Source organism: Corynebacterium efficiens YS-314, from assembly GCF_000011305.1.
GTDB classification, from domain to species: domain Bacteria; phylum Actinomycetota; class Actinomycetes; order Mycobacteriales; family Mycobacteriaceae; genus Corynebacterium; species Corynebacterium efficiens.
This window is the reverse complement of sequence record NC_004369.1, coordinates 1-57,671: the sequence shown is the minus strand read 5'-3', so window position 1 is coordinate 57,671 and position 57,671 is coordinate 1. Positions and strand designations below refer to the sequence as shown.

Genomic DNA, 57,671 nt, shown 5'->3' with positions numbered 1-57,671 from the left:
CCCCTGGCGGCAGGCCATTGAACACAATGGTGCCGTTGGTGCGCGCCATACCGAGAGCCTGGCCGAACGCCTTCTCATGGACCGCGGTGACAAGCACACCGTGTGCGCCACCATTTGTGAACTCCCGGACCGCCTCGGCCGGGTCAACATCCCTCGCGTTGACGGTGAACTCCGCACCGAGTGACTTTGCCAGTTCCAGCTTGGAGTCGGCGATATCCACCGCGATGGGGCGCATGCCCATCGCCTTGGCGTACTGGACGGCGATGTGGCCCAGGCCGCCGATACCGGAGATGACCATGAACTGGCCCGGCCGGATATTCGATACCTTCAACGCCTTATACACCGTCACACCAGCACAGAGAATCGGGGCGGCCTCGAGATAGTCCACACCATCCGGGATGCGGGGCGCAAAGCGCGTATCCACGAGCATGTACTCACCGAAGGAGCCGTTCTGGGTGTAACCGCCGTACTGCGCGTTCGGGCAGAAAGTCTCGCGACCAGTGCGGCAGAACTCGCAGTTAGCGCAGGCGGACCAGAGCCACGCATTACCGACGATGTCCCCCACCGCAACGTCATGCTCGCCGGGCCCGAGTTCGACGATCTCTCCGATGCCCTCATGGCCCGGGATGAACGGTGGCTCAGGCAGCACGGGCCAGTCACCCTTGGCGGCATGAAGGTCCGTGTGGCAAATGCCGGAGGCGATGAGCTTGACCAGGGCCTGGTTCGGCCCCGGGGTGGGGCGTTCAACGTCCTTGACGGCAATGTCGGCGTCGAAGGACTCGACGAGGGCAGCTCGGAAAGTGGTCATGGTGGATCAGTCCTTATCTATAGGTGGGTTAGGAGGGCTTTTTTGGTTGACCGCCTGGATAACCAGCAGGTTCCTGCCCTACTGGCGATGCGACGGCTTCATAAGATGGCTTCCTGACGGATGCCGGAATCCGTGAAACCGCCGATGGAATTCTTGTAGTTCATTACTGCTCCTTCAGCCCCCAGAGTTACACAAGCACTAAGATCTTGTTTTCTGTGTCACATTTAGGCGGCTGGAGTGATACAAACCATAGCCTGAATGCAAACCGGGCCACAAGGGTGCACCGGAAATTCCCCCCATCCCCTATGGCCGGATTGGTATTGAGGGGTTAAATTGACCCCTCTTTCTTCCGGTGCAGAACGTCGCCCAGCTGGCATCGCACTTAATTCCTGGGGGCGAGGTCCGTGGGAACACCTATTAGTGATCGGACCCGACAACTAGCTACTTCACCACTAGACCTACAGGGTGCTGTTGCAACTTGGGGCGGGAGCCAAGAAGGCTCCGTTTTTATTGTGTGATCAACGCTATGTGCCTGTGTTGTCAGGCCGTCTCGAATACCCGGCTAACAATCACTGCATCCGGATTCGGGTGACCGTAGGCAAACATCGTGCCCTGCCCCTTCCGCAATGAGTGTATCGCTTCCATCCCTTTCAACGTCCGGTAGGCAGACGTTCGGTTTTTGAATGCTCCTTTCGGCCCCAGGATCCGCTTTAACCGGCCATGATCGCCTTCAATGACGTTGTTGAGGTATTTCACCCGACGATGCTCGACCGTCGATGGACAGACGCCTTCCGCCTTCAGCTCAGAGATTGCCCTGGCGAGTGAGGGGGCCTTGTCGGTGCTGATCACCCGCGGATAGCCTGCCGATTTATTCAACCGCAGCGTCTTCGCCAGGAAACGCTTCGCCGCCGCGACGTTTCTCTTCGGGGAGAGGTAGAAGTCCAGGGTCTGGCCACCGGCGGTGATTGCCCGATAGAGGTAGCACCACTTTCCCCCGACCCGGATATAGGTCTCATCCACCCGCCAGGACCTGGCCTGCCAGTCAGGAACTTGCCGATACCACCGGGTCTTCTTATCCAGCTTGAGGTGCATATTTCTGGACCCAGCGGTAGATCGTGGTGTGATCGACCGGCACTCCCCGCTCGGTCATCATCTCTTCGAGGTCGCGATAGCTCACGCCGTAGCGGCAGTACCACCGCACCGCCCACAGGATGATTTCACGAGGGAACTGCCGACCGGAGAAGATGCCCATGGACCTGATTATTCCACGCCGGTCTTCCTACTGCCCCAACTTTGCAACAGCACCAGACCACCCCCAAAACCGCGACTTGACACCTCAATCTCATGCCGACTCCTCCTGAACAGGGCTAAGATTCATTAGTATTTCACGAGAAAAAATCGGACCAGGCTAAGAGAGCTAAACCTAGCGAGAGGTTTTCCGGGAATTTACCCAGAAGACCGTTGCTAAAAAGCGCTATTCACCCACCTAAAACTCTAACCAACGTTCTTCTCGCCTCGAAGTAGTTCGAAGAGTCCGAACTCCATCACCATCTCCACCAGTGTCCTAGCCGACATTTCTCGGGCGGACTTGAGGACCTCGTTGGAAGATTCCTCGTGCTGCCACAGGGCGTCTTCCAGGATGACCTGCAGCTGCGGAGAACTCGCGAAATCGATCTTAGAGTTGTTCCTGGCCTGCACCTCCAACTCAGGGTGATCGGCAGCCTCGGCCAGCAGGTTCTCAATGAAGCTGACCTTGTACTCGTCCTTGGCCGCCAGGTCACCGAAGTACTTGTTAATCTTCTCGATCAACTCTGTTTTCAGCGCATGCTCGGACTCCCGGGCCTTCGCCAACCCAGCCTCGGTCATACCTGTCAGACCGGGGGCCTCACCATCAGTGTTCCCGAGCCCGAGGTCGTCCTCACGGATCTTCTCCAACCGGTAATGGGTGAGTACCACATCCGAGACATCCACCGCCTCCGGCTTCTCGGCCTCGGCGGTGAACTCCCGTAGCAGTTTGGCCAGCAAGTCGGCGAACACTGCCATCTTCTCGTAGCGGGGGTCACCGAAGTGGAGGATCTGGCTGAAAAACGCATACGCCTTGACGTACTGGGACAACACCGCCTTAAAATCCAGCAATTCTTCCCGCCGCTGTTCATCCTGGGCAAGGACCGCTTGGTGCCAGGCGTTCTCGAACCGCTCCACGGCCGGTGCCAAATGCCCCGAGAGCTGGGCGTGCTTTCGGGCCGCGACAGTGGGCCTGGATGCCCAGTCGGCCCACACCTGGTCGACCTCAGACCAGGTGAAGATATGCTGAGCCTCCAGCTTGGAGATCAGATCCGCGACCAGATCCGGATCCGACTCCGTCTCGATGTGGGCGGCCTCGTAGTAGGTCTTGAAGGACTCGAGGATCTGCTCGGCGTCGTTGACGAAGTCCAGGACGTAGGTATCGGTCTTGCCCGGAGCACGGCGGTTGAGCCGCGACAAGGTCTGCACCGCAGCGATACCCGAGAGTTGCTTGTCGACATACATGCCCACCAGCAACGGTTGGTCGAAGCCGGTCTGGTACTTGTTGGCCACCACGAGGATGTTCTGTCCGTCCTGGGCGAACACACTGGCCAGATCCCGACCCTTGAGTGCCGGGTTCATACTCATCTCGGTGACCATCTTCTGCGCCGTACCCGGCAGGGAGGCGACATCCGGGTCAGGGACCTCCCCGGAAAACGCCACCAACGTCTGCAGGGGCAGGTTGCGCTCGGTGATCGCCTTCTCAAACGCCCGGGCATAACGCACCGCCGCCGCCCGAGAAGCGGTCACCACCATCGCCTTAGCCCGGCCACCCAGATGCGGCTGCACAGTCGAGCGGTAATGCTCGAGGATGACATCAACCTTGGACGCCACGTTCGTGGGGTGGAGCTCAACGAAGTTGATGTAGGCCCGGGTGCCCTGGCGAACATCCACCTCACCCTCCCCGACGTCTCCCGTGGGGGTGTCCTGCGGCCCGTCTGCCGGAGTGCTGCCGGGGGTGGTGGTGCCGTTGAGTGCCACACGGGCAGCCATCTCGTAGGTGGTGTAGTTTTTGAGCACATCGAGGATGAAACCCTCCTCGATGGCCTGCTTCATCGGATACAGATCAAACGGCTCCAACTCCTGGGTGGCCAGGTTGCGCCGGCCGAACAACTCCAGGGTCTTCGCCTTCGGGGTGGCGGTAAACGCGAAATAGCTCAAGCGCTTGTCCGCGTCACTGTGCGCAGCCATCGCCGCCAACGCGTCCTGGTCAGCACCCGGTTCCTCCAGATCGAACTCAGGTATCTCCCGCGTGAGGTAGAGCATCTCACGCACCGCCTTCGCCGAACTCCCCGTCTGGGAGGAATGCGCCTCATCGGCGATGACCGCGAACCTACGGCCTGCGAGCTTGTCTTGGTTGGCTGGGTCCTTCAATGCTGCCAGGGCATGCGGGAAGGTCTGCAGCGTCACGCCGACGATCTTCGCCGTTCCGCTGGTGAGCACCTGCGTCAACCGGGAGGTTTTCGACCCGTCCCCACCAGAATCAATGGCCTGGAAGGTACCGGCCACGGTCTCCAGCTGCTGGACCGCGTCCTGGAGCTGACGATCGAGCACCTGCCGGTCGGCGATGACGAAGACCGTGTCGAAGACCTTCTCCCCGGCCTTATCATGCAATGAAGCCAGGCGGTGGGCGGTCCAGGCGATCGAATCCGTCTTGCCTGAGCCTGCGGAATGCTGAATGAGGTAATTGTGCCCTGGGCCCTCGACCGCGGCCGCAGCGGCGATCTTGGTCACCGCCCGCCACTGGTGGAACCGCGGGAAGCGGATCTGGGAGGTCGTGGTGACCTTGCCGGTGATCGGATCCGTCTTAGTCTGGTGGTTGGTGTAGATGAACTTCGTGAGAATCGTCAACCACGTATCCCGCTCAAGGATGTCCTCCCAGAAGTAACTGGTGGCATGCCCCTGCGTCGACGGCGGGTTGCCCGCCCCACCGTTGTGCCCCTGGTTGAACGGCAAAAACACCGTCGCTGGCCCATCCAACCGGGTGGTCATCGCGATGCGGCGGTCCGTGACCGCGAAATGCACCAGGGCACCTCGCCCAGCCGTGAGCAACGGCTCCCCCTTGGGCAGACGCTGGGTGCGGTACTGGGTCATCGCCTGATCCAGTGACTGGGTGAACTCCGTCTTGATCTCCACCGTCGCCACGGGGATGCCGTTGATGAACAACGTCAAATCCAACCGGTTGCCATGCTTGGTGGAGTACACCAACTCTTCGACCACTCGGAGGCGGTTCTGTTCATAACGCTTTGTCAGGCGGGGGTTTTTGTCGTTGGCCGGGGGCATCTGCAACAGGCTGAACTTCTTCGCCCCAACCACATCCACCCCCTGCCGCAGGACGTTGAGGGTGCCACCACCGTGTTTTTCCTCCGCGGCGAGCTTCTTGGCCACCCGGTCCAAGATCCGATTCTGCCCCTTGGCCATAGCGGCTTCGGGGGCGTCCTTCGGCACGATCCGGTGGTAGTTGTCCGGGTCGGTCTCCTCCAACCAGCCCAACAAGTCGGGGACGAACAGGGCCCGGTCCTTGTCGTAGCCCTCATTCCCCTTCGACGCCAACCACCCATGCGAGGCGAGGTGGTCGACGACGAACCGTTGGAGATTGATCTCCCGATGAACCCCGGCACTCATACGTGGACCTCCAAATCATCCCGCAACTGCCCGGCAGCCGAACTACCCTGGGCACTCACATCGATCTGTCCAGTGACAGCCGCTGAAATTAGAACCGCCCGGCGTTCTTCGAGCAACCCCTTGGCCTCTTGGAGTTCTGCCTTAAGGGCACTGAAACGCTCCGCTGCTTCATCCAATTGAGCAGCCACTGCAATCTGTTGAGTAACAGGTGGGACCGGCAAAGTGATGCTTCGGAAAGCTTGTTGCGAAAGAGTTTTCATTGAATCACTTGCCCCTACGGCTAACCCGCGAATCTGCTCCCGGTAGCTCTGTGAGCGGGTCCACCAATAGATATATCTAGGCACATCAACTTCGACTGCCCACAGCCGGTCAGGGAGATAGACATCAGGGAGGTGCCGACCCACTGTCACTGCCTTACCTACCAGGTTCATAGTGTTCATTCGGCTGACTAGAAGGGTATTAATCCGGAGAGGACAGGTCAATCGCACATACTCATGTGGATCTACGCTCTTCACAGCGGTCTCATTGAGCTCATCCCCGAAAACGGCACTGGTGGCCAATACACCAGGTTCACCGGCCGCCGGCGCGAACTTCGCCGCTGTGACGCTTGTTCCTGTTGTCATGCTTTGAATCTGTGAACGCAAGGGCATCCGGGGGGCATCCAAGGACTGAAAACTCTGTTCAACTTCTGCGTGAAATCGTTCGTCGATTAAATCCATAGCTTGATCAAGCTCGACCGCCATAGCATCGATTTCGGCGGTTTCTCGGTCGAGGTAATCCGCAATCCAGTCCTGCTTATCAAGAGAGGTCACAGGTATAGGAAGGGAAGCGACATCAGAAGCGCTGACTTCAGTAAAGGTACTCCCCCGTCCCGCAGCCTGGAGAGTACTCATCTGGCTCTCAACTGCGTACTTGAGGAAGCGTGGCCGGGAAACTCCCGGTAGAGGGATAAGGGCTTTGCACCCTTGATTAAAAGCGGTGTCCATACCTGCGATTGCTGCGTAGCCGATAGGTGCCCGAGAAGAAATGAGTACTGACCCAGCGGGGGCAAGAGTCGACCCTGACTGAAGCCCCATAGCCGTTATCGACCGCTCGGTGGTCTGGAGACAACCGCCGTGGACTCGCCCTAAATCTACCGGAGTGGCCCAAGGAACATCCCCCTCCCAGTTGGATTCGTCAGGGCCAGGTGTTCCTCCGTTCTTGACCCGTGCAATACGACGGAGGGGAACAATGGAAAATTCCGAACTCATGCTTTCACCTGCTCGAGACGGACCCGGATGCGGCCGAGGACCTCATCAAGGTCTCGGTCAATGTCTTTGAGTGGGCGTGGGGGGACGTACTTATAGAAGTGGCGGGTGAACGGGATCTCGACACCTTCCTTCGTCTTAGTCTCATCGATCCAGGCGTCGGGGACGAAGGGGTGGACTTCGCGTTTGAGGTAGTCGTGGATGTCCTGGTCCCAGGGGACGTTCTCTGTGTCGCGCAGGCTGGCGTCCGCTTCGGGTTTACCGGCCTTGGTCACCAGCTCGCCGTGGTCGTCGTGTTCACCGAGTTCGGTGAGGACAGCCTTGAGGACGGCGGGTTTGAGGACAAGCCCCTCATCGGCGAGGATCTTTTTCAGGTCCTTGGTGAACTGGGCCCGGTTGGTAGACACCACCCCGTGGGTAGCTTCCTCCGCTTCCCCCAAAGCCTTGTCCAAGGCTTCCTGCTCCCACCCCTCGAGCTTGGCCACGGGTTTGGCGGCCAGGGCGCGTTCGATGCGCTGCGGGGTGAAAGCGTAGTTGAGCTTGAGGGGGCGTTCCACGGTGATGGTGCGGTAGTAGAAGTCGGTGGTGTTAAAGATCTTCGAGTGCTCCGACTCCACGAAGTTCCCGTAGAGCGTGGCGATGGTGGTGATGTTGTCGTCGGAGAGCATCTTGCGTTTGGAGCCAATGGACTTGCGCATCTTGACGAACATCTCGGTGGCGTCGATAAGCTGTACTTTGCCCTTGCGGGCGTGGTCTTTGTCCTTGTTGAGGATCCAGATGTAGGTGGAGATACCGGTGTTGTAGAACATATCCGTCGGCAGACCGATGATTGCTTCGAGGTAGTCGTTGTCGAGAACCCATTTGCGGATATTGGATTCCCCGGAGCCAGCCCCACCGGTGAACAGGGGTGAGCCGTTGAGGACAATGGCCCCACGACCGGCGGCCCCACCCTGAAGGCCGGGTTCCCGGAGCTTAGAGATCAGGTGCATGAGAAAGAGCAGGGAGCCGTCGGAGACCCTGGGTAAGCCGGGACCGAAACGCCCCGCATGGCCGGCGATCTCGTGCTCGCGCTCCACAGCGGGTCTGTCTTTCTTCCAGGCGACGCCGAAGGGTGGGTTGGACAGGGCGTAGTGGAAGGTCTGGTCCTCGAAGGCCGGGTTGGTCAAGGTGTTGCCCAGGGCGATGTTGGTGATGGGTTGGCCTTTGACGACCATGTCGGCTTTGCAGATGGCGTAGGACTCGGGGTTAATCTCCTGGCCAAGCAGGTTGACCTGGGCCTGGTGGTTGAACGCCTTGATCTTGTTGTCAGCCGCGGAGAGCATGCCGCCGGTGCCAGCGGTGGGGTCGTAGACCGAGCGGATAACACCGGGGGTGCTCAGTTCCTCGTCGCCGTCGAGCAGGATGGTGACCATCAGGTCGATGACTTCTCGGGGGGTGAAGTGTTCACCGGCGGTTTCGTTGGAGGCTTCGGCGAATTTCCGGATGAGCTCTTCGAAGATATGGCCCATCACCTCGTTGGAGACTACCTCGGGGCGTAGATCGGCCTTGGCGAAGTGCTGGAGGATCTCCAGCAGCAGGTCGTTGTTGGCCAGGTCGATGATGGTCTCGTCGAACTTGTACTGGTCGAAGATGTCCCGGACGTTCGGGGAAAACGCGTTGACGTAGTCGCGGAGATTCTCTTCCAGGTTATCGACGTCACCCTGCAAAGATCGCAGGTCATGACGGGAGCGGTTGTAGAAGCTGTAGTCATGGCCTGCCCGGTTGCGCAGCATACCCGCCGAGGGTGCCTGATCAGGATCGAGGCCCTCAATGGCGGTCAAGACGGCCTGCTTGGTGGGGGCCAGGACCCCGTCGAGGCGGGCGAGCACGGTAAACGGCAAGATGATGTTGCCGTACTGGTGTTGCTTGTAGGTTCCGCGCAGCAGATCAGCTGCGCTCCAGATAAAGGACGCGTGGTTAAACAAGATTTTCCTGATTTCTCTATGGGGCATAAAGGGGTATATCGGTAGAGACCGGGTCTGCCCAGAGGACGGGCGGGATTCTGCTTTTAATGTGGTTATACCGGGTGAGGTCAGGACAATAGCCAACGGGGTGGACATTGCCCTTGATTTTTGGAACACGTTATCGGAACAAGGTCATCGTTAACCGGTGATGGTGTCCCCTTCCCCGGGCTAGAAGGGGCTTAGCTTGGGGACTGCGATCAGCTGGGGGTGGCGATACCGGTGGCAATCGCGTCGGCCACAGCTTTGGTCAAGTCCTCCCATCGTTGGACTTGCTCCTGAACCTGGTGCTGGCGCTGCTGGAGGGTTTTGATGGCCGTGCCCAGTTTTCGTTGTTCTGCGATGTTGATGTTGGGTACCTCCACCAGCCGGAGATCAACCTGCGGGACGCCGATACCCGTGGATAGTGCACCGGAACGACGGACCGCGTCGATGATGGCGGCGAGAAACCAGGGGTCGACAACCTCAGGGTCGCATCGGATCACCTGGATCAGGCCGGTGGAGGGTCGCTGCTGATCACCTGTGCAGACGTCGACGGTGGTTGCTCCGATGCAGATGTCACCGGCGAGCAGATCCTCATCGCTGGGCCTGGGAATATGCTTGATGCCAGGAAGTTTGATAGCTGGGATGGTACGAGCAATCTTTTCCCTACTCAGCATAAGCTCGTCGAGTTCCTGTCCCACTGCGGCAATCGGTTCGATGGCGTTAACAGCTGCCGTGATGGTGGCCTGGAGGTCGTCAACTTGAGGAGGATGAGCCTTGGCCACCCAGTAAGTGGGCAATAGGGTTGCGTCCGCACCGATGAGCTCGAGACGGGGCACCTGGACCGCAGTAGCCAAGGCCGGGATCCTCTCCCCTGCCATATGGGCGGTATAAGCCTCGACGAGATCGTCCGTGTCGAGGGCAGAAACTTTTCCGAGCGACTTGTGGCGTGAGGCGGCATCCACGGTGGCGAACAGAACAGTGTCGGAGACATTGTCCGGGTTCTTGGTGAACACCACCAAGGCGGAAGGGATGGCGGTATTGGAAAAGAGGTTGTCTGGGAGGGCAATGACCGCCAGGAGCGACCCGTCAGCGACCATCGCAGGAAGAGCGGAGCCATGCCGGCGGGCATGCAATGCGGAGTTGAAGACATTAATGATCGCCAGGCCGGAGTCGGTAAGGGCGTGGTGGGCCAGCTGCAGCCATTTCGAGTCGTCATTGCGGCTAGGCACCCCGTAGGGCCAGCGGTCTGGTTGTTCTTCCAGGCATTCCTTGTTGACGGCAAGACCAAAGGGCGGATTCGAGCAGACCAGGTCGAACGAATCAGCAGGGAGCGCGCCTGCCTCGATAATGTCGCGGTGGGTCCAGGTCGCCGTCCAGTTGCCGGGGATCGCACGGGCCTGCGCCGTGGCCAGGGCGGTAGCGTTGATGTCGTTTCCCTGCAATGTGGCCTCAGGGAAACGGTGGTGGATGGCCTGGAGTGTTCCTCCGGCACCGCAGGCGAAATCCAGGACCGTCTTCGGTTCGGTGGGGATGAGGTCAGCGATGAGGTCGGTGAGGATCTTCGGGGTCGAGTACTCCCCTCCGTCCCGGCCGCTGCGGGCGAAGGCTTCATCTGCTGCGGCGAGCATGTCCTGTGGGCTGTATTCGTCCGCAAGCTTGGTATAGGTTTCCTGCATCTCTGGCTGAGAGAACAGTTTCTCCACCTCGTCTCGTAAGGGGACAGGAAGGTCGCTAAGGGAATTGACACTGGCCCGAGCAGCGAAAAAGGCCAGGGTAGGACCATACTTGGACGCCTCGACGAATCCCCGAATAGAATCTGCCATGCTCCAGACTTCTCGGATGGGGCGCCCGTTGTCCTTTAACCAGTTCAGTACGTCGATGCGGTTGAAGAGGATGGCTCTTCCCTTACCTGGCAGGGCCTGGGGGAAGGTGTCCGGGTGGCGTTTGCGCCATTGACTGACAGCTGCAGTACTGACTCCCGCGAGCTGGGCGATTTCGGAGGTGGTGATCTTGCGGTCGGGGGTGGACATTAGGCGATCTCCTGGGCGTAGGTGATGTGGGTTGTAGTGCGGTCGGGCAGGTAGAGGACGCGGCTGGCGGCACGGGTGATGTGGAGGGAACATGCCTCGGGCCGGCTGACTGCGGTGGTATGGAAGCCGAGGTTGTTCAGTCGGGTCAGTGCGAAGGCAAAGATATGGTCACCGCTGCCGATACAGATCTGGTCGACGTTCTTATTCAGTCGTGACGCGGCGATGCCGTCAATAAGAGCCATGTCCGCTCCATCGGGGCCCGAGCGTGGGGGTAGAAGATGGACGCTACGGATATCCCGGAGGGCGAAGGCAGCAACCGTGTAGTTGTGGTGGCTGGTGGAGACGGTGAATTGGTCGTGCGGGGCTGCCTGGGTGACGTGCACGTAGTCATGGAACGTGGAGGTGAGGATCTCCGGGTAAAGATCGGGAGTGCCGCAGAGGTTCTCGATATCGAGGAAGTGCTGGTTCCGGCTGGTGTACATGAGGTTCCTTTTGCGGGGAGTGGTGAGTTCCGCTGTTGCGGCACTGACTCAAAATTAAATTAAGTAGTACAAGAAAGCAATAGTACGTAACTTAACACCGGTTCTAATCCGTTGCTTAAATTATCGATCTGGGGCAAAGTAGTTTCTGTTTTCGCAGCTCAGGTAGTTAAGGTGTCGGAAATCCGCCATGGGTGGGATCCACCCCTATTTGGGGGATATTCGATTTTAGGCCTGGATCCATCAAGGTTGATGGAGCGACTCTCCAGCGGTGCTGTTGCAAAGTTGGGCGGAGAGCGGCGAAGACTCAGTTTCTCATTCCCTGATGGCCGCTGCGGGTGGGCGTTGTCAGGCCGTCTCGAAGACCCGGTTGACGATCACCGCGTCCGGGTTCGGTTGCCCGTGAGGGCAAACATCGTGCCTTGCCCTTTCCGCAATGAGTGCATCGCTTCCATCCCTTTCAGAGTCCGGTATGCAGATGTCCGGTTCTTAAACACGCCTTTCGGCCCGAGGATCCGCTTCAGCCGACCATGGTCGCCTTCCAGGGTGTTGTTGAGGTATTTCACCTGCCGGTGTTCCACTGTTGGTGGGCAGATTCCCTCTGACTTCAACTCGGCGATTGCCCTGGCTAGGGAGGGTGCTTTATCGGTGTTGATCACTCTGGGATACCCGGCTGACGCATTGGATCTGAGGGCCTTGGCCAGGAAACGCTTCGCTGCGGCCACGTTTCGCTTCGGAGAGAGGTAAAAGTCCAGGGTCTGGCCACCGGCGGTGATCGCCCGATAGAGGTAGCACCACCTGCCGCCGACCCGGATATAGGTCTCATCCACCCGCCAGGAACTGGCCTGCCAGTCAGGTACCTGCCGGTACCACCGTGTTTGCTTGTCCAGCTCAGGGGCGTATTTCTGGACCCTGAACCGAAGAAGCTCGCCTCGACCACTAACGCGCTAGAAGGTGGGTTCAACGCGCCGTTGAAACACCAGGCCCGGTTACATCGTGGTCTGCCGGTCCACCGCCAACGCGTAGCCCTGGATTGGTGGTTGTACCTCCAGACGCAAGCACCCGACGATCCTGTTCGGATCGCCGGGCACCAGCAGTGGGGTCAACACGCACGTCAGCTTGCAGCCACGGTGCTGGAAACCGAGATCGGGAACATCCACGGACACGATGACGGTCGACCAGCTACCTACGACACCGCGATCGACTCCACGTATTCACACTCTATGGGTATCCGCCAGGGATCGGTAGGCCGATAACACCGGATCTGGCTTCAGCGACACGCCGGAGCCAGACACACTTTTTGTCCCTTAACCCAGAAACTGAGTCTTCGCTGCTCTCCGCTCAACTTTGCAACAGCACCAAGAAAAGGCCCTGCGATTTGCGTCGCAGGGCCTTATCAAAGGGACAGTCAGCTCGAAAGCTCGTCTCCTTCTTCGGCTCCGGAAGACCGGTGCCGGTACATGTGCAACAGTATTACCTTGAAAGTCCGAATGCAAGGCAAGGATTGGCGTGAACAGACCTAACCATGTAGCCCCGAAAACGCTGTTAGAAACACTCCCCCGCGACCGTGCTGAATCTTACCTCAATCATTGTTCAGGAAACTCGGCTAGCGCTTCCGCTCTTTACCTGTGGGAAATGGATATGGCTGCGGCTCTGCATGAAGTGTTGAGCATGACTGAAGTCGCCGTTCGTGGCGCTATTGATGCACAGCTCCAGAGTTTCGCGAAGAGCCATGGTGTAGCCAGCGGTGAGTGGATCAAGGAAAGAGATTCGCTTCCTCACCTTTCAGAGCTCAGGTTCGCGAACGGTAGACCTCTTTTCGATCATGGCTCGTTGCGCAGGATGTCACGGAAACAGGAAGGCGGCCGAACAAGGATGCATCCGCGCTCCCAGGCCAGTACGTCACATGGCGATCTCATCGCTCAGGTGATGTTTGGGACATGGGGAGCAATGTTGCCAGATAAGAATGATTCCCGACCCCAGTCAGTACAGGATGCCATCAACGGTCTTTGGCGTGAAGCACTGCAGGAGGCTTTTCCCCAATACCGTTAAGTTAGTGGTGGGATGACGGTGACCACTGGGCCGAGTGGCCGACCACAATGATGGGATCGTTTCACCGGCCATTTCGACATCTTTCGTTTAATCACCCGCGGATTCTTCCGCCTTCGTCGCGGTGGGTTGAGGTACCTGGCCAGCCAAGACACTGCCCGATCCCATAAACTTCGGGCGGTGTGCGGGTCGTCAGGGGGGAAAAGAGCCCTGGATCACCGAACGACGGGTAAGCTTCAAGGCCTTAACAAATGACACCCGCACCGGAGGGTGCTCACTGGCAGTGGCCGCATCAGCCATCAGTGTCCTGATCGCGTAGTGGCAGCACAGATGCCCCCAGATCTCCTGACGCACCAACTCCGGGGACTTTGACCGCAACACCCTTTCTCGTCCACGCTGATGGGTTTTCAACTCATCGAAAGTGTTCTCGATCTCCCACCGGGCGTGATACGCCGCGATCAGATCCTCCACCGACACCTCATCAGGATCCAACAAGGTGGTCAACAACCGATGCTGCTGGTCGACAATGCCAGCCTCATCGTCACCGGTATCGATGTGGTAGTCCACCACCCGCACCATCCTTGGGGCAACCTGCCGCCACCCCGGCCCACTGCTCGGGGTAATCGTGGCCAACCATGTTCCATCCTCCAGGGTTCGCACATGGTGTGGTTTCACATTGTTCCGGATCCGCCACACCAGATCCGCACCACGGTCCTGGGCGGTAGCCCACCGGTGGAAACTATAAAACCCCCGATCAGCGACCAGTACTGAGCCTGGATCCAGCCGGTCGATCAGTTCATCAGCCAGGGTCGTTTCCCCGGTGCCCAGCCCGCCGATGACCGCGTCCAGGATCGCATGTGATCCACATTCCGCGATCGCCACGACACGGGCCTGCGGGTACCCGGCCTGACCACGTCCGGTGCCGGGACGCCCGAAATGCTCGACATTGGCTGGCGTATCCGGGACATCCAAGGTGGTGCCATCAACAGCCAACAGGCGTTTGCCCGCCAGCCAGGCCCCCTCCCACCCCGGCCGGGCCAATGGTTGGGCAACACGGGCAAACAACGCTGCCATCGGTTCATGTCCCAGCCTGACCCTGGCCTGGAAAATCGCGGAGCGTGACGGAGCAGGTACTGCCTGTTCCTCCCACCTGCAGGCCCAGGACAGTCCATCGGTGAGATCGGCGTAGATATCCTCATAGGATCCATCGGAGTTCAAAGCCATTGTGATGGTGTAATACACCATTACCCGGGAGGGCAGGATGCGGGATCGTTGCTGGGTACGACCGGCCTGCGCGACGACCTCGTCCACGACATCGGCCGGAAACACCCGGGTGAGCAGGCCCACCGAGATTAAATCCGATAACCGACGATCAGTATCAGGTTGTGTCCGTCCATGTCGAGGCATAGCACAACACTACACCCACTAACTTAACGGCATTGGGCTTTTCCCCACCGAATCACGACTATTCGACGGTTCACCGCTCCCCAAACTATTGGTGATCACGTCCGTGTTTCTGCCACGCTTCGCAACAGGGTGAATCATGTTGACTCCCTGTTAAACGTAGATGTCGAGTCTTATCTTGAAAATACGATTGCACCTCTGCTCCAGGCAATCGGCCCTGAGATTAAGCAGGTGATCATGGCCCAATCTCGTGTGCTCGCGGTCTGGCAACGACGGACGGTCCCGATGATCGGACCTGGGTTGAACATCAAACAGATCAGTCGGAACCATTGATCCTCACCACAATGCAGGTTCCGCGACTCACCCGACCCAAAAAACACAAAACCGAAGGCCCCACACTCTTTCGAGTTTGGGACCTTCGGTTGTTGCAGTCAGGAGCTGCGTGTTGTGCCCGGGGGGGGACTTGAACCCCCACGCCCTTGCGGACACTGGCACCTGAAGCCAGCGCGTCTGCCATTCCGCCACCCGGGCTGGGTGCTTATTGCGACTTGTCTAAGATAGCATGCACCCCACCAGCAATGCCAAATCCGCAGTTCAGAGCATTTTTCCAACACCCGCGGCACTCTAAGCCAAATCCAATGTCTGCGATTCAACCTATAACTTCTGGGGCCCAGACCCCTATAATGACGCTATCGTGCGTTTGCCTTTTCTTTGCCATGGCACGGCCTCGCTAACAGGGTCTCTCTGAGTCCTGGATGAGGATCCTGGTCACAGGGTGGGACAAACGCATGCCCTGAGGCGTTTTTATCTATGGAATGCACATTTAACTGTTAAGGAGGTCGCACCAGTTGGCTGGTTATGGTCGAGTGGCTAATGCGATGAACAGTCTGGCGAAGCTGGACAGTTCTCTGCAGCGCGGCCTCGATAATGCGTTGGCGTTTGTCTTCAGGGGTCGTGTTGTTCCGGCTGAACTTGAGGAGTTGCTCAAGCAGGAGGCTGAGGACAATGTGGTCCACACGGCGGACGGTTATGTGGAGGCACCAAATGTGTTCAAGGTGTCGGTGAGCCCGAATGATTTCGCGAATCTCCTGGAGACCTCCCCGGATCTGGCTGGCCGTTTCGCTGATCAGATGATGAGGTTCTGTAGGAATCATTCGTGGTCGTTGGCGGGTCCGGTGGTTGTGTTGATCGCTGAGGATCCTGCACGGCACACGGGCCAGTTGAAGTCGGACTCGGAGAAGGATCCGGATCCAGAGCTGAATAGTGGTTTCCTGCCTATGGACGGTGATGGTGTTCTAGCTATCACAGAAAGTGAGTCGAAGAACGTGTCCGACAATTCCCCTTATTCCGGTACCGAGTTCCTGCCCGCCCAGGAGGCGGCGCGTCCCCTGACCCACGGTGCACCGCGGGTGCAGACCGACGACAACCGTCACGTGGTGCCACAGTCGTCCGGGCCGGTGGTGACCCTGCTGCTGCAAGATGGCTCCAGCCGCACCTATCTGGTGAAGGAGGGGTCCAACATCATCGGTCGTAGCAATGATGCGGATCTGCGCCTGCCGGATACGGGTGTGTCCCGTCAGCATGCCGAGATCACCTGGGATGGTCGCGATGCCATCCTGGTGGATCTGAAGTCCACGAATGGCACCACGGTCAATGACACCCCGGTGGAGAACTGGCTGCTGGCTGATGGCGATGTGATCACGGTGGGACATTCCAATATCGAAGTACGTATTGTCAGCCCGTAACGGGAAAGGGTGAGTATGGATTCTCTGGTCCTTCTTGGGCTGCGCGTGGCGCTGATCGTGGTGCTGTGGCTGTTTGTGGTGCTGGCGCTGCGGGCCATGAAAAACGATGTGAAGGTGGTGGGTGCGGCGTCGAAAAGCACTACGGTGGCCGCCCCCCAGGGGCTCGCGCGCGCCTTCAACCGCTCCACCCCACCGCGTCTGCTCACCGTCATCGAGGGGCCGCTGGCCGGGTCCTCGATGGAGGTTGCGGATGACATGGTGATCGGCCGCAGCCCGGACTGTACGTTCGTGGTCGGCGATGATTACGCCTCGGGTCGGCATGCCCGCATCTTCAAGCGGGGTGCGGAATGGTTTGTGGAGGATCTGGATTCCCGCAACGGCACCTTCGTCAGTGGCGTGCGCATCGACCAGCCGGAGCAGATCGAGCTGGGTACCGATATCCGGGTCGGACGCACGACGGTGAGGCTTGTGCCCTGATGCTGAAACTTGATTATGCGGTGGCCTCCGACCGGGGTCTGGTGCGCAGCAACAACGAGGACTCCGCCTACGCGGGTCCCTACCTGCTGGCGCTTGCCGACGGCATGGGCGGCCACGCAGCCGGCGAGATCGCCTCGCAGCTGATGATCAACCACCTGCGCGCCCTGGACACCTACCCGGGTGACAATGACATGCTCGCACTGCTGGGCATGGTCGCCGATGAGGCCAACGCCGCCCTGGCCGAGGGCATCCGCGAGGACGCCACCCGCGACGGGATGGGCACCACGCTCACCGCGTTCATGTTCAACGGACGCGAGCTGGGCATGTGCCACGTCGGCGACTCCCGGGCGTATCTGCTTCGCGACGACAAACTAACCCAACTCACAGTCGACGACACCTTCGTCCAGTCCCTGGTCGCGGAAGGCAAACTCGATCCCGAGGATGTCTCCACCCACCCGCAGCGCTCCCTGATCCTCAAGGCCTACACCGGCCACCCGGTCCAGCCCACGCTGCAGAACATCCCGGTCCTGGCCGGTGACCGCCTGCTGCTGTGCTCCGATGGCCTGTCCGATCCGGTCACCCACAGCACCATCGAGGAGACCCTGCGCACCGGCACCCCGCAGGACGCCACCCGCCGCCTGGTGGAACTGGCCCTGCGCTCCGGTGGCCCCGACAATGTCACCGTGGTGATCGCCGACATCGTCGAGGTCGACGGTGATGACCCCTCGGTGGTGGGCACCGCCCCGGTCACCGCGGGTGCGCTCAACGGTGAGCAGCCGGATGATGCCCGCCCGGACACGGCCGCCAGCCGTGCCGCGGCGATCAGCCGGCAACCCAAAAGCATCGAACCGGTGCCGGAGATAGCGCAACCGCCGGAGAAAACCTCGCGCAAACTCCCCGTCCTGGTCGTAGCCCTGGTCGTCCTCATCGGTCTCGTGGCCGCCGGATGGTGGGGCTACACCCGTATCCAAGCCACCTACTTCATCACCACCTCAGCCGACGACACGATCACCGTGGAACAGGGGGTGGACTACCGGATCTTCGGATTCGACCTCCACGAACCGTACAAGGTGGCCTGCATCGACCGGAATGGGCAGCTGACCCTGGTGGACAACTGCACCACCGATCCCCCATTCACCCTGGATGACCTCCCGGAGAACCTCCGGGGCAGCATCCAGGACCTGCCATCGGGATCCTATGACGATGTCCAGGCACAGATGCAACGACTGGCACAACAGGCACTACCGGCCTGTGTGTCCACACAAGAAGGCGGATTCCGCGACAGACCTGGCGTGAACTGCAGGGAGGTGTCATGAACGTAATGGAGAGATTGAAACTACGCCGCACGGAGATGTGGCTGCTGGTGGTGGCCACCCTCGTGGTGGCGGTCATGCTCATAAGTCTCGAGCTGGCCATGGGTAATGAACTGGACACCCAGGTGCTGGTGCTGGTCACCGGTTACCTGGGCGTGCTGGTGGTCGCCCACCTGGCCATGTGCTGGGTGGCGCCGTTTGCCGATCAGATCATGCTGCCGGTGGTGGCCACCCTCAACGGCATCGGCCTGGTGATGATCTACCGGCTGGACCTGGCCACCGGGTACACCACCGTCAACAGTCACCTGATGTGGACCTTCATCGGGGTGATGCTCATGGTCGGGGTGCTGGTGGCCCTGCGCGACCACAAATCCCTCTCGCGGTACTCCTACCTGCTGGGCATCGTGGGCCTGTTCCTGCTCGCCCTGCCCCTGGTGTGGCCACAGCCCGCCGGGGTGGAGGCACGCATCTGGATCTGGCTGGGACCGTTCTCCCTGCAGCCGGGTGAGTTCTCCAAGATCCTGCTGCTGCTGTTCTTCGCACAGCTGCTGACCACCAAGCGCGCACTGTTCGCCGTGGCGGGTAAACGCTTCCTGGGCCTGGATTTCCCCCGCCTGCGTGACCTCGCCCCCATCCTCGTGGTGTGGGCCCTGGCGATCCTCATCATGGCCGGCGCGAATGACTTCGGCCCGGCGCTGCTGTTGTTCTCCACCGTCCTGGTGATGGTCTACCTGGCCACCGGGCGTGGCTCCTGGCTGCTCATCGGTGCCGTCCTGGTGGCCGTGGGCGCCTATGCCGTGTACCAGGTCTCCGCCAAGATCCAGGAGCGCGTGCAGAACTTCATCGACCCGATCGCCCACTATGACACCACCGGATACCAGCTGTCCCAGTCCCTGTTCGGCATGAGCTGGGGCGGGGTCACCGGCACCGGTGTGGGCCAGGGCTACCCCAACATGATCCCCGTGGTGCACTCCGACTTCATCCTCGCCGCCATCGGTGAGGAGATGGGCCTGGTCGGCCTGTCCGCCGTGATCATCCTCTTCGGCATCCTGGTCACCCGCGGCATGAAGGCCGCGCTGGCCACCCGCGACACCTATGGAAAGCTGGTGGCGTCCGGGCTGTCCATGACCATCATGATCCAGGTGTTCGTGGTGGTCGCCGGTATCTCCGCACTGATGCCCATGACCGGTCTGACCACCCCGTTCATGTCCCAGGGTGGTTCCTCCCTGATGGCCAACTACATCCTCGTGGCGATCCTGCTGCGTATCTCCGACAGTGCGCGTCGTCCCGCGATGATGCGTGCTCGTGAGGCCACTGGTGCACCCGGTGCTGCGTCCGCCAGGGAAGTTTCCGCATGAACAAATCCATCCGCATCACCTCGCTCTTCGCGCTGGTCCTCATTGTGATCCTGCTGGCCAACCTCACCTGGATCCAGGGCTTCCGCGAGGATGAACTGGCCCAGAACCCGCTCAACAGCCGCAACTTCCTGGAGGCCAAATCCACCCCGCGTGGGCAGATCTCCGCCGGGGGTCAGATCCTGGCCGAGTCCTACCAGGATGACAATGGCTACTACCAGCGTCAGTATGTCACCAGCCCGCAGGCTTTCGGCCCGGTCCAGGGTTACCTGTCCGATATCTACGGTGCCGCCGGTCTGGAACTGGGGTACAACTCGGTGCTCAACGGCACCGACTCCTCCCTGTTCACCTCGCAGTGGCTGGATGTGCTCACCGGAGCGCCGACCCGGGGTGCCAACATCGAACTCACCCTCGACCCGGACCTGCAGCAGACAGCCTACAACCAGCTGAGCAACAACGGCTACGAGGGTGCCGTGGTGGCCCTACGCCCCAGCACCGGTGAGGTGCTGGCCATGGCATCCTCGCCGAGCTTCAACCCCAATGCCATCGTGGATCCCGCCACCGCGGAGAACGCCTGGGCGGAATACACCTCGGATCCGCAGTCCCCACTGCTCAACCACGCCACCCAGGAATCACTGCCACCGGGATCGATCTTCAAGATCATCACCACCGCCGCCGGTCTGGAGAATGGTTACTCGGCTGATTCCAGCGTCACCGCGGAAGCGGCGGTGACCCTGCCGGGCACCAACACCACCCTGACCAACTACGCCGGCCAGAGCTGTGACGGTGGTGGCACCACCACCCTGCAGACCGCCTTCGCCCTGTCGTGCAACACCGCGTTCGTGGAGATGAGCGTGGATGTCGGCGCCGATGCCCTGCGCGATGCGGCTGAGGATTTCGGCGTGGGTGAAACCTACGATCTGGGTATCCCGAATGTCCCGGGTGGTCTCGGTGAGATCCCCGATGACGCGGCCCTGGGCCAGAGCTCCATCGGTCAGCGCGATGTGGAGATGACCGTCCTGCAGGCAGCCGTAATGGCGGCCACCGTGTCCAACGGTGGTGTGCGGATGGAACCGTACCTGGTCTCCCGGGTGACCGGTCAGGACCTCAGCGAACTGTCCACCCACGACCCGGATTCCGCCGGGGGCATTGAACCGGAGATCGCCGAACAGCTCACCGCACTGATGAAGGCCTCCGAGCGCAACACCGCCGGGTACACCGGCGCGGATATCGCCTCCAAGACCGGCACCGCCGAACACGGCCCCGAGGGCACCCCACCGCACACCTGGTACGTCGCCTTCGCCGGTGATGTCGCCGTGGCCGTGCTGGTGAAAAACGGCGGCGGCATGGGCACCGGCGCCACCGGTGGTGCCGTGGCCGCACCCATCGGCCGCGCGGTGCTGCAGGCCGCCGGAGGATTGAACTGATGAACACCGCAGATGACAATGCCAAACAGCGGCTGCAGGAACTGATCGGCCCCGATTACACACTGCAGTGGATCGTGGGCCACGGTGGCATGTCCACAGTGTGGCTCGCCGATGATAATGTCAACGACCGTGAAGTGGCCGTGAAGGTGCTGCGGCCGGAGTTCTCCGACAACACCGAGTTCCTCAGCCGCTTCCGCAACGAGGCCCGGGCCGCGGAGAACATCCACTCCGAGCATGTGGTCACCACCTACGACTACCGCGAGGTGGCGGATCCCGCCGGGCACACCTTCTGTTTCATCGTCCTGGAGTACATCCGTGGCGAATCCCTGGCGGACATGCTCGAACGCGAGGGGGCGCTACCGGAGGAACTCGCCCTGGATGTCATGGAGCAGGCCGCCCACGGCCTCAGCGTGATCCACCGGATGGGCCTGGTACACCGGGATATCAAACCGGGCAACATGCTCATCACCGCCAACGGCATCCTCAAGATCACCGACTTCGGCATCGCCAAGGCCGCTGCCTCCGTCCCGCTGACCCGCACCGGCATGGTGGTGGGGACCGCGCAGTATGTCTCACCCGAGCAGGCTCAGGGACACCAGGTGACCCCGGCCAGTGATGTCTACTCCCTCGGCGTGGTCGGGTATGAGATGCTCTCCGGGCGTCGCCCCTTCACCGGGGATTCCTCGGTGTCGGTGGCCATCGCGCACATCAACGAGGCCCCACCACAGATGCCCACGAGTGTCTCCGCGCAGGCGCGGGAACTCATCGGCATCGCCCTGCGCAAGGACCCGGCGCGCCGGTTCGCCGACGGCAATGAACTGGCGCGGGCGGTGTCCGCGGTGAGGTTGGGCAACCGGCCACCGCAACCGCACAGCCCGGCGGTGCAGGCGACGGCGGTCGCGCCGTCGCCAAGCGCCTCGACGGCGATGCTCGGGCAGGTCGCCCGCCCCACCACCTCGGTGCCGGCCTCCCCCACCGTGCTGCCGGAACGACAGGAGAAACGCGGATCGGGGGTGGGCCTGGGTCTGCTCATCGCAGCCGTGATCGCCGCGGTGATCGGCGGGATCATCTGGGCCGGTGCCACAGGCGTGTTCAGTGGCGATTCCGAGGAGACCACCACCCCGGAAACCATCACCCAGACCGTCACCCCGACGGAGACCACCACCTCCGAGGAACCCACGCTGGCACCACCCCCGGTGCAGCCGACACGCCAACCGGTTCCCACCCCGGATGAAACGCCGACGCGGCTTCCGACGACAACACAGGAGAGCCCCACGCGGGTCTCCCCCACCCCGGAGGAGACCGATGAGCCCGGGGAGCAGACCACCCCGGGTGGGCAGCCACCGCTGAGCACCCTGCCTACCAGCCTGGGTTGGCAGAATAACCAGGGTGGTACGGGTAACCAGGGCAACCCGAATACCACCGGCAACCCCGCCAATCCCGGCACGCCGGGTACCACCGGTGGGAACGGGACCGGGAATGCCGGCGGTAACTCCCCGGACGCGGCGGATGAGCTGCTGATGTCGCTTGATGAATTGATGAATGTTGGAGGAAACCAGTGACCTTCGTGATTGCTGACCGTTATGAGCTGGGCGCCAGCATCGGCTCCGGTGGCATGAGCGAGGTGTTCGCGGCCACCGATCTGCTCATCGGCCGTGAGGTGGCGGTGAAGATGCTGCGCACCGATCTGGCCAAGGACGTCAACTTCCGTGAGCGGTTCCGCCGGGAGGCCCAGAACGCCGGAAAGTTGAGCCACCCGTCGATCGTCGCGGTGTTCGACACCGGTGAGGTCGACCGGGACGGGATCTCGGTGCCGTATATCGTCATGGAACGTGTCCACGGCCGTGACCTGCGCGATATCGTGCGTGAGGACGGGCCCTACAGCCCCAGCCAGGCCGCCACCATCATGATCCCGGTGTGCCACGCCCTGCAGTCCTCCCATGAGGCCGGCATCATCCACCGTGATGTGAAACCCGCCAACATCATGATCAACAACACCGGCGGGGTGAAGGTCATGGACTTCGGTATCGCCCGTGCCCTGGATGATTCCACCTCCGCCATGACGCAGACCGCCGCGGTCATCGGCACCGCCCAGTACCTCTCCCCGGAGCAGGCCCGGGGCAAACCCGCCGACGCGCGTTCCGATGTCTACGCCGCCGGCTGTGTCCTCTATGAACTGGTCACCGGCCGCCCACCGTTCGAGGGGGAATCCCCCTTCGCGGTGGCGTACCAGCATGTCCAGGAGGAACCCACCCCACCCTCGGAGTACATCTCCGACCTCTCCCCCACCGCCGCACTCAATGTGGATGCTGTGGTGCTTACCGCCATGGCCAAGCACCCCGCCGACCGCTATCAGACCGCCGCGGAGATGGCTGCTGATCTCGAGCTGCTCTCCCGCAATGCCGTCTCCCGCGCGGCGCGGGCGCACGTCGAAAAGCCCGACGAGCCGGAGACCGTCGTAGTCCCCCAACGCTTATCGACGCCTCCACCCCCGCCCACCCCCGCCATGCCCGCTGCCACAGTGGCGGCTCCGGCTGCCGCCCCGACAGCGGTTGGTTCCAGGCCCGCAGCTGCCCGGCAGCCCAAACGCGGATCAAGGGCCCTGACGGTACTGGCCATCGTGCTCACCCTCGGTGTCATCGGGGTGGGCGGTGCCTTCACCTATGACTTCCTCAGCAACTCCTCCAGCGCCAGCACCCAGCAGATCCCCAACATCGTGGGCCTGCCGGAGAACGAGGCGGTCCTCGAACTGGAACGGCTCGGATTCACCGTCGTGCTCACCACCGAACCCAGCCCGGATGTGGCCGAGGGCCTGGTCATCCGCACCAGCCCCAATGTCGGCTCCGAGATCCGGGAGGGTGCCACCGTCACCCTGACCATCTCCAGCGGACGCGAAGTGGTCACCATCCCGGATGTCACCGGCCTCACCCTGGCGGAGGCGACCCGGGAGATCGAGGGCGCCGGGCTGGTGCTCGACCAGTCCATCCGCGAGGAGAACTCCGATGACTACCCCGCCGGCACCGTCATCCAGCAGAACCCGCGGGCGGGTGGCGAAACCAGCGTCGGCGCCAGCATCACCCTGACCGTCTCCACAGGCCCCTCCCTGGTGCGTGTCCCCGTTATCACCGGCATGCAGTGGTCCCAGGCCGAGAGCAACATCACCTCGCTCGGACTGGTCCCGGACATCTACTACGTGGACAGCCTCCTGCCCGAGGGACAGGTGATCTCCGCCAGCGGTCAGGGCACCGAACTGCCCCGCGGTTCCACCGTCACCGTGGAGATCTCCAACGGCATGCTCATCGAGGCACCCGACCTGGCCCGCCTGGATGTCGACAACGCCCTCAAGGCGCTTCGCGACGCCGGCTGGACCGCCCCGGACACCTCCCTCATCGAGGGCGCCCCCATCCCCACCGGCGCACTCGTGGACCAGGGACGCATCGGATTCCAGGACCCCTCCCCCGGGCAGCCCCTGCGCAAGGATGCCGTGGTGAACATCCGCCTCTACCGGTTCGACCTCACCGCCCTGGTCCCCGAACCTTGAAGGAATAACCACGCACCGGCGGCACCCGCGCCCGCTCCCGCGCCGCCGGTGCTCCCCTCCGGCTTCCCACCGCTGTTCCCCCAACCCTGACCCGGGAGCCACCAGGTGGGCCGGGAGCGACAGCTGTAGAGCTACCGGGAACCCCACTGGTACGTTAAGCTCGTAGGACGAACGTACCGGTTGTTTGATCCCCACAAACGACGTTGAAGATGAAGGTGTAAGCACGTGCCCAAGGCAAAAGTTACCAAGAACTCGATCGCGCCGGTCTCCAGCAACCCCAGCGCCAACCGCACCCCGGTGAAGATCAACTCCACCGGCACACCCATGTGGTACAAGGTCATCATGTTCGCCTTCATGCTGGTCGGACTCCTCTGGCTGGTCGCCAACTACCTCGTCGGCCCCCAGATCCCCTTCATGAACGAACTGGACGCCTGGAACTACGGCATCGGCTTCGGACTGCTCATCATCGGCCTGCTGATGACCATGGGATGGCGCTAAGCCCCCAGCCAGTCCACCACCCCCTGCAACCGGGTGTCACCGCGGATCATCCCCGTACGGTGACACCCGGTTTTGCTTCTCCCCTCCATAAGCGGAAACCGTGGGCCGTGCCTGGGGACCGCGACCGGGGGTTATGTCTGAGGGTTGTATCTGGGGGTCGTATCTGGGGGTCGTGCCGGGGCACTTAGAGGGCTGGGGAGAAAAAGAGCGCGCCGGGTCGCCCGCCGTGGGGGAAAACGGGCATCCGGTGTGGGAAAACACCATGCAGGGGCGGAAGAATAGTGGGTTTCGCTGACACTCCACCCCTGAAAGACGGTGTAGTTTTTGTAATTACATAATTGAACTGGTGTGCCCGTCGGGATCCACAGGTGGTGTTCGATTAAGGACCCGTCATGAACTGCTGATATATCTGTATTGCCTATCATTTCAGGGGGTGATATAGGTAGAACATGCGGTCTAATAGTGGCAATAGGGGAACGCTGGACGGTGTACCCAGCCCGGCGGGGAAGTTATCCACAGTCCCAGCGAGTTACACACATGTAATTGTGGATAACTGTGCATCAGGTCCGTGGGGGGAAAGTTATTCACAGGTTGTGGAGTAGTCTGTGGATGACTGGGCGGAGAAGCCAATTTTTTGTTATTCCCCCACTCTCCACAGCCTGTGGATAACTCTGTGAACAGTTTCCACGCCCGCGACATCTGTTCGAATAGCACAAGTTATTTGCCAGGTTTTTCAACCATAACCCCATGTTCGAACCACAAATACGCTGTTCACCACAATCGAATTACAAGAATGTGACTATCCACAGTGTGGATAACATCTGTGGATAAGTCAGGGGATTGTAGTTTCTTCACATTATCCACAACTAGTGTGGAATTCGATGTGGGATGATGAACCATGGATGTGCGCAAAGTTAAATCTTGTCATTTCACATCGTGTGGACAACCCTGCCCCTGGGGATAAAAAGATGGTGGGCGCTTCCGGCGATCCGGAAGCGCCCACCATGTGATGAACTTTGTGGAACAGGGGTGAATCAGCTCAGTATTCAGGGGTAGGGGATGCCGAGGAACAACACCACGATGACCACCACCAGGCCACTGAGGGCAATGGTCCACTGTGCCCGGCGGGTCTGGGCACGGACCATCGGCCACACCAGCAGCGCACCGGCGACCAGTCCGCCCAGGTGGCCCCACAGGGAGACATTGACAGCCAGGAAGGTGTACCCGATGTTGACGGCGATCAGGGCGAGCGGGGCACGCAGGTCCGCCCCGCGGAGGTAGAACAGGCCCACCAGGATGGACATCATGGCGTAGACGGCCCCGGAGGCGCCGGCGGTGGGGCTGAGCGGATCAAACCACACCACCGCGGCGGAGGCACCGATGCCACCGACGAAGTACATGACGGTGAACAGTGCTGGCCCGAAGTAGTTTTCAATCTCACGTCCCAGCAACCAGAGCAGCACGAGATTGAGCAGCATATGGCCGGGGCCGATGTGGAGGAACATGCCCCCGATGGCACGGAGGGCACCGATGCCGTCGGTCATCGCCGGAGCCCAGAGGATCCAGCTGTCCGCCAGGGAACTGTCCCAGAGGTTGTTCTGCACCGACCTGGATTGGAAGGCGGTGATGAGGTAGACCGCGATGACCACCAGCGAGATGGTGGTGCTGGCCGGTGCCTGGCGGTAGATATCTGTGATTTTCACTGTGTGGTGTCTCCATAACAGCGTCTGCATGAAGGGGTGGGGACAAAAATCAGGCCCCGCCAGTAGCTGGCGAGGCCTGATCGGGAAAGAGGGAGAGATCCCTTCAAAAACCTACTTGATGATCTCGACGGACTCGATGACAACCGGCTCGATCGGGCGGTCCATGCGGTCGGTCGGGGTGGTGCCGATGGCGTCGACGACCTTCTGGGACTCCGGATCGGTGACCTCACCGAAGATGGTGTGGGCGTTGTTCAGGTGCGGGGTCGGGGTGGTGGTGATGAAGAACTGGGAACCGTTGGTGCCCGGGCCTGCATTCGCCATGGCCAGCAGGTAGGCGCGGTCGAAGCGCAGTTCAGGGTGGAACTCGTCGCCGAAGTTGTAGCCGGGGCCGCCACGGCCGGTGCCGGTCGGGTCGCCGCCCTGGATCATGAAACGGTCGATGACGCGGTGGAAGACGGCGCCGTCGTAGAACGGGCCCTCCTGGGAGCCGGATGCGTTGGCGGTCTTGTATTCCTTGGTGCCCTCGGCGAGGCCGATGAAGTTGGCCACGGTCTCAGGAGCGTGGTTGCCGAAGAGGTCGATGGAGATGTCTCCACGGTTGGTGTGCAGGATAGCGGTTGCAGTCTTCAAAGTCATGGAAACCACTATAACCCCAACCAAGCGCCCGCATGTTTCACTAGTCTGGGGTTCTAGAAAATGCTTCGGAGCAAAGGAGAACATTAAATGAAGACTCTTAGCGCAGCAGCGATGGGACTGTCCGGTGCCCGTGCGGCATACAAGGCCTACTCGAATTACAAGGACAACACCAAGAACAAGGCTTATGACGCGCTGTCATCCGCGGCTGAGAACTACGGCCCGAAGGCGGAAGATGCGATTGAGCTGGCCCGGGACAAGTATGACGAGTCCATGAAGAAGGCCGGCGAGGTCACCAAGGCCGCCCGTGTCCGCCTGGAGAAGGCCATCGCCGCAGCCGAGGAGAAGGGCGACAGCGCCCTGCCGGAGCTGCGGTCCAAGAACAAGAAACTCAGCCGCAAGGTGCGTCGTCAGGCAGCGAAGCAGGAAAAGAAGCTGCGCAAGAACGACAAGGACAGCCACTGGGTACGCAACCTGGCGCTCCTCGCACTGACTGCCTCCGGTATCGCGGCACTGGCCTACGCCCTGATGAACAAGGACAAGAACACCCCGGGCACCACCCCACCACGGGTCCAGGACGAGGAACAGACCCCGGTGCAGGAGGCTGTCGACGGTGATGATGCCGCAGCCGAGGACGAGCCGGTGCTGGTGTACTCCACCGAGACCGGTGATGATGCCGCAGCCGAGGTCCCTGCAGATGACGCGGTGGAGAACCTCGCCTCCGAGCTCGAGGCCGACGCCGCCGGTGATGCAGACCTCGCAGCTGATGCCGCTGACGTGGCAGAGCCCACCGCGGATGCCGCCGATGAAACCCCCGAGGATGTCGATGCCCTCCTGGAGGACCTCTCCGATGCAGAGACCATCCAGGCCGAGGCCGACGCGGTCCAGGCTGAATACGACGCCAAGAACGCCCCGCAGCGCGAGCAGAGCGACAAGGATAAGTAGAACACCCGGGACTCTCCCCTCCTGAACGACCACAGCCACTCCCCTCTTCGGGAGTGGCTGTCGTGTTTTCCCAGGACGGGATGTCGGTTATTCTCCGGCGGGAACCGCGATCTCGAGGTGTGCCAGGGTGTGCATCAGATCGAGGAACTTCTCCGGGGCCAATCCCGCCTCCATCACGGCCTGGCGGGCGGCATTCTCCAGAGCGGCCACCCCGCTGTGCACCTGGGCATGGACCTCCCTGCCCCGGTCGGAGATGAAGACCACTACCTTGCGCCTGTCCACGGGGCTGGCCTCGCGGTAGACCAACGCTGCGGCTACCAGTTTGTCCACCGCCCGGGTCAGGGTGGCCCCCTGACACCCGGACGCCGCGGCGATCTCGGTCATGGCGGCACCATCGTTTCCGACGATGGCATCAAGCACCATCCATTCATCCAGGGTGAAGTTGTGCTGTGCCACGACGGTGCCCAGCAATGCGGTGAGTGTTTTCGCCTCCTGCACCGCTGTTGTGACCAGCGACTCAGAAATATTGGTAATGTGATCTGGATCAGCACGCGAGTCGCGCTGATTCTCCCGGGTTTGCATCAGTGGACTCCTTAATACACGGTGCCAATCTGGCTGGAACATCAGTCACCTGCAAGTTTAGTAGAATCCTTTCACTTTAAACATTTGAGAATGGTTAATTTTCGGATTCAATAATTTCATCTGTGGTCAGCGCAGCGGATGACCTGAAGCCCCTCCGTCGCGTAACCGTCTTCCCCCCTTCACACCCCGAGGCGACCATCCCGAGGAGGTTTCCCACCATGTCCCCGACATCCAATCGTCATCCCCTCACATTCCTGAACCGGGATTCCCCCCGTGGTGATATCTACCGGATCGGCATGCTGGTGCCCTTCCAGGGGCCTGCGGGTATCTTCGGTCCCTCCTGCGTGGCGGTGGCGGAGCAGGCGAAGATCGAACTGAATGCGACCTCAGGGATCGGTGGCCGGGAGATTGAACTGGTGTATATCGATGGTGGCCGGGATCCGGATACCATCACCCGTGAGGTGGCGGCCCTGGTTCACACCGGTGGCATTGATGCCCTCACCGGCTGGCATATCTCCTCCATCCGGAAAAAACTGGTACCGGTGCTGCGGAACCGGATCCCCTACATCTACACCTCACTGAGCGAGGGGGATGTGCCCAACCCCGGGGTGTTCCTCACAGGTGAGGATCCCGAACAGCAGATCTTCCCCGCCCTGAAATGGTTGCGGGAGCATCTGGGGCACCGCAGCTGGTATGTGGTGGGTGCCTCCTATGTCTGGCCGGTGAAGTCCCTGGAGAAGACAACCCTGGCGGCAGGTGACCTCGGTTTGAAGATCGTGGGCAGCACACTCGTCGATATGGGCGGTGGTGGTGACCCGGTGCTCCCCCGTGCCGTCGCCGCCAGCGGATGTGATGCTGTGCTGATGCTCCTGGTGGGTCAGGATGCGGTGGAGTTCAACCGCAGCTTCACCGACCATGGCCTGCACAGGAGGATCATCCGCTACAGCCCCCTCATGGAGGAGAACATGTTGTTGGCCAGTGGTGTTGATGCCACGGAGAACCTCTACTGTTCGGCATCCTATTTCCGCACCCTCACCAGCAGTTCGGCGCTGGATTTCCTGGGCAGATATGTGTCTGTCAATGGGGTTACCGCCCCGCCGATGAACAACATGGCTCAGTCCTGCCACCAGGGCATCTACACGCTCGCCCACCTGGCGCGACGGAGTCGCAGTGTGCGTCTGGAGGATTTCAACCGGATCATTGATGATCTGGAGTTCGACAGTCCCCGCGGGATCATCAGGTTCCGTAACAATCAGGCCATCCAACCGGTGAGTATCGCCCGGGCCGAGGGGTTTGATTTCACGGTGCTCAGCACCCTCACCCCTCACCTAGAGCATTAACGACAGGGCGGGTACCACCACCGCGACCGGGGCCAGGATCAGCCCGAAGAGGATGAAGGTCCGCCACCTGATCTGCACACCGGCGCGGAGCAGCTGGTCATGCCAGAGCAGGGTCGCCAGGGAGGCCCACGGGGTGATGATGGGCCCGGTGTTCACGCCGATGAGCAGGGCAAGATATCCCTGCGTGGTGCTGACCGCGGGTTCCAGTGCCAGGAAGGCGGGGATGTTGTTGAGGAGGTTGGCGGCCACCGCACCGGTGGTGGCGATGGTGAGGGGGGTTGCGTCGTCAAGCATGGCCTGGACCAGCTGCGCACCGCCGAGCACGCTGACCGCGGTGGCCACGGTGGACATCGCCGTGGCCAGCAGCAGGGACGGCCACGGGATGAGGTGGAGGCGGAGGAGATCACGGCGTTTGAGTGCTGCGAGCACCACCATGACCACCGCCGCCACGCTGCTGGACAGCCAGTACGGGATCGGGGATGCGAGGGCCGGCAGCAGCAGGCCGAGGGTGATCAGGGAGGGACGCAGCAGCGGGTCAGCCACCACCTGTTCCCGGCGCGGGTGGTGGGCCGTGGTGCTGGTGATGCGTTCCGGTAGGCGGTTGATCACCAGGGCGGCTGCGACCGCGATGCCGGTGGCGATGGTGGCCGGGACCCAGGCGGCGGTGATGTAGTCGAGCTCGGAGGTGAAGCCACCACCGGACAGCGCCAACAGGTTGGTCAGGTTGGAGACCGGCAGATGGAGGGAGGCGATATTGGCGATCCACACCACGGCGAAGGCCACCGCCATGAGGTTCAGACCATTGCGCCTGGCCACCGCGATGGCCAGGGGTGTCAGCAGGATGGCGGTGGTATCCAGGGAGAGGAACACCGTCACCACGATGCTGATGAGGATCAGCCCCGACCAGAGAGCTTGTCGACGCGCGCCCGCCCGCACGGGGGCCACCGTCTCCAGGGCGCGGGTCACCGCGTCGAAGACCCCCACCTGGGCGGCGATATTGACCACCACGGACATGCCGGTGACGAAGGCGAAGATCGGCACGAGTCGACCGAACAGTGTGTACGCCTCCGCGGCATCGGTGGAAACAAGCACGATGGTGGCAACAACCGTTGCCACCATCGCGATGAGATTCACCCGTTGGCCCATGACTGATTATAGTGGCACAGCCACGGATCCGGTGGGTACGTCGCTCACCGTTTCCCGGCGGGTGCGGAAGTAGAAGACAGCGAAGACATAGACCACCGCCCCACCGATCTGCACCAACCCGATGATCGCTGCGGAGGCAGTGGCCCAGGAGCCGTCGATCATCATCAGGGCGGGAACGGTGGCGGTGGTGAAACCCTGCACGATCGCCAGGATGCCGGCAGCAGGTGTCCACCACTCCCCCGACACGATCAGCGCCAGGAAGAACGAGAGGAACAACAGTGCCCAGGATGCCCACAACCAACCCATCTGCGGGGCTGCCCCGTCTGAGAAGTTGATCAGGGCCAGGACCGTGGCAATGATTGCTGCCCATCCGCAGTACCACCCCAGCGCCCTGCCGGATCCTCCCAGTAGGGAATTGAGTGCCACCGTGAGATAGGTGAAGCCGAAGAGGGCGAAACCAACGGCACCGAAGGTGGTGGGAGTATCCGGTTCCACCGACGCCACCATCAGCAAAGCGTTGAGGACGAGGGTGGCGCCGGCGAGAAGATTGATGGGGATCGCAGCTCTGCCATCAACACGACCGAGGAACACCAGTCCGTTGACAAGAAGCACCGCGCCGACAAAAAGCAAAGCCACATTAGACATGCTCTCGCTCCATGGGTCTTGTGAGGATGGGGATGACACGTGGCCCCGGTGGGGTCAGGACAAACAGTGTGATCACTGATAACCGGCCCACCGGGGCCACGTGGGCATGGGATTTTCTATACGGTGGCGGTGGCACCCACCGGGGCGCGCTTACCCTCCATCGGGTTGGTGGCCTCGATGATGGAGCCCACCTTGAGCACACGGGCTTCATCGAAGGCACGACCAATGATCTGGAGGCCGATCGGAAGACCATCAGTCAGGCCGACCGGGACGGTCATGGCAGGCAGACCGGTGAGGTTGCTCGGGCCGGTGAAGCGGATGAAGTTGTCGATGAGATCCACATCCTGACCATTGAGCTTGGCGGTCGGTGACCCGATATCCGGTGCCATGACCGGCAGCGTCGGGGCGATGATGACATCGACGTCCCGCAGTGCTGCGGTGAACTCCTGCTTGATCTGGCGACGTGCCTGCTGGGCCTGGAGGTAATCCACTCCGGAGAACAGCTCACCGAGTTCGAAGAGGAAACGGATGTCCGCGCCGAAATCATCGGGACGGGTCTGCAGATCCCGGTGGTGGATGGCCGAGGCCTCAGACAGGCTGGTGGCCAGCTCGGTCCACTCGCTGATCGCCAGGCTGGGGATACTCACGGTCTTGAGGGTGGCACCCTGGCTGACCAGGTCCTCGATCTGCTTGCGCACCGCCTGCTCGATGGGTGAATCGACATCGCGGAAGAAGTAGTCCTCCTCCACGCCGATGACCAGATCCCGGGCATCCCCGCCGAGGTCAGCGGAATAATCCGGAACCGGGACATCCACGGCGGTGGGGTCACGGTGGTCAAAACCTGCGATGGCCCGCAGGGTGGCGGCAGCATCCGCAACGGACTTGGACATCGGTCCGATGTGGTCCAGGGACCACGCCAGGGGGAAGCAACCGTACTTGGCGACGCGGCCGTGGGTGGGCTTGAGTCCCACCAGACCACAGGCCGCCGACGGGATGCGGATGGAACCGGCGGTATCGGTGCCGAGCGTGGTGAAGGAGGCATCGGAGGCCACGGCCGCGCCGGATCCACCACTGGACCCACCGGGAACCTTGTCGGTGTTCCACGGGTTCTGCACGGAACCGAAATGCGGTGAGTTGTTATCGATACCCCACGCATATTCATGCATATTGAGTTTTCCGGTGAGGACGACACCCGCCTCACGCAGTTTCTTCACCACGGAGGCATCATCCTGGGAGACAAACTCACCGTGGATCTTGGAGGCCATCGTGGTGACTTCCCCACCGACATAGATGTTGTCCTTGATGGCCATCGGGATGCCGTGGAGCGGACCACGGTAGTTACCACCGGCGATTTCCTCCTCTGCGGCCTTGGCCTCGGCCAGGGCTGCCTCATCACGGAAGGAGATGTAGGCGTTGGTGGTCTCATTGACCTCATGGGCGTGATCCAGAAGGGCCTGGGTGAGTTCCACCGGGGAGACTTCCCTGCCCTCGATCAGTTTGCCCACCTCGGTGGCAGTTTTGTTGAGCAGTTCCTTAGCCATTGTGATCCCCTCCCGGGATGTTGCGCAGCGCAATGTCCGCATCGTCGAGGTTGATGTTGTCCAGATTGACCTTGAGCTGCTCGATCTCAGCCCATTTGTTCTCAAGCTTCTGCAGATGTTCCTCGCTGGGATGGATTCCCTTCAATGCGAGTAGATCCTTCACTGACACACTCATCAGATCTCCTTGTTCAGGGGCGGTGGAAGGTGGGGGTGGGTGCCTGGGTAGGGGGCATCCGGGTGGGTCCGTACACCAGCCAGGGAGTGGAGGATGACCGCCTGCCCGGCACGTCAACCCAGATTTAAAACCATGTGAATTAGTTCCATGTGGAACTATTTCAGAGCATATGTGATCCAGGCGACATTGGCAAGGAGTTTTCCCATCTGGGCAGACCCCACCCTCCGGTTCCCCAATGCAACAACCCCGCGTTTCCCTTTCTGGAGGGAAACGCGGGGTTGTCTTATCAGTCCGTGACCGGGCCTAACGTTGCAGCTCGTGGCTGAGGGAGTCCAGTTCGCCACCACCGGCCATCTGGAGGGTGAGTTCCTCCAGGGTGACCTGGTCGCGGGGGACGTCGAGGACCTGCCTGCCCAGGTTGAGCAGGATGAAGTGGTCGCCGACCAGGTGGGCGTGGTGGGGGTTGTGGGTGATGAAAATGACGCCGATGCCACGGTCGCGGGCGGCGGCGATGAAACGCAGGACCATGCCGGACTGCTTCACGCCGAGGGCAGCGGTGGGTTCGTCGAGGATGAGCACGCGGGCGCCGAAGTAGATGGCCCGCGCAATGGCGACCACCTGTCGCTGACCGCCGGAGAGGGACGCGACGGGGACCTCGACGTCGTGAAGCTCAATGCCCATCCCACGCAGCTGCTCGTCGGTGATGCGGCGCATCTCTTCCTCGCGCATCCGTCCGAGGCGGCCGGTGAGTTCCTGGCCGAGGAAGAAGTTGCGCCACACGCTCATCTGTCCGACCACGGCGAGGTCCTGGTAGACGGTGGCGATGCCGGCGGCGAGGGCATCGCGGGGGGAGGTGAAATCCACGGGTTCACCGTCGACAAGCATGGTGCCGGCGCTGGCGGGGTGCAGGCCGGACAGGATCTTGATGAGGGTCGACTTGCCCGCGCCGTTATCACCGAGCACGCAGGTGACGGCCCCGGCGCGCACCGACAGGGTGATGTCCTTCAGTGCACTGAAGGCACCGTAGTTCTTGGAGATACCCTCCAGGCGGATCAGTTCTGTCATGACCGCTCCCTGTTGAAACGGGCGAACCGGTTGTTGGTGATCACGGCGAACAGCAACATGCCACCGAGGAAGAACATGAACCAGTCGGGGTTCCAGCCGGCGTAGACGATGCCCTGGTTGGTCATGCCGAAGATGAGCGCGCCGATCATGGTGCCGATAACGGTGCCGCGCCCACCGGTCATGGACACCCCACCGATGACGGCGGCGATGATGTAGAGGAACTCATTGCCTACGCCCTGGCCGGCCTGGATGGAGTCGAAGGCGAACAGGTTGTGCATGCCCAGGAACCAGGCGGCGAAACCGATGAACATGAACAGGGTGATCTTCACGCGTTTGACGGGGACACCGACCGCGCGGGCGGCCTCCTGGTCACCGCCGACGGCGAAGATCCAGTTGCCGAAGCGGGTCTTGAACAGCAGGTAGGTGCCCAGTGCCACGAACAGGATCCACCAGAAGACAGTGATGCGGATGTTCACACCGAAGATGGGGATGGAGCTGGCGAACACCGCACGTGCAGAGGGGAAACCCTCCATGTCGGCGATGGTCGGGGTGGCCACGGCACCGGCGATGAGCTTGGTCAGTGCCAGGTTGAGGCCCTGCAGCATGAGGAAGGACGCCAGGGTGATGAGGAAGGAGGCGATCTTCGTCTTCACCACCAGGTAGCCGTTGAAGAAACCGATGGCCAGGGAGATCACCAGCGCCAGCAGGGCACCCACCCAGGTGTTGAGCCACAGGTTGTAACTCAGCATGGAGGCGGCCAGCGCGGCGGTGGTGACGGCGACACCGGTGGACAGGTCGAATTCATCACCGATCATGAGCAGACCCACGGCGATCGCCATGATGCCGATGGTGGAGCTGGCGTACAGCACGGTGGCCATGGCATCCCAGGAGCGGAACGCCGGGGCGACGATCATGAAGAAGACGAAGATGATGACCGCACCGAGCAGGCTGGTCAGTTCGGGGCGACGGATGAGGCGGGTGAACAGGCTGTCGCCGCGCACCTGCTCAGTTGAGGCTTCAGTAACCGGGGTACTCATCGCAGACCTGCCTGCGCCGCATCGGCGATGATGTCCACATTGCTGGCATCGACGAAGCTGGGTCCGGTGTAGACGGGGCGACCGCCACCGACGGTGGTGCCGTTGCGGTGCGCCAGCCAGAGGGCATCCACGGCCAGGTAGCCCTGGAGGTAGGGCTGCTGGTCGATGGCGAAGTCGACGTCACCATTCCTGATCGCGGTGACCAGGGCGGAATTGGTGTCGAAGGTGCCGATGGACACCTCCGCGCCGGCCGCATCGGCGGCCTGCACCGCGGTCAGTGCCACGGGGGCGACCAGACCCATGACCCAGTCGATGCCGGGGTCCTGGGCCAGCTTGGCCTGCAGGGTAGACTGCACCGCGGTGAGGTCCATGCCGTTGACGTAGAGGGTCTCCACCTTCCCGGTGCCACCCATGCCGTCGGCGACACCACCGCAGCGGGCCTCCTGGGAGGAGTTGCCCTGTTCGTGGATGACGCACAGGACATGCTCCGCGCCATCACCCGCAAGCCGTTCACCGGCGAGTTCACCGGCCACGCGTTCCTCCTGGCCGAAGAAGCCGCTCAGGCCGTAGTCCTGGTAGGTGTCCATGCCGGCATTGAGGCCGACCACGGGGATGCCGGCGTCCACGGCCTTCTGGGCGGTGGGGCCGAGTGCCTGGGCGTTCGGCATGGTCACGGCGATGCCGTCCACATTGGCGTCGATGGCGGATTGGATGAGGTTGGCCTGGTTGGGCACCTCGGGGTCGGCGGAGTAGCGCAGTTCAATGTTGTCTTTTTTCGCGGCGTCTTCTGCCCCCTTGCGCACCAGATCCCAGAAGGTGTCACCGGGTGCGCCGTGGCTGATCATGGACACCACCAGGCGTGGGGTGTCCACGGTTCCGCCACCACCGCCCCTTTCGTTGTCCGTGGGGCGGGGGGCACCGCCGGTGGCTGAGCATCCGGTCACGGCCAGGGCCAGTCCGAGCACAATCGCAGCAGTTCTAATTAGTCTCACCTACCCAAGTCAACGCAGGTCACAGACCCAAGTCAAACATCTGACCAGCATGGTTGATCGATTCAGATGGTTCTTGCTGGGGTTTAACTGACGCTTTAACCAGCGGTGGTGGAGCGGGTGATGACGGAGCAGGGGGCCTCGAGCGCGGTGAGGTGATCGTCGAAAAGCATCCGTGCACACAGCACCCCCTGGTCGCGCAGAGACTGGCGCACCGTGGTCAGGCCCGCACGCTCAGCCGCGGGCCCGTCATCCCACCCGGTCACCGTGATCGCGCCGGGTACCGCGCGCCCCGAGGCGCGGATGACGGGCAGCGCGCCGAGCGCGATCTGGTCGCTCATGCAGAGCAGGGCGTCGGTGGCCGGGTGGTGCAGCAGGAGCTTGTCGACGCCCTCACGTGCCTCATCACCATCGTTACGCCCCAGGAACAACACCGGCACATCCGCCCAGTTCAAACCGGCCTCCTCAACAGCCGCACGGTAACCCTCCAGCCTGCGGCGGTGCACCTCGAAGGTGGTGGCCTGCGGATCCGGCCCATAACGCAACGCCTGCGTGCGGTGCTGCGCCTCCGGCAAGGCAATGATCGCCGGATGCTGACGCCCATGAAGCGCCAGGCGCGCGACCTCCCGGGCAGCGGCGGTGTCATCCAGATGCACCAACCCCCAGCCCTCGCGCGCCGGGCCACCGCTGACCACCACGGGCTGACCGGTTTCCTCCAGCGCATCCAGCAGGGGGTTGTCATCCGAGGTCGCCCACACTATATACCCGGCCACATCCATCGACAGGATCCGCGCGGAATCCTTCGGACCCTCCTCACCGGTCACCGGGATCATGGTCATGCCCATCCCACGGATGACACACTCACTGGCCACACCAGAGAGGAAGGCGGACGCCACCGGATCATCAAAGGCATAGGTGAGGTGTTCACCCAACACGATCCCGATCTGCAACGGCGCACCCCGACGCAGTGCCGACGCGGTGGGGTGGGGGCGTTTATAACCGATTGTCTCAGCTGTGGCCAGCACCCGTTCCCGGGTATGTGCCGCCACGCGGTCGGGGTGGTTGTAGGCATAGGAGACCGTCATCACCGACACACCGGCAGCCTCGGCGACATCGGCCATGGTGGGGTGTTTGCGCCGGGGCCTGCGGGGAAGGGGTTGTGGCTGTGGCTCGGGCTGTGGCTCGGGCTGGGGCTCGGACTGTGGGGCTGGCTGGTTCTGGGGAGTGGGCATGGGACGGTCTTCCAGGGCGGGCAGTTGTGGCTTGTGTATCGATAAAACAAATTGTTTTAACGATACACAGGAAGGCACGGGGGTTGTGACCTCGGATCGTCTCGGCCTGAGTGTCCTGCCAGGTGTTCTGCACTGAACACTTCAGCGAGCACTTCAGTGAACCCTTCTTGCCGGGTATACTTGCACGCATGCATCTGTATTTCCTGTAACGGCTGAGTCGGCTGACCGCTCTCGTTGAGTTTCTCCGAGCCTGCGGAAGCCACTCGTTCTGGCCCTCAGGGTCGCCGTCATCTCGCGTGCCCATCCGCCGATACCTGTGGTGTGGGGTGCGCCTGTGTAAAAGGACTAGAAATGCAGACCGCTATCCGCCGTCTTCCCGCGCGCGCCCGCGCGCAACTCACCGCCTCCGACGTATCAGTCATGAGAGGCACCAACCCTGTTCTCCATCATGTTGATCTCATCCTCACCCCGTCGTCACGCGTGGCAATCGTCGGTGAGAACGGACGGGGGAAATCAACCCTGCTCCATGTGCTCGCAGGTACCCTCATTCCCGACAGTGGCACCGTGCAGTGCATCGGCACGATCGGGGTGGCCGAGCAGGAAATGGACTCCTCGGATCACCGCACCGTCGGCGAGGTCATCGCCCAGGCCATCGCCGAACCGCTGGCCGCGTTGGCGCGGCTCGATGCGGCAGGCCGCCTGCTTGCCGACGGAACAGAGCTCGCCACCGCAGAATATGCCTCCGCACTGGAGCACGCCGAGGCTCTCGATGCCTGGGATGCTGAACGACGCGTGCAGATCGCCCTCGAGGCACTCGACGCGGAAACTGACACCGCCCGCCCCCTGGCGGAACTGTCGGTCGGTCAGCGTTACCGGGTGCGCCTGGCCTGCCTCCTGGGTGCCGACGATGATTTCCTCCTGCTCGACGAACCCACCAACCATCTCGACCGCGGCGGACTCGACTTCCTGACTGCCCAGCTCAAGAGCCGTAATGGCGGGGTGGTGATCGTCAGTCATGACAGGGCACTCCTGTCGGATTTCGCGGACACCATCGTCGATCTTGATCCCACCCCGGACGACCGCCCGCGGATCTACGGAAATGGTTACGCGGGTTACCGGGAGGGTCGCGCGGCCGAACGCGAGCGCTGGGAACAGCAGTACACCAGACAGCAGGAGGAACGAACACGTCTGCAGGATGATCTCAGCGCCGCCCAGAACCGGCTCATCTCCGGGTGGCGCCCCGGTAAGGGAAGCAACAAGCACGGCCGGGCCACCCGGGCGGGTGGTCTCGTGCAGAATGTCCACCGCCGACGCGAGGCCCTCGAGGCCCACGCCATCACGGTGCCTGAACCACCCCTGGTCTTCCGTTTCCCGGAACTGCCCACCCGGACCGGTGTGACGTTGTTGAGTGTGGAGAACGTCAGCGTCACCGGGCGTTTGCCCGGCCCGGTGTCGTTCTCACTGTCGCGGGGTGGTCGGCTCGTGGTGACCGGACCCAACGGGGCCGGGAAATCCACCCTGCTCAGGGTCGCCGCTGGTGAACTCGCACCGGATACCGGGGTGGTGCGCACAGCCGACGGGATCCGGGTGGGTTTTCTCCACCAGGAATCACATCTCCCCTCTGACCGGCGGGCCGGCGAGGTCTACACCACCCACCTCAGTGCACTCGTCAGCGCCGGGCTAGTCCCTCCCTCGGAGGCCACCGGCATCTCCCAGCTCGGATTATTGAAACCATCGGAGCTGGACAAGCGGGTGAGCGAGCTGTCAATGGGCCAGCAACGACGCCTCGATTTAGCGCTCGTGCTCGCCGCACGTCCCCACGTGCTGCTTCTCGACGAACCGACCAACCACCTCTCCATCACGCTTGTCGACGAGCTCACCGACGCCCTCCGCGCCACCCAGGCAGCTGTTGTCCTGTCCTCCCATGACCGGCAACTCCTGCGCGATGTGCAGGACTGGCCGAGCATTGATCTGTCACCAGTAACCGATAACGCGATCCCGGGTTAATCCGGAAGGAAACAGCGTGCACTCCCCCGGGTACACATAACAAAAAACCACCTCAGGACTTGAAATCCTGAGGTGGTTATCTGTGGAGCATAGGAGAATCGAACTCCTGACATCCTGCTTGCAAAGCAGGTGCTCTACCAACTGAGCTAATGCCCCATGTTCCTGGTGGGCCTAGCAAGAATCGAACTTGCGACCTCATCGTTATCAGCGATGCGCTCTAACCGACTGAGCTATAGGCCCTGGGAACGAAATAGAACTTTACCCACAGTTCACGAGAGACGCAAATCCGCTGGTCAAACCATCTATTAATGGCTGCCAGCGGATGTGTTCCCTGTTTATGGGTGGGAGTTAATCGACTTCCTCCTGCAGCTGCACGGTGAGGCCACCGAAGAGGTCGACGATCGCGTTGTAGATGATCGCGGTCAGGGGTGCGAGGATCGCGATGGTGATGGCGACAATCGCCCCTAGGAGCGCGGAGATACTCAGGACGAGTCCGAAGGTGATCGCCTGCTCACCACCGACGCCACCGATGACGTCGTTGACGTTCTGCCAGACACCCGCGGCGTCCAGGCCCACATACAGAACAACCACGCAGATGATCCAGGCGACCAGTCCGATGATGGACAGTGCCAGCGCCACCCGGAAGGTGGACAGTGGTGAGATGCGGGTGATCGTTACGTCTCTGGTTGCCACGTGCTACTCCTCGCCGTCAGCAGAGTCGGTGTCCCCGGCGTCGGCGTCGGCATCAACCGCCGCAGCTGCCTTCTTACCGGGGATCTTGGAGGCCGGGCCATCGACGTTGCCCTTGGCCACTGCCTCGGCTTCCTCCTCGCCCTCCTCCTCGACGTTCTTGTCGATGGCGAGCAGTTCCACGTCGTCCTGCAGGTTGACCAGGCGCACACCCATGGTGGCGCGGGAGGACGGGCGGATCTGGTTGACCTCGGTGCGGATGACACCGCCGGCGGAGGTGATGGCGAAGATCTCGTCGTCCTCCTCCACGGCGAGGGCACCGATGAGGCGTCCACGCTTCGGGGTGTACTTGAAGGTCACCACACCGAGACCGCCGCGACCCTGGGTGGAGTACTCGGAGATGGGGGTGCGCTTGCCGTAACCACCGGAGGTGGCCACCAGCAGGAACTCGCCGTCGCGGACCACGCTCATAGCCAGCAGCTGATCACCCTCGCGGAAGCGCATGCCCTTGACACCGGCGGTGGCACGGCCCATGGGGCGCAGCTGCTCATCGTCGGCGGTGAAGCGGATGGCCTGGCCGTACTCGGAGGTGAGCAGGATGTCGTCGCCTTCGTCGACAAGCGCGGCACCGATGAGGCGGTCGCCGTCGTTGAGGTTGATGGCGATCAGGCCGGCGGAGCGGGCGGATTCGTAGTCGGTGAGGCGGGACTTCTTCACCCGCCCCTGGGCGGTGGCCAGGACCAGGTAGGGGGCATCCTCGTAGGTCTGGATCTGGATGACCTGGGCGATACGCTCCTCCGGCTGGAATTCCAGCAGGTTGGCCACGTGCTGGCCACGTGCGGTGCGGGAGGCCTCGGGCAGTTCATAGGCCTTGAGGCGGTACACGCGACCGAAGTTGGTGAAGAACAGGATCCAGTCGTGGGTGGAGCTGACGAAGAAGTGACGGACGATGTCGTCCTGCTTCAGCTCCGCACCGCGCACGCCCTTGCCACCACGCTTCTGGGACTTGTAGGCATCGACCTTGGTGCGCTTGGCGTAACCGGTGGAGGTGATGGTGACCACCACGTTCTCCCGGGCGATGAGGTCCTCCTCGGAGACATCACCGGTGGCGGCGATGATCTGGGAGCGGCGCTCATCGCCGTACTTCTCCACGATCTCGGCGAGCTCGTCGCGGACGATGGCACGCTGCCGCTCGGGGCTGGCCAGGATGTCCTTGAGGTCGGCGATGATGGTCTCCAGCTCATTGAGCTCGTTGACGATCTTCTCGCGCTCCAGGGCGGCCAGGCGGCGCAGCTGCATCTCCAGGATGGCATCCGCCTGGATCTGGTCCACGTCGAGCAGGCTCATGAGGCCGTCGCGGGCCTCCTCCACGGTGGGGCTGCGGCGGATCAGGGCGATGACCTCGTCGAGCATGTCCAGGGCCTTGACCAGGCCGCGCAGGATGTGGGCGCGCTTCTCCGCCTGGTCCAGACGGTACTGGGTGCGGCGGACGATGACCTCGATCTGGTGTGCCACGTAGTAGCGCAGCATCTGATCCAGACGCAGGGTGCGGGGCACACCATCGACGATGGAGAGCATGTTGGCACCGAAGTTGGACTGCAGCTGGGAGTGCTTGAACAGGTTGTTGAGCACCACGCGCGGCACGGCGTCACGCTTGAGGGTGACCACGATGCGCATACCCACGCGGTCGGAGGACTCATCCTCGATCTTGGAGATGCCCACCAGCTTGCCGTCACGGACCTGCTCCGCGATGTTGGAGATCAGATTATCCGGGTTGACCTGGTACGGCAGCTCGGTGATGACGATGACGGTGCGGTTGCCCTCCTCCTCGATGGAGGTGACACCGCGCATGCGGATGGAGCCGCGGCCGGTGGTGTAGGCATCGTGGATGCCCTTGTCACCGATGATGAGGCCGGCGGTCGGGAAATCCGGGCCCTTGACAAACTCCATGCACTTTTCCAGCGCGGTGGCCTCGTCGGCGTCGGGGTTCTCGAGGAGCCAGAAGATGGCGTCGGCAAGCTCATTGAGGTTGTGCGGTGGGATGTTGGTGGCCATACCCACGGCAATACCGCCGGAACCGTTCATCAGCAGGTTGGGCACACGGGAGGGCAGGACATCCGGTTCGGTGGTCTTGCCGTCGTAGTTCGGGGAGAAGTTGACGGTGTTCTCGCGGATGTCGCGGACCATCTCCATGGCCAGCGGGGTCATGCGGCACTCGGTGTAACGCATGGCGGCGGGGCCGTCGTTGCCGCGGGAACCGAAGTTGCCCTGGCCGTCGACGAGTGGGTAGCGCATGGACCACGGCTGGGCCATGCGCACCAGGGTGTCATAGATCGCGGTGTCACCGTGCGGGTGGTAGTTACCCATGGTGTCCGCCACCGGCTTCGCGGACTTCACGTAGCTGCGGTCGGGGCGGTAGCCGTTGTCATACATCGCGTACAGCACACGGCGGTGCACCGGTTTCATACCGTCGCGGACCTCGGGGAGGGCGCGTCCCACGATGACCGACATGGCGTAGTCGATGTAGCTCGACTGCATCTCCTCATTGATGTCAATGGGTTGGATGCGGTCAAACGTCTCGTTATTGTCGTCGCTCACTAGTTACCTTCCAATGGTGGTTGAACTTCCCCAATCATACCCGTCACACCCCGGAAAACCGCCCTCAGAATTCGTTTCCGGCCACATCCAGGCCAGATACGATACCAGACTGATACCATTTCCCTCATGGCCATGACCTTGAGACTCACCGATGATCAGGACCGGGCGCTCACCCTGCTCGCCCGCGCCCAGGGCTCCAGCAAGCAGGAGGCGGCGATCCGCGCGATGGTGGCGGCGGCGGCCCGCGTCGTCGCCGATGCGGAAGTCGCGGACCTGGCGCGGGTGTACGTGCCGGAATATGCGGACGTCGACAAGCGCCTCAGGCATTCGCGGTGAGGGGGCTCAGCGCCGAACAGATGCTGCTCATCGCCGATGAGGTGTGCACGGCCCACGGCGTGCGGGTGCGCGATTTCGCGGCACTCGCGGCGGCCGCGGCGGTCAGCAGCGCCAGTTTCCACGGCGTGCGGGTGGACGACTCCCCCGAGGTCATGGCCGAGCGCGTGGCCTCCACCATCACCGCCTTGCGGCCTCTGAGCGGGCGCAACGGGCAGCTCGCGGCCGCGACCCGGCGGATCCTGCTGCACCTGAACTCCTGAGGCGTGCTTGTCGACGCCCCACTGCCCCACCGTCCCCGACCGGGCCCGGTGCATTGCGCCCCTCTGGTGCCAGCTGTAAACTGTGTGACTGTTGTGATTGCAGTGACACAAGTGAAACCGCGGGTCGCTGTGGAGGAAGGATCACGACGATGTCCCCTCGACGAAAGATCGGTGTTTCCGGCTGGCTGCCGGGAATGCCGGTCTTTTTCTCGTTACTATGTTCCCCATGACTTCACTCAAGGAACTTCTCGTGGGCAACCGTTTCGATGCAGCGGTCGCCGACATGGCCAACTTCATCACCACCACCGTGGACAAGCAGTCCGGTCTCACCGGCATGGCACTCAAGGGTGCACTGAGCACGGCCACCAAGTTCGACTCCGATATCGTGGCCAAGGGTTCCCGCCGCATCATGCCCGAGATGGCCGAGGGCCTGGATCCCCTGTGGCAGGAATACACCGCCGGCGGTGGCACCGATTTCGGTGCCCACCTGGTGGCCAACAAGGACCGCGCCATGGACGCCATCCTCAGCGTGGCCGACCGCAACTCCGACACCATCAACATCCCCGGTGTGTCCAAGATGTACGGCACCCTCCGCGGCAAGGCCGCCAAGGTGGTTGAGCAGGAACTGCCCACCATCGGTCAGCTCGTGGAAAAACACGCCCGATAGACAGTGGCCACCTCACTCAACCCGGCCCAGCGGTACTCCCTGCCAACCAGATGGATGCTGTTCCTGGCCGGGATGTTCATCCTCTCCCTCGGCGTGGCCATCACCGTCCACGCCGGCCTGGGCACCACCACCATCTCCTCCCCACCGGCGGTCCTGGCGGCTGCCACCAGTTACTCCCTGGGTACCTGGACCGTGGTGGTCAATGTCATCATCATGATCATCACCGCCCTGATCCTGGGACGTAATTACAGGGCCACCATGCTGTGGCAGCTGCCGATCTCCATCCTCTTCGGCGTGATGTGCGATGTGAGCCTGTGGCTGACCCGCTGGGTGGATCCCCAGAACTACCTGGTGGCCTGGGTACTGGTTGTCCTGGGCACCATGATGGTCGCGCTGGGGATCGTCATGCAGCTGCTCGGGCAGATCGCCTTCATGCCGGGTGAGGCCATCGTGCAGGCACTCAACACCAAACTGACCACACTGGATTTCGGTGCCTGCAAGCAGATCGTCGACTGGACCCTGGTGGGCATCGCCGTGATCATCTCACTGGTCACCATGGGTGGCCTGGTGGGTGTGCGTGAGGGCACCGTCTTCGCGGCCTTCGGCATCGGTTTCTTCGTCCGGCTCTGGCAGAATCTGTACCTGAAGGGCATCCGCAAAGACTAGCTGAGGGCCGGGGTGTTCCCGGCGCGGGCAGCCCGCAGACCGTTGAGGATGACAATCACCTCGGCAACCTCATGCACCAGCACCACCGCCGCCAACCCCAGCGCACCGGTGATCGCCAGGGGGAGCAGGACGATGATGATCGCCAGGGACAACACGATGTTCTGGTTGATGATGGTCCGGCCCCGGCGCGCATGGGCCAGGGCATGCGGGATCACCCGCAGATCATCACCGGTGAAGGCCACATCCGCGGACTCGACGGCGGCGTCCGCCCCCTTCGCACCCATGGCGATACCCACATCGGCTGAGGCCAGGGCGGGGGCATCATTGATGCCGTCCCCGATCATCGCCACCGGCCCCCTCTCCGCCAGGCCGGCCACAGCCCGGGCCTTGTCCCGGGGGCGTAGTTGCGCGTGGACATCCCCGATCCCCGCCTCCGTCGCCAGGGCCTCGGCGGTGCGTTGGTTATCACCCGTCAGCATGGTGATCCCGAAACCCTGTGTCTCCAGCAACCGGATGACATCGGGGGTTTCCGGACGCAGTTCATCGCGCACCCCGATCACGCCCACCGGTTGCTGATCACGGTGGATCACCACCACGGTCATTCCCTTGCCCTCCAGATCCTCGACGGTGCCCACCAGCGGACCGGGCGCGAGCCACCGGGGGCTGCCCACGGCGATGCGGGTGCCGTCGACAAGCCCGGTGATGCCCTCACCGGCGACCTCGGTGACCTCCGCAGCTGCGGGGACCTCAGGTGTGGCCGCGGTGATCGCTGCGGCCAGCGGGTGGGTGCTGTGCGCCTCCAGGGCCGCGGCCCACCCCAGTACCTCCGCCCGACTGGTGGCACCGGTGGTCACCACATCAGCCACCGTGGGTTGGTTGCGGGTGAGCGTACCCGTCTTGTCCAGGGCCAGGTGCTGGATACCACCGAGACGCTCGAACGCCGCACCTGATTTGATGACCACGCCGAATCTACTGGCCGCACCGATAGCCGAGACCACCGTGACCGGCACCGAGATGGCCAGGGCACACGGGGATGCTGCCACCAGGACCACCAGGGCGCGTTCGATCCACACATCCGGATCTCCGAGCAGGGAACCGATCACCGCGACCAGCGCAGCCAGGATGAGCACCCCGGGTACCAGGGGGCGGGCCAGTCGGTCAGCGATCCGGGCGCGGTCGCCCTTCTCGTGCTGGGCCTGCTCCACCAGGGACACCACGGTGGTCAACGAGTTGTCGGTCCCGGCCGCGGTTGCCTCCACCTCGAGCACACCGGAGATATTGATCGAGCCCGCCAGCACCTGATCGCCGGGCCCGACCTCCACCGGGATGGATTCCCCCGTGATCGCGGAAACATCAAGACTGGAACGCCCAGAATGCACGATCCCGTCGGTGGCCAACCGCTCCCCTGCCACCAGACGCACCCTGTCCCCGGGGAGGAGTTCCTCAACGGACACACTCCGCGTGGTGTTGGCCGTGGTGACCACCGTGGCGGTGGCGGGAATCAAGGCGAGCAGGGCACGGAGACCTGCGCGGGCCTTATCCATTGCCCGGCCCTCAAGGGCCTCGGCAATGGAGTAGAGAAAGGCCAGTGCGGCTGCCTCCTCGACGAAACCGAGGATCACCGCACCGGTGGCACTGATGGTCATGAGCAGGCCGATACCCAACCGGCCCCGGGTCACCAGATTCCTCACCGCACCGGGAACAAACTGGGAGGCACCCAGGAGCAGAGACACCCAGAACAGGACGGATGCGAGGGTGCCGGCGCCGGGGACGAACCATTCCAGGATCAGACCGCTCAGCAGCGCAACACCGGATGCCACCGGGATCATGACGGTCCGATCACGCCACCAGGGGGTGTGCTCCTCCGTGCCCACCACTGCGGCCATCACCGGGTCTCCCGCTGGGTCCACCCCCGTGCCCGTGGGTTCACATCCACATGCAGAGGTCACTGTTCCCGCTCCCCCTCCGGTGCACAGCAGCCCACGACGGGGCACTGCGGATCAATGCAGTCCGCGTTCTCATCGACCGCCAGGGTGATATCCACCAATGCGTTGAGTGCGCGTGCCAGGTGCGCATCGGCGATCTCATAGCGGGTGCGTCGACCTTCCGGTTCCGCCACCACAATCCCGCAATCACGCAGACAGGCCAGATGGTTGGAGACATTGGTGCGCGTCAACCCCAGCTCGGTGGCCAATTGAGCCGGGTAACCGGGGGCATCAAGCAGGGACAACAGAATCCGTGACCGGGTGGGATCAGCCATGGCCCGACCCAACCGGTTCATCACATCAAGCCGCGAGGCAATAGTCAGCATATGCTGACCATACACCAGGTGCTGACCTATCGTCCGAGGATTCTGACGGCGCACTCCTGCCATAGGGGCAGTCCCCAGACAGCACTGAACCCGGGGACCGATGAGGTCTCCCGGGTTCTGGTGTAGTGCTGTAAATAACCCTGGTCCTACAGGAATTAGAGGCGGCTGGGGCCTGCGACAACCTGCTCGCGCTTGTTGATCACACTGCGGGCACCGGCAACACCGGCCAGGGATGCCAGCAGCGCACCGACCAACAGACCGCCGAAGGTCCACCAGGAGCCCTCGGCCACCTCAGGGGCAGCCTCCTGTGCGGTCTGGCTGGCCTCATCAACCAGCTCGCTCGCGGTCTACTCAGCCTCGGCCTGGGCCTGATCCACATCCTCCTGGGAGGTGGCATCGGCGGCACCCTGGGCATCCTGGCTGGTTACATTGACGGTCTGGGCGGCGGTGTCCGCTGCGGTACCGGCGATGCTGCCAAACGCACCCAGAACCGAGGTGCCCAGCCAGCCGGCCAGGAAGATCACCGCGAGCATGGAGGTGGCGCAGGTGAGGAAACCGTGCAGCAGACCACCACGGACAGCGAGCGCACCGGCAACATAACCGGCGACCAGGAAGGCGATGACCAGCCCCACCAGGGTCCAGATACCCAGCACGGTGGCGCTGGAGTCCTGCAGCCCCAGGGCGGCGGCACCGATGCCGATCAACACCACCAGGGCAATGAAGGTCACCGCACCTGCGATGATCGCGCCCCAGGAGATATTCCGGTTGGCAACATGGGGATCATCGGTGCCGATCCAGGCCTCTTGGGCGGAGTGATCATCCGGGACGGTACGGGTCTCAACTGCGCTGGAAGAAGGTGCGACATTCACCCCTGCTTCATGTCGGTGGGCTGCATGCTCACCTACGGGTCGGTGTACTTTTTCGGCCATGGGTACGCTTCTTTACTCTCGTGCTGCACGGTCTCCGATGTGTCTATCGGCAGTCGTGCCCCACCCTAGGGACGCCTATCCCCGCTGTCGCCCAGAGAGCCGGGCGGAACCGGGCCCCTCCCCTGATCTGAGGGTTAGAGCGTCATCTAAGCATTAAAGGTGCTGATGCGAGTTTCGGACCCAAAAATATAACAGTATTACAACAACCTTAAGTATGGGTCGAGAGTTGTCGGTTCCGGCCCTTCCGGTGTCCTCGGAACACCACCCTGGCAGGGGAGGTCTAGTCGAGCACCCCGGCGAAGGACACGAAACGGTCCGCCACGATCACCGGTTCCCGCGCCCACCGATTGTGGCCCAGTTCGCCGGGCAGATCCTCGAAACGCACATCGGCATTGTGCAGGAACTCCGCCAGCGCCTCACTGGACGCGGTCGGACAGTCCCGGTCATTGGTGAACCGGGTGAACAGCACGGGCAGTTCCAGGCGGCTGAGGGCAGCCACATAATCAATATCCTGGCCGGTGAGATCATCGAGGGAATTCCGCTTATGGAAGCGCAGCCATTCCCGCATGTGGGCACCGGCCTGCCGTCCATAACCGAGGAAATCACGGCCCAGGATCTTCCCCGGCCAGTACCCCAGCCCATGGCCGCCGACCCGCCCCAGGAACAGGGCCCCCATCCCGAGGCGGCGGCCCATCTGGGGATCGAACCTCGGGCGGTACGGCGAGCCCGATCCCACGCCGAAGATACCGCGGAGGTTGAGGTCGCGGGTGTCCTCGCGGGCGGCGAAGAGACAGGAGATCTGCCCACCCATGGAATGGGCGAGAAAGATCATGGGGTGATCGACCGGCAGGCCCAGTTCCTGTTTGGCGGCCCGGACCTGACGGGGGAAATCCTCCGACGCCAGATCATGATAACCCCAGGTGGTGGTCCTGGTCGCCCGGGCGGAGCTCTGTCCCTGGCCCCGGAGTTCACCGACGGCGACGGGGAAACCGCGTGCAGCCAGTTCCGCTGCGATGGGCCGGAAATAGTACCCACCCATGCCGAAGCCCGGCCACACCATCACCAGGGGTTTGTCACGCCCACTCCCCTGTCCATCTTCCCCGGCGCGCCAGACCTGCACGGGGGTTCGGGAGGAATCGGGCATCTCGACGTGGACGGTGGTGGTGGGTTCAGTTGCGTTCACGCGTCCCAGGGTAGCCAGAACGAGCGTCCCGGGAATGTAGGAACACCCCGCGGATACCCACGGGGTGTGCCTGCCGGGATGTGTCCCGGGCGTTCCTAGACGTCGAGGAAGCGGACATCCTTGGCGTTGCGGGTGATGAAGCTGCGGCGGGCCACCACGTCATCGCCCATGAGGATGGAGAACAGCTCGTCGGCACGCTGGGCGTCGGCGAGGTCCACGCGGCGCAGGATACGCACGCTGGGGTCCATGGTGGTCTCCCACAGCTCGTTGGGGTTCATCTCACCGAGGCCCTTGTAGCGCTGGATGCCGTCATCCTTGTTGATCTTCCGGCCGGCCGCCAGGCCCTCCTCGAGCTGCTGGTCGCGCTCCTCATCGGAGTAGGCGAAGCCCGGCTCGCCGCGCTGCCACTTGAGCTTGTACAGCGGTGGCTGCGCCAGGTAGACATGGCCCTCGGCGATGAGATCCGGCATGAAACGGAACAGCAGGGTCAGCAGCAGCGTGGCGATGTGCTGGCCGTCGACGTCGGCATCGGCCATGAGCACGATCTTGTGATAGCGCAGCTTGTTGATGTCGAATTCATCATGGATACCGGTACCCAGGGCGGTGATGATCGCCTGGACCTCCGAGTTTTTCAGCACCTTGTCCAGGCGTGCCTTCTCCACGTTGAGGATCTTGCCACGCAGCGGCAGGATCGCCTGGAACATCGAGTCACGACCCGACTTGGCGGAACCACCCGCGGAGTCACCCTCCACGATGTAGAGCTCGGACTTCTCCGGATCCTTGGAACGGCAGTCGGCCAGCTTGCCGGGCAGCCCACCGAGGTCGGTGGCGGACTTGCGACGGACCAGGTCACGGGCCTTACGGGCCGCCAGGCGCGCCTGCGCGGAACCGACAGCCTTGTTGATGATGACCTTGGCCTCGGCCGGGTTGGCCTCCAACCAGTGGCCGATGTGCTCATTGGCCATGCGCTGCACAAACGACTTGATCTCGGTGTTGCCGAGCTTGGTCTTGGTCTGACCCTCGAACTGCGGCTCGGAGACACGCACGGAGATCACCGCGGACAGGCCCTCACGGCAGTCATCACCGGTGAGGTTGGCCTCCTTCTCCTTGAGCAGTTTGTGCTCACGGGCGTACCGGTTCATCAGGGAGGTCAGCGCGGAGCGGAACCCCTCCTCATGGGTGCCACCCTCGAAGGTATTGATGGTGTTGGCGAAGGTGTGCACGGACTCCTTGTAGGAGGAGTTCCACTGCATGGCGATCTCCACCTCGTGTTCCGCGGCCTTGGCCTCGAAGGAGACGATCGACGGGTGGATCGGGGTCTTGGTGCGGTTGAGGTGGTTGACGTAGTCCTCGAGCCCGTTGGGGTAGTGGAAGATCTTCTTCTTCTCACGCTTCTTGGGCTTCTTCGGGGCGTCGGTGACCTCGGCGTCGACAAGCTGGGTTTCCCCGTCGGCGTCGATCTGGTCGAGGGAGAGCTCGACGGCGGTGTCACCCTGCTCGGCCAGCGCCTCGAGCTCGAGTTCCTCATCGGAGGCGCGGTTGTCGGTCAGGGTCATGGTCAGACCCTTGTTGAGGAAGGCCATCTCCTGCAGGCGGCGTGAGATCGTGTCGAAGTCGAAGTCCGTGGTCTCGAAGATCTCCGCATCCGGCCAGAACCGGATGGAGGTGCCGGTGCCGCGGGCGTTGGCGCCCTCCACCAGGTCCTCCGGGATGGAGTTGTTGAAATTCTGGTACCAGTGCTTGCCGTCTTTTTTGATGTGCGCCTCAACGCGCGTGGACAGGGCGTTGACCACGGAGATACCCACACCGTGCAGACCACCGGAGACAGCGTAGGAATCGGAGTCGAACTTACCGCCGGCGTGCAGCTGGGTCATGACCACCTGGACGGTGGGCGCACCTGAGGCATGCATCTCGACGGGGATGCCACGGCCGTTGTCGATGACCTCGACGCCGCCGTCCTCCAGGAGTGTCACGTCAACGCGGTCGGCGTAGCCCGCCATGGCTTCGTCCACCGAGTTGTCCACGACCTCCCAGATCAGGTGATGGAGGCCACGCGAGCCGGTGGAACCGATGTACATTCCGGGGCGCTTGCGGACTGCCTCGAGACCTTCAAGGATGGTGATCGATGAAGCGTCATAATTGTGTTCAGTGTTTGCCACTTTAAACGAACACTCCTCGCTACTTTTCCGATACAGACCTTTTAATCTTACACCCTTAGGCCCCTACGTAGTAGTGGGGCACAACGCCGGAAACGGCTAAATAGGCCCCTTTTTGAGCGTTGGTGCTTTCAACCTAACCGTAGGTGTCCCGCGGACCGCGCCCTTTCACATGCAGCGGACCCTTGCGCCAGCTCGGTGCCTGGGGCCCGAAGATACGCAGCTCCGCAATGACATCCGGACCCACCTTTTCGGCGATGACCTGCAGAATCTGCTTCTGCATCATGCGCAGATTGGTCGCCCACGCGGTGGAATCACAGGTGATGAACAGTTTTTTATCCTTGATCATCTCCACCTTCGTGTGCTGGGCGATCTTCGGTCCCACCAGCTCAGCCCAGTGCGAGGTGACCCAGCCTGCGGCAATGTCGCGGCTCCACCCCCGGGACCGGATTTCCCGGTTGAGGATGGCGCCCAGAGGCTCAGCCGAACGCACGTACGGTTTATAACGGCCGTCGGGGCCGGTGGGGCGTCCCCGTCGACGCTTGTCGACGCCTCCACCGCCTCCGTTGCCGCCGTTTGCCCGGTCGCCGATGGGGCGGGGGGTGGTGCGTCGAAAAGCATCTCTGTTGTTCAGGTCCGGCACCCGACCGTTGCGCCGCTGGGCCTCCCGGCGCACCCGCTCGAAGGCCTGGGCGATGAAATCCTCATCCTCGGTCATGGCTGTGTATCCGGTTGTTCATCCAGCAGGGAGATCCGGCCGGCATCGGTGTCGCGCACGGTGACGGTGTGGCGTGCGGTGATGGCATCGGCGAGGTTGGCGGGCAGATCATCGCTGACGGCCGCGGTGATGATCACCTGTTCAGCATCCCGGGCGATACCGACAAGTTTCTCACGCCGACCGGCATCGAGCTCGGAGAAGACATCATCGAGGATGAGGATCGGATCCGTACCGTCCGAGCGCAGCAGGTTGAACTCCGCGATCCGCATGGACAGCGCGAAAGACCAGGTCTCCCCGTGACTGGCGAACCCCTTCGCGGGTTGACCACCCAGATGTAATTCCAGATCATCGCGGTGTGGGCCCACCAGGGACATGCCACGCTCGATCTCGCGTTGACGTTTGGCGGCCAGTTCGGTGAGGAGGGTCGCCTCGATGATGCCGGCGTCGAACTCCCCGAACTGGGCCAGCCCCTGATCGATGGTGGTTTTGTAGTTCACCGCCGCCGGGCGCGATTCCGGGGCGATGGTCTGGTACGCATCACGGATCTGGGAGGACAGGTCCTGCACCAGCGCGAAACGCGCGGCCATGACCTCCGCACCGAGGCGGGCGAGCTGCCCGTCCCAGGTGTCGAGCGTGGCCAGCGCCGCGGCCCCCTCCTCGGTGCCATAACCCCGGCGCAGCGCAATGGTGGCGGTCTTGAGCAGGGCGTTTCTTTGTTTGAGCACCTTGTCATAATCCGCTTTCACCCCGGCCATACGGGGTCGGCGGGTGGCGATGATGTCATCCAGATACCGCCGGCGCTCCGCCGGTTCCCCGCGCACCAGGGCGAGATCCTCCGGGGCGAACAACACCGTCTTGATCACCCCGAGCAGCTCACGGGGGCTTTTCACCCGGGTGCGGTTGATCTGCCCCTGGTTGGCGGCATGGGGTTTGATCAGCAGGTGCGCGGCCAGTTCCCGCCCCTGGTTGACCGCCACCGCGGAGATCCGGGCGTCCCCGGCATTCGCCCGCACCAGCGGGGCATCGGTGGACACGCGGTGGGAGGACAGGTGCGCCAGGTACCCGATGGCCTCGACGATGTTGGTCTTCCCGAACCCGTTCCGGCCGATGAAAATCGTAATTCCAGGTTTGAGCTCGACCTTCAGTTCCGGCCAGGACCGGAAATCACGTAATTCCAGCGAACGGATGTACAAGGTCTGCGGTCCCTCCCTTCGGGCGCGAGATGGGATCTGGATAAGGGGTACAACATGGGCGTGATCCGGGTGTTCGCCCAGTTCACGCCCGGTTTTCCGGTCTAACCCGGCAGGCGGACCGGCATGAGCAGGTAGGTGAAGTAGGTGTCCGGGGTCTGGAAGACACCACGTTCATCAGCCTCCGGAAACTCCTCGGGTTCCGGGATCATGATGGCTGGGCGGGAGGGTTCGGTGAAGCCGAAGACCGCACGCGAGGTCGGAATGACAGAAAGTCCGTCCTTGAGATAACCCGGGTTGAAGGCGATCTTGAGATCCTTGCCGGTGAAGGCACACGGCAGCACCTCCTGGGCGTGACCGGCATCGGAACCGCCGGCGGAGAGGATGACCTGACCGTCGCTGAATTCCATGATGATCTGGGCGTTGCGGTCCGCCACCAGGGACACACGACGCACGGCGTCGAGCAGCGGGGCGATCTCCACCGAGGCGATGGCGGTGTGTTCCTTCGGCAGCAGCGGCTGGATATTCGGGAAATCCGCATCGAGCATGCGGGTGGTGCTCTCCCGGTTATCGGTGCGGATACCGAACAGGCCCTCGCGGCCGACCTGCTCACCGGTGCCTACGGCGATCCCGATCTCCTCATTGAGTCCGGTGTCGAGGGTGCGGGCGTTTTCCAGCAGGGTCTTCGCCGGGATGAGCAGCTTGGCCTCGATACCGGAGCTGGCGGGATCCCACTCGAAGGTGCGCAGTGCCAGACGGAAACGGTCGGTGGCCGCGAGGCTGATCTGGTTGCCGTGGATCTCCATGTTCACGCCGGTGAGCATGGGCAGGGAGTCATCCCGGCCGGCGGCGGAGGCCACCTGGGTAACGGCCTCGGTGAACAGCTTCGGGTTGATCGACCCGGTGCGTTCCGGCAGGGATGGCAGCGGCGGGTAGTCATCGAGCGGGATGGAGGGCAGCTCGAAGCTGGCGGAACCACAGGACACCAGGACCTTGGATCCGTCGAGGCGGAAATCAACCGGCTTGTTGGGTAGGGTGCCGATGATCTCGGAGAGGATCTTACCGGCCACCGCGATGCGGCCCGGGACAGCGACCTCGGCGGAGACCCGGACACGGGTGGACACCTCGTAGTCGTAACCGGCGAGTTCCAGACCCTCGTCATCGGCGGTGATCAGCATGGCTCGCAACACCGGCTGGGTTGGCTTGGTGGGCAGGTTTCGAGCAACCCAGCCCACTGAGGTGACCAGATCCTCCCTGGCCACACGGAATGACACGTTTTGTGGCTCCATGCTGACTTAAAGCTCCTTGCAGAAAAGTTCGTTATCGAAAAATGTCGCACCAGGGGCACCGGCCACGACAGGACACAACCCTTCGACGCCACGGATGTGGTGTGGGTTCATGGCAGGTTGCCCTGGACCCGTGCAGCCATCGGCGGGGTTGTGGAATTACACATCCCTAACGTACCTGGGCACCTGACGGTTCGGGAATTTGTAATTTCATTTCTCTGCCGTTCGGAGCGTTGCCCCGAGGCGAGATTTTTGTCATTCACCAACGTTTCTCCCCACCCCCTCTTTCTCTTAGTTAAGTTCTAGTTATAAAAGCGGGAGTAACAGTAAGTCCTGTGCACTCTGTGGATGGAGCATCATCGACCAAGGTAGCCGTGAAAAATGTGATTGTGAAACCACGTGTGGAAAACCTGTGGATAACTTGACCGAGTTGTGGATAACTTTCCGGGCCGTGTTTCTATCCCCAGTTTGGCGAAATGTATCCCCAGCTTATGCACACTTTTGCCGGGTTTGTCCACAGGGGTTCTGATCGCGGAACTCCTCCGGGAAAGTGATGCGAATCACGGAATTACAAGTTTGTAATTACACAGGTGTGAATGAGTCTGTGGATAATTTCCCGGCCGTTCCGCCCTGTTTCCGGAGTCTTTTCTTGTCATTTCACCCCTTTTTCACCTCCCACCCCGCTGACCTGTGCTTTTATCTCCCGGTCACACGGGAAAATGACAAAAATTGTGGTTTGCCGGTGACATCGGGATGCGTCGACACGCTTCTCCCCTGTGGATGACCACCGGAATGACAAGAAACCCGGCCCACTCGAAGTGAACCGGGTTTCTTGTCATTCCCACCGTGGGATCCCGCCTTGCGGGAAGGATCTAGTTGCGGCCGCGGGATTTGATCAGCTGGGTCAGCTGCTGGATCTCGTCGTAGGTGTCACGCTTCTCGGTCATCTCCTGCCGGATCTTGCGGTCGGCGTACATGACGGTGGTGTGGTCCTTGCCGCCGAACACATCACCGATCTTGGGCAGGGACATATCGGTCAGCTCGCGGCAGAGATACATGGCCAGCTGGCGGGCGTGCGCCACCGCGCGGGTCTTGCCGGCGCCACGCAGGGTATCCACCGAGATCTTGAAGTACTCGGCGGTGACCTCCATGATCACCGGTGCGGTGATCTCCATGTCCTCGGGCTCGGGGAGGATGTCACGCAGCGCGACAATGGCCATCTCCTTGTCAATCGGCTGGTTGATCAGCGAGGAGTAGGCGGAGACACGGATGAGCGCGCCCTCGAGCTCACGGATGGAGGACTCGAACCGGCTGGCGATCAGCTCCAGGACCTCACGGTCGACGTGTGTGCCGTCTGCCTGGGCCTTCTTCATCAGAATCGCAATGCGCGTCTCCAGGTCAGGTGGCTGGATGTCGGTGATCAGGCCACCCTCGAAGCGGGTGCGCAGACGGTCCTCCAGCGTGGTGAGCTGGCGTGGCGGGCGGTCGGAGGACAGGATGATCTGCTTCTCCGCCTGGTGCAGGGCGTTGAAGGTGTGGAAGAACTCCTCCTGGGTGCCTTCCTTACCGGCGAGGAACTGGATGTCATCGACCATGAGGATATCCAGGTTGCGGTACCGGCGTTTGAAGGATTCCTGCCGGTCATCACGCACGGAGTTGATGTAGTCGTTGGTGAATTCCTCACTCGAGACGTACTTGATCCGCAAGCCCGGCTGGAGTTCCTGCGCGTAGTTGCCCACCGCGTGCAGCAGGTGGGTCTTGCCCAGGCCGGACCCACCGGAGATGAACAGCGGGTTGAAGGCCTTCGCGGGACTCTCGGCCACGGCGACCGCGGCGGCGTTGGCGAACCGGTTGAACGGCCCGATCACGAAGTTCTCAAAGGTGTACTTCGGGTTGAGCGACACTTCCCTATTGGGGTTGTGAGCTGGGGTTTCCCGCGGAATGCGCAGCGGGTGGGCCGGCTGTGGCGGTGGTTCCACCGGTGCCGGACTGGGATCAAACCCCTGGTCGAAGGCCGGCATGCTGTGGGTCTGTTCCCAGGCGCCGGCGCTTTGCGACGCCTGACCCCGCTCACCACCCACGACATACTGCCCCGGAGCCTGGTTGGCGGGCGGCTGATGCTGGGCGGCCTGATGCTGACCCTGTTGGTGCGGTGCCGGCGCATGGGCCCGGACCTCCTGCTGGACCGGGTGCTGACCCTGTTGACCCTGTTGACCCTGTGGGCTCTGTGGGCCCTGGCCCGGGTACGGGTAGTTCAGTTCCTGCTGCCTGGGCGCGGGCGGGGCGTTGGGATCCTCACCGTCGCGGGAGGGTTCCACACTGACCGCGAGGCTGAATGACCTGCCCATACGCATGGACAGCACCTTGGTCAGTGACTCCCCCAGATCATGTTCGATGGCGTTCTTGGCCAGGGCATGTGGGGTGGAGAGCACGGCATAACCGTCAACCAGGGCAATCGGTTTGGCCAGGTTGAGGTAGGCGCGTTGGGTGGGGGTCAGTGGTGGTATCCCACTGTCCTGCTGTTGGCTGAGGGCGTTGAGGTCTTCGACGACCTGACGCCAGGTTTCGAGCAAAGAAGATGAGTTCTGGCTCAC

General features: G+C 62.3%; 47 protein-coding genes, 3 tRNA genes and 2 pseudogenes (1 of these 52 running past the window's edge). 16 read left to right on the top strand and 36 right to left on the bottom strand.

Translation table 11 applies throughout. From position 1 onward, the window contains the following. The 9 genes and pseudogenes from CE_RS00530 to CE_RS15335 all read right to left on the bottom strand — a co-directional run. Positions 1 to 808, bottom strand: partial view of a zinc-dependent alcohol dehydrogenase gene (locus CE_RS00530; RefSeq protein WP_006768639.1) — the 5' portion only. 215 nt of this gene lie to the left of the window's left edge; 808 of the gene's 1,023 nt are visible here — the first part of the coding sequence; the start codon lies at positions 806 to 808; its stop codon lies off the left edge, out of view. Positions 809 to 1,348: 540 nt separating this feature from the next. Continuing rightward, positions 1,349 to 2,060, bottom strand: a pseudogene (locus CE_RS00525) (IS6-like element IS1628 family transposase). Between the two features lie 242 nt (positions 2,061 to 2,302). Beyond that, on the bottom strand, positions 2,303 to 5,497 hold the full coding sequence (locus CE_RS00520) for a type I restriction endonuclease subunit R (protein ID WP_006768643.1): 3,195 nt from the start codon (positions 5,495 to 5,497) through the stop codon (positions 2,303 to 2,305). Then, positions 5,494 to 6,747: a restriction endonuclease subunit S gene (locus tag CE_RS14495; protein ID WP_011074786.1), complete on the bottom strand. Its 1,254-nt coding sequence runs from the start codon at positions 6,745 to 6,747 to the stop codon at positions 5,494 to 5,496. Before CE_RS14495 ends, CE_RS00520 begins: the two co-directional genes overlap by 4 nt. After that, positions 6,744 to 8,735: a type I restriction-modification system subunit M gene (locus tag CE_RS00510; RefSeq protein WP_006768645.1), complete on the bottom strand. Its 1,992-nt coding sequence runs from the start codon at positions 8,733 to 8,735 to the stop codon at positions 6,744 to 6,746. The genes CE_RS14495 and CE_RS00510 overlap by 4 nt, the downstream gene beginning before the upstream one ends. A 209-nt stretch (positions 8,736 to 8,944) precedes the next feature. After that, entirely contained in the window at positions 8,945 to 10,759 is a 1,815-nt protein-coding gene (locus CE_RS00505; RefSeq protein WP_006768646.1) for an N-6 DNA methylase, read from the bottom strand. Next, entirely contained in the window at positions 10,759 to 11,241 is a 483-nt protein-coding gene (locus CE_RS00500; protein ID WP_006768647.1) for an NYN domain-containing protein, read from the bottom strand. The genes CE_RS00505 and CE_RS00500 overlap by 1 nt, the downstream gene beginning before the upstream one ends. 345 nt (positions 11,242 to 11,586) lie before the next feature. Next, positions 11,587 to 12,149, bottom strand: a pseudogene (locus tag CE_RS00495) (IS6 family transposase); the annotation flags it as partial. A gap of 78 nt (positions 12,150 to 12,227) precedes the next feature. Further along, the gene (locus tag CE_RS15335; protein WP_156060061.1) at positions 12,228 to 12,398 is read right to left on the bottom strand and encodes a hypothetical protein; all 171 of its coding nucleotides are present in this window, start codon (positions 12,396 to 12,398) and stop codon (positions 12,228 to 12,230) included. 349 nt (positions 12,399 to 12,747) lie between these two features. On the opposite strand from CE_RS15335, the gene CE_RS00485 reads away from it, so the two are divergent. Next, positions 12,748 to 13,290: a hypothetical protein gene (locus CE_RS00485; RefSeq protein ID WP_011074785.1), complete on the top strand. Its 543-nt coding sequence runs from the start codon at positions 12,748 to 12,750 to the stop codon at positions 13,288 to 13,290. 189 nt (positions 13,291 to 13,479) lie between these two features. Here the strand turns inward: CE_RS00485 and CE_RS00480 are convergent, their stop codons facing one another. After that, positions 13,480 to 14,694 (bottom strand): IS4-like element ISCef4 family transposase, encoded by a 1,215-nt coding sequence (locus CE_RS00480; protein ID WP_011074783.1) that lies wholly within the window; start codon positions 14,692 to 14,694, stop codon positions 13,480 to 13,482. A 445-nt stretch (positions 14,695 to 15,139) separates the two neighbouring features. Continuing rightward, positions 15,140 to 15,222, bottom strand: a tRNA-Leu gene (locus CE_RS00475). Positions 15,223 to 15,569: 347 nt separating this feature from the next. Here CE_RS00475 and CE_RS15550 point away from each other — a divergent pair. The 8 genes from CE_RS15550 (at position 15,570) to crgA (ending at position 25,047) form a co-directional block, all read left to right on the top strand. After that, on the top strand, positions 15,570 to 16,436 hold the full coding sequence (locus tag CE_RS15550) for a DUF3662 and FHA domain-containing protein (RefSeq protein ID WP_006768651.1): 867 nt from the start codon (positions 15,570 to 15,572) through the stop codon (positions 16,434 to 16,436). 15 nt (positions 16,437 to 16,451) lie between these two features. Continuing rightward, positions 16,452 to 16,913, top strand: a complete 462-nt coding sequence (locus CE_RS00465) for an FHA domain-containing protein FhaB/FipA (RefSeq protein WP_006768652.1) — start codon at positions 16,452 to 16,454, stop codon at positions 16,911 to 16,913. Next, positions 16,913 to 18,229, top strand: coding sequence for a PP2C family protein-serine/threonine phosphatase (locus tag CE_RS00460; RefSeq protein WP_006768653.1), 1,317 nt, complete (start codon positions 16,913 to 16,915; stop codon positions 18,227 to 18,229). Before CE_RS00465 ends, CE_RS00460 begins: the two co-directional genes overlap by 1 nt. Beyond that, the gene (locus CE_RS00455; RefSeq protein WP_006768654.1) at positions 18,226 to 19,584 is read left to right on the top strand and encodes an FtsW/RodA/SpoVE family cell cycle protein; all 1,359 of its coding nucleotides are present in this window, start codon (positions 18,226 to 18,228) and stop codon (positions 19,582 to 19,584) included. The genes CE_RS00460 and CE_RS00455 overlap by 4 nt, the downstream gene beginning before the upstream one ends. Beyond that, complete coding sequence (locus CE_RS00450) at positions 19,581 to 21,008, top strand: penicillin-binding transpeptidase domain-containing protein (protein ID WP_006768655.1); 1,428 nt, start codon at positions 19,581 to 19,583, stop codon at positions 21,006 to 21,008. The genes CE_RS00455 and CE_RS00450 overlap by 4 nt, the downstream gene beginning before the upstream one ends. Then, entirely contained in the window at positions 21,008 to 22,570 is a 1,563-nt protein-coding gene (locus CE_RS00445) for a serine/threonine-protein kinase (RefSeq protein ID WP_011074779.1), read from the top strand. Before CE_RS00450 ends, CE_RS00445 begins: the two co-directional genes overlap by 1 nt. After that, positions 22,567 to 24,549: a Stk1 family PASTA domain-containing Ser/Thr kinase gene (gene pknB, locus CE_RS00440; protein ID WP_006768658.1), complete on the top strand. Its 1,983-nt coding sequence runs from the start codon at positions 22,567 to 22,569 to the stop codon at positions 24,547 to 24,549. The genes CE_RS00445 and pknB overlap by 4 nt, the downstream gene beginning before the upstream one ends. 225 nt (positions 24,550 to 24,774) lie before the next feature. Next, the gene (gene crgA, locus CE_RS00435; protein ID WP_011074778.1) at positions 24,775 to 25,047 is read left to right on the top strand and encodes a cell division protein CrgA; all 273 of its coding nucleotides are present in this window, start codon (positions 24,775 to 24,777) and stop codon (positions 25,045 to 25,047) included. Between the two features lie 1,046 nt (positions 25,048 to 26,093). Here crgA and CE_RS00430 read toward each other — a convergent pair. Together CE_RS00430 and CE_RS00425 are read right to left on the bottom strand one after the other, a co-directional pair. Next, a complete protein-coding gene (locus CE_RS00430; protein ID WP_006768661.1) occupies positions 26,094 to 26,780 on the bottom strand; it encodes a rhomboid family intramembrane serine protease in 687 nt (228 codons plus the stop codon). 81 nt (positions 26,781 to 26,861) lie between these two features. Continuing rightward, the gene (locus CE_RS00425) at positions 26,862 to 27,398 is read right to left on the bottom strand and encodes a peptidylprolyl isomerase (protein ID WP_269208244.1); all 537 of its coding nucleotides are present in this window, start codon (positions 27,396 to 27,398) and stop codon (positions 26,862 to 26,864) included. Between the two features lie 75 nt (positions 27,399 to 27,473). Here CE_RS00425 and CE_RS00420 point away from each other — a divergent pair, with 75 nt between their 5' ends. Further along, complete coding sequence (locus CE_RS00420; protein ID WP_006768663.1) at positions 27,474 to 28,328, top strand: hypothetical protein; 855 nt, start codon at positions 27,474 to 27,476, stop codon at positions 28,326 to 28,328. Positions 28,329 to 28,415: 87 nt separating this feature from the next. Here CE_RS00420 and CE_RS00415 read toward each other — a convergent pair whose 3' ends face one another. Continuing rightward, positions 28,416 to 28,910, bottom strand: a complete 495-nt coding sequence (locus tag CE_RS00415) for a MarR family winged helix-turn-helix transcriptional regulator (protein ID WP_006768664.1) — start codon at positions 28,908 to 28,910, stop codon at positions 28,416 to 28,418. 296 nt (positions 28,911 to 29,206) lie between these two features. On the opposite strand from CE_RS00415, the gene CE_RS00410 reads away from it, so the two are divergent. Continuing rightward, positions 29,207 to 30,250, top strand: a complete 1,044-nt coding sequence (locus tag CE_RS00410) for a substrate-binding domain-containing protein (RefSeq protein WP_006768665.1) — start codon at positions 29,207 to 29,209, stop codon at positions 30,248 to 30,250. On the opposite strand, the gene CE_RS00405 is transcribed toward CE_RS00410, so the two are convergent. The 8 genes from CE_RS00405 to CE_RS00370 all read right to left on the bottom strand — a co-directional run bounded on the left by CE_RS00405 (position 30,239) and on the right by CE_RS00370 (position 38,080). Further along, positions 30,239 to 31,396 (bottom strand): SLC13 family permease, encoded by a 1,158-nt coding sequence (locus tag CE_RS00405; RefSeq protein ID WP_006768666.1) that lies wholly within the window; start codon positions 31,394 to 31,396, stop codon positions 30,239 to 30,241. The genes CE_RS00410 and CE_RS00405 overlap by 12 nt on opposite strands. 6 nt (positions 31,397 to 31,402) lie before the next feature. After that, the gene (locus tag CE_RS00400) at positions 31,403 to 32,041 is read right to left on the bottom strand and encodes an AmiS/UreI family transporter (protein WP_006768667.1); all 639 of its coding nucleotides are present in this window, start codon (positions 32,039 to 32,041) and stop codon (positions 31,403 to 31,405) included. Positions 32,042 to 32,157: 116 nt separating this feature from the next. Next, positions 32,158 to 33,582: an amidase gene (locus CE_RS00395; RefSeq protein ID WP_006768668.1), complete on the bottom strand. Its 1,425-nt coding sequence runs from the start codon at positions 33,580 to 33,582 to the stop codon at positions 32,158 to 32,160. Continuing rightward, positions 33,575 to 33,757, bottom strand: a complete 183-nt coding sequence (locus CE_RS00390; RefSeq protein WP_006768669.1) for a hypothetical protein — start codon at positions 33,755 to 33,757, stop codon at positions 33,575 to 33,577. Before CE_RS00390 ends, CE_RS00395 begins: the two co-directional genes overlap by 8 nt. Before the next feature lie 303 nt (positions 33,758 to 34,060). Continuing rightward, on the bottom strand, positions 34,061 to 34,822 hold the full coding sequence (locus CE_RS00385) for an ATP-binding cassette domain-containing protein (RefSeq protein ID WP_006768670.1): 762 nt from the start codon (positions 34,820 to 34,822) through the stop codon (positions 34,061 to 34,063). Beyond that, positions 34,819 to 35,859 (bottom strand): ABC transporter permease, encoded by a 1,041-nt coding sequence (locus tag CE_RS00380; RefSeq protein WP_006768671.1) that lies wholly within the window; start codon positions 35,857 to 35,859, stop codon positions 34,819 to 34,821. Before CE_RS00380 ends, CE_RS00385 begins: the two co-directional genes overlap by 4 nt. Further along, entirely contained in the window at positions 35,856 to 36,851 is a 996-nt protein-coding gene (locus CE_RS00375; RefSeq protein ID WP_035109135.1) for a substrate-binding domain-containing protein, read from the bottom strand. Before CE_RS00375 ends, CE_RS00380 begins: the two co-directional genes overlap by 4 nt. Positions 36,852 to 36,946: 95 nt before the next feature. Continuing rightward, positions 36,947 to 38,080, bottom strand: a complete 1,134-nt coding sequence (locus CE_RS00370; protein WP_143758383.1) for a LacI family DNA-binding transcriptional regulator — start codon at positions 38,078 to 38,080, stop codon at positions 36,947 to 36,949. A gap of 351 nt (positions 38,081 to 38,431) precedes the next feature. Between CE_RS00370 and CE_RS00365 the strand changes: the two genes are divergently transcribed. Further along, the gene (locus tag CE_RS00365; RefSeq protein ID WP_006768675.1) at positions 38,432 to 40,087 is read left to right on the top strand and encodes an ABC-F family ATP-binding cassette domain-containing protein; all 1,656 of its coding nucleotides are present in this window, start codon (positions 38,432 to 38,434) and stop codon (positions 40,085 to 40,087) included. 83 nt (positions 40,088 to 40,170) lie between these two features. On the opposite strand, the gene CE_RS00360 is transcribed toward CE_RS00365, so the two are convergent. The 4 genes from CE_RS00360 to gyrA form a co-directional block, all read right to left on the bottom strand. Beyond that, positions 40,171 to 40,243 (bottom strand) — tRNA-Ala (locus CE_RS00360). 7 nt (positions 40,244 to 40,250) lie between these two features. Next, positions 40,251 to 40,327: transfer RNA gene (locus CE_RS00355), tRNA-Ile, on the bottom strand. Positions 40,328 to 40,435: 108 nt separating this feature from the next. After that, positions 40,436 to 40,780 (bottom strand): DUF3566 domain-containing protein, encoded by a 345-nt coding sequence (locus CE_RS00350; protein ID WP_006768676.1) that lies wholly within the window; start codon positions 40,778 to 40,780, stop codon positions 40,436 to 40,438. Between the two features lie 3 nt (positions 40,781 to 40,783). Beyond that, on the bottom strand, positions 40,784 to 43,375 hold the full coding sequence (gyrA, locus tag CE_RS00345; protein ID WP_006768677.1) for a DNA gyrase subunit A: 2,592 nt from the start codon (positions 43,373 to 43,375) through the stop codon (positions 40,784 to 40,786). 126 nt (positions 43,376 to 43,501) lie between these two features. Here gyrA and CE_RS00340 point away from each other — a divergent pair, with 126 nt between their 5' ends. From CE_RS00340 to CE_RS00325, 4 genes are all read left to right on the top strand, one after another. After that, positions 43,502 to 43,711 (top strand): hypothetical protein, encoded by a 210-nt coding sequence (locus tag CE_RS00340; protein WP_006768678.1) that lies wholly within the window; start codon positions 43,502 to 43,504, stop codon positions 43,709 to 43,711. Between the two features lie 20 nt (positions 43,712 to 43,731). Then, a complete protein-coding gene (locus CE_RS00335; RefSeq protein ID WP_407921230.1) occupies positions 43,732 to 43,971 on the top strand; it encodes a TetR family transcriptional regulator in 240 nt (79 codons plus the stop codon). A gap of 226 nt (positions 43,972 to 44,197) precedes the next feature. Beyond that, a complete protein-coding gene (locus CE_RS00330) occupies positions 44,198 to 44,638 on the top strand; it encodes a DUF6918 family protein (protein ID WP_173362554.1) in 441 nt (146 codons plus the stop codon). Between the two features lie 3 nt (positions 44,639 to 44,641). Beyond that, the gene (locus CE_RS00325) at positions 44,642 to 45,304 is read left to right on the top strand and encodes a YczE/YyaS/YitT family protein (protein WP_011074769.1); all 663 of its coding nucleotides are present in this window, start codon (positions 44,642 to 44,644) and stop codon (positions 45,302 to 45,304) included. Here the strand turns inward: CE_RS00325 and CE_RS00320 are convergent. The 10 genes from CE_RS00320 to dnaA form a co-directional block, all read right to left on the bottom strand. Beyond that, entirely contained in the window at positions 45,301 to 47,253 is a 1,953-nt protein-coding gene (locus CE_RS00320; protein ID WP_011074768.1) for a heavy metal translocating P-type ATPase, read from the bottom strand. The two genes, CE_RS00325 and CE_RS00320, sit on opposite strands and share 4 nt — an antisense overlap. Further along, the gene (locus CE_RS00315; protein ID WP_006768683.1) at positions 47,250 to 47,615 is read right to left on the bottom strand and encodes a Cd(II)/Pb(II)-sensing metalloregulatory transcriptional regulator CmtR; all 366 of its coding nucleotides are present in this window, start codon (positions 47,613 to 47,615) and stop codon (positions 47,250 to 47,252) included. The genes CE_RS00320 and CE_RS00315 overlap by 4 nt, the downstream gene beginning before the upstream one ends. A gap of 155 nt (positions 47,616 to 47,770) precedes the next feature. After that, a complete protein-coding gene (locus tag CE_RS15710; RefSeq protein ID WP_006768685.1) occupies positions 47,771 to 47,905 on the bottom strand; it encodes a hypothetical protein in 135 nt (44 codons plus the stop codon). A gap of 57 nt (positions 47,906 to 47,962) precedes the next feature. Then, on the bottom strand, positions 47,963 to 48,544 hold the full coding sequence (locus CE_RS00310) for a TIGR04086 family membrane protein (RefSeq protein WP_011074766.1): 582 nt from the start codon (positions 48,542 to 48,544) through the stop codon (positions 47,963 to 47,965). A gap of 280 nt (positions 48,545 to 48,824) precedes the next feature. Then, positions 48,825 to 49,727: an alpha/beta fold hydrolase gene (locus tag CE_RS00305; RefSeq protein ID WP_011074765.1), complete on the bottom strand. Its 903-nt coding sequence runs from the start codon at positions 49,725 to 49,727 to the stop codon at positions 48,825 to 48,827. 95 nt (positions 49,728 to 49,822) lie between these two features. Next, a complete protein-coding gene (gene gyrB, locus CE_RS00300; RefSeq protein ID WP_011074764.1) occupies positions 49,823 to 51,886 on the bottom strand; it encodes a DNA topoisomerase (ATP-hydrolyzing) subunit B in 2,064 nt (687 codons plus the stop codon). A 133-nt stretch (positions 51,887 to 52,019) separates the two neighbouring features. Further along, entirely contained in the window at positions 52,020 to 52,601 is a 582-nt protein-coding gene (locus CE_RS00295) for a DUF721 domain-containing protein (protein ID WP_006768689.1), read from the bottom strand. Continuing rightward, positions 52,598 to 53,794: a DNA replication/repair protein RecF gene (gene recF, locus CE_RS00290; RefSeq protein WP_006768690.1), complete on the bottom strand. Its 1,197-nt coding sequence runs from the start codon at positions 53,792 to 53,794 to the stop codon at positions 52,598 to 52,600. Before recF ends, CE_RS00295 begins: the two co-directional genes overlap by 4 nt. 101 nt (positions 53,795 to 53,895) lie before the next feature. After that, on the bottom strand, positions 53,896 to 55,080 hold the full coding sequence (gene dnaN / locus CE_RS00285; protein WP_006768691.1) for a DNA polymerase III subunit beta: 1,185 nt from the start codon (positions 55,078 to 55,080) through the stop codon (positions 53,896 to 53,898). A gap of 869 nt (positions 55,081 to 55,949) precedes the next feature. Then, positions 55,950 to 57,671 (bottom strand): chromosomal replication initiator protein DnaA, encoded by a 1,722-nt coding sequence (dnaA, locus tag CE_RS00280; protein ID WP_011074762.1) that lies wholly within the window; start codon positions 57,669 to 57,671, stop codon positions 55,950 to 55,952.

Bases quoted from the DNA above. Each gene is read 5' to 3' on its own strand.
- CE_RS00465 (WP_006768652.1), top strand. From the start codon at position 16,452: ATGGATTCTCTGGTCCTTCTTGGGCTGCGCGTGGCGCTGATCGTGGTG.
- CE_RS00430 (WP_006768661.1), bottom strand. From the start codon at position 26,780: ATGCAGACGCTGTTATGGAGACACCACACAGTGAAAATCACAGATATC.
- CE_RS00335 (WP_407921230.1), top strand. From the start codon at position 43,732: ATGCTGCTCATCGCCGATGAGGTGTGCACGGCCCACGGCGTGCGGGTG.
- CE_RS00410 (WP_006768665.1), top strand. From the start codon at position 29,207: ATGCTGGTGCCCTTCCAGGGGCCTGCGGGTATCTTCGGTCCCTCCTGC.
- CE_RS00460 (WP_006768653.1), top strand. From the start codon at position 16,913: ATGCTGAAACTTGATTATGCGGTGGCCTCCGACCGGGGTCTGGTGCGC.
- CE_RS00505 (WP_006768646.1), bottom strand. From the start codon at position 10,759: ATGTCCACCCCCGACCGCAAGATCACCACCTCCGAAATCGCCCAGCTC.
- CE_RS00510 (WP_006768645.1), bottom strand. From the start codon at position 8,735: ATGCCCCATAGAGAAATCAGGAAAATCTTGTTTAACCACGCGTCCTTT.
- CE_RS00310 (WP_011074766.1), bottom strand. From the start codon at position 48,544: ATGGCCGAAAAAGTACACCGACCCGTAGGTGAGCATGCAGCCCACCGA.
- CE_RS00330 (WP_173362554.1), top strand. From the start codon at position 44,198: ATGACTTCACTCAAGGAACTTCTCGTGGGCAACCGTTTCGATGCAGCG.
- CE_RS00520 (WP_006768643.1), bottom strand. From the start codon at position 5,497: ATGAGTGCCGGGGTTCATCGGGAGATCAATCTCCAACGGTTCGTCGTC.
- CE_RS00390 (WP_006768669.1), bottom strand. From the start codon at position 33,757: ATGAGTGTGTCAGTGAAGGATCTACTCGCATTGAAGGGAATCCATCCC.
- CE_RS00380 (WP_006768671.1), bottom strand. From the start codon at position 35,859: ATGAGTACCCCGGTTACTGAAGCCTCAACTGAGCAGGTGCGCGGCGAC.
- CE_RS00315 (WP_006768683.1), bottom strand. From the start codon at position 47,615: ATGCTGACTATTGCCTCGCGGCTTGATGTGATGAACCGGTTGGGTCGG.
- CE_RS00420 (WP_006768663.1), top strand. From the start codon at position 27,474: ATGAAGACTCTTAGCGCAGCAGCGATGGGACTGTCCGGTGCCCGTGCG.
- dnaN (WP_006768691.1), bottom strand. From the start codon at position 55,080: ATGGAGCCACAAAACGTGTCATTCCGTGTGGCCAGGGAGGATCTGGTC.
- CE_RS00370 (WP_143758383.1), bottom strand. From the start codon at position 38,080: ATGCCCACTCCCCAGAACCAGCCAGCCCCACAGTCCGAGCCCCAGCCC.
- CE_RS00295 (WP_006768689.1), bottom strand. From the start codon at position 52,601: ATGACCGAGGATGAGGATTTCATCGCCCAGGCCTTCGAGCGGGTGCGC.
- CE_RS00395 (WP_006768668.1), bottom strand. From the start codon at position 33,582: ATGGCTAAGGAACTGCTCAACAAAACTGCCACCGAGGTGGGCAAACTG.
- CE_RS14495 (WP_011074786.1), bottom strand. From the start codon at position 6,747: ATGAGTTCGGAATTTTCCATTGTTCCCCTCCGTCGTATTGCACGGGTC.
- CE_RS00480 (WP_011074783.1), bottom strand. From the start codon at position 14,694: ATGCCTCGACATGGACGGACACAACCTGATACTGATCGTCGGTTATCG.
- CE_RS00385 (WP_006768670.1), bottom strand. From the start codon at position 34,822: ATGACAGAACTGATCCGCCTGGAGGGTATCTCCAAGAACTACGGTGCC.
- CE_RS15550 (WP_006768651.1), top strand. From the start codon at position 15,570: ATGAACAGTCTGGCGAAGCTGGACAGTTCTCTGCAGCGCGGCCTCGAT.
- CE_RS00340 (WP_006768678.1), top strand. From the start codon at position 43,502: ATGGCCATGACCTTGAGACTCACCGATGATCAGGACCGGGCGCTCACC.
- CE_RS00500 (WP_006768647.1), bottom strand. From the start codon at position 11,241: ATGTACACCAGCCGGAACCAGCACTTCCTCGATATCGAGAACCTCTGC.
- CE_RS00445 (WP_011074779.1), top strand. From the start codon at position 21,008: ATGAACACCGCAGATGACAATGCCAAACAGCGGCTGCAGGAACTGATC.
- CE_RS00455 (WP_006768654.1), top strand. From the start codon at position 18,226: ATGAACGTAATGGAGAGATTGAAACTACGCCGCACGGAGATGTGGCTG.
- CE_RS00405 (WP_006768666.1), bottom strand. From the start codon at position 31,396: ATGGGCCAACGGGTGAATCTCATCGCGATGGTGGCAACGGTTGTTGCC.
- CE_RS00450 (WP_006768655.1), top strand. From the start codon at position 19,581: ATGAACAAATCCATCCGCATCACCTCGCTCTTCGCGCTGGTCCTCATT.
- CE_RS00400 (WP_006768667.1), bottom strand. From the start codon at position 32,041: ATGTCTAATGTGGCTTTGCTTTTTGTCGGCGCGGTGCTTCTTGTCAAC.
- CE_RS00415 (WP_006768664.1), bottom strand. From the start codon at position 28,910: ATGCAAACCCGGGAGAATCAGCGCGACTCGCGTGCTGATCCAGATCAC.
- CE_RS00365 (WP_006768675.1), top strand. From the start codon at position 38,432: ATGCAGACCGCTATCCGCCGTCTTCCCGCGCGCGCCCGCGCGCAACTC.